General features: G+C 65.1%; 35 protein-coding genes. 17 read left to right on the top strand and 18 right to left on the bottom strand.

The genetic code is table 11. The annotated features are described in order from the left end of the window. From AC1DO7_RS08670 to aspA, 6 genes are all read right to left on the bottom strand, one after another. On the bottom strand, positions 1 to 1,821 hold a 1,821-nt coding region (locus AC1DO7_RS08670), incomplete at its 3' end, for a phosphate acyltransferase (RefSeq protein WP_477116002.1). A 167-nt stretch (positions 1,822 to 1,988) separates the two neighbouring features. Beyond that, positions 1,989 to 3,752: a dihydrolipoyl dehydrogenase gene (lpdA, locus tag AC1DO7_RS08665; RefSeq protein ID WP_441615730.1), complete on the bottom strand. Its 1,764-nt coding sequence runs from the start codon at positions 3,750 to 3,752 to the stop codon at positions 1,989 to 1,991. Positions 3,753 to 3,765: 13 nt separating this feature from the next. Beyond that, positions 3,766 to 5,382, bottom strand: a complete 1,617-nt coding sequence (aceF, locus tag AC1DO7_RS08660) for a dihydrolipoyllysine-residue acetyltransferase (protein ID WP_477116001.1) — start codon at positions 5,380 to 5,382, stop codon at positions 3,766 to 3,768. Positions 5,383 to 5,402: 20 nt separating this feature from the next. Further along, positions 5,403 to 8,096 (bottom strand): pyruvate dehydrogenase (acetyl-transferring), homodimeric type, encoded by a 2,694-nt coding sequence (gene aceE / locus AC1DO7_RS08655; protein ID WP_441622185.1) that lies wholly within the window; start codon positions 8,094 to 8,096, stop codon positions 5,403 to 5,405. A 188-nt stretch (positions 8,097 to 8,284) separates the two neighbouring features. Next, entirely contained in the window at positions 8,285 to 9,625 is a 1,341-nt protein-coding gene (locus tag AC1DO7_RS08650) for a dicarboxylate/amino acid:cation symporter (protein ID WP_441622183.1), read from the bottom strand. A 119-nt stretch (positions 9,626 to 9,744) separates the two neighbouring features. Continuing rightward, positions 9,745 to 11,172, bottom strand: a complete 1,428-nt coding sequence (aspA, locus tag AC1DO7_RS08645) for an aspartate ammonia-lyase (RefSeq protein WP_441622181.1) — start codon at positions 11,170 to 11,172, stop codon at positions 9,745 to 9,747. A 337-nt stretch (positions 11,173 to 11,509) separates the two neighbouring features. Between aspA and AC1DO7_RS08640 the strand changes: the two genes are divergently transcribed. Both AC1DO7_RS08640 and AC1DO7_RS08635 read left to right on the top strand, forming a co-directional pair. Beyond that, entirely contained in the window at positions 11,510 to 12,631 is a 1,122-nt protein-coding gene (locus tag AC1DO7_RS08640) for an asparaginase (protein WP_477116000.1), read from the top strand. Positions 12,632 to 12,833: 202 nt separating this feature from the next. Then, positions 12,834 to 13,796, top strand: a complete 963-nt coding sequence (locus AC1DO7_RS08635; RefSeq protein WP_441643551.1) for a LysR substrate-binding domain-containing protein — start codon at positions 12,834 to 12,836, stop codon at positions 13,794 to 13,796. 65 nt (positions 13,797 to 13,861) lie between these two features. On the opposite strand, the gene AC1DO7_RS08630 is transcribed toward AC1DO7_RS08635, so the two are convergent. The 3 genes from AC1DO7_RS08630 to AC1DO7_RS08620 all read right to left on the bottom strand — a co-directional run bounded on the left by AC1DO7_RS08630 (position 13,862) and on the right by AC1DO7_RS08620 (position 17,076). Continuing rightward, a complete protein-coding gene (locus AC1DO7_RS08630) occupies positions 13,862 to 14,146 on the bottom strand; it encodes an ElaB/YgaM/YqjD family protein (RefSeq protein WP_441622175.1) in 285 nt (94 codons plus the stop codon). 180 nt (positions 14,147 to 14,326) lie between these two features. Next, the gene (locus tag AC1DO7_RS08625; protein ID WP_441622173.1) at positions 14,327 to 15,778 is read right to left on the bottom strand and encodes an NAD-dependent succinate-semialdehyde dehydrogenase; all 1,452 of its coding nucleotides are present in this window, start codon (positions 15,776 to 15,778) and stop codon (positions 14,327 to 14,329) included. Positions 15,779 to 15,801: 23 nt separating this feature from the next. Continuing rightward, the gene (locus AC1DO7_RS08620) at positions 15,802 to 17,076 is read right to left on the bottom strand and encodes a 4-aminobutyrate--2-oxoglutarate transaminase (protein WP_441622172.1); all 1,275 of its coding nucleotides are present in this window, start codon (positions 17,074 to 17,076) and stop codon (positions 15,802 to 15,804) included. A 167-nt stretch (positions 17,077 to 17,243) separates the two neighbouring features. Here AC1DO7_RS08620 and pdxR (AC1DO7_RS08615) point away from each other — a divergent pair, with 167 nt between their 5' ends. Both pdxR (AC1DO7_RS08615) and AC1DO7_RS08610 read left to right on the top strand, forming a co-directional pair. After that, positions 17,244 to 18,746 (top strand): MocR-like pyridoxine biosynthesis transcription factor PdxR, encoded by a 1,503-nt coding sequence (pdxR, locus tag AC1DO7_RS08615; protein WP_441622170.1) that lies wholly within the window; start codon positions 17,244 to 17,246, stop codon positions 18,744 to 18,746. Positions 18,747 to 19,231: 485 nt separating this feature from the next. Then, complete coding sequence (locus AC1DO7_RS08610; RefSeq protein ID WP_441622168.1) at positions 19,232 to 20,275, top strand: rod shape-determining protein; 1,044 nt, start codon at positions 19,232 to 19,234, stop codon at positions 20,273 to 20,275. A 102-nt stretch (positions 20,276 to 20,377) separates the two neighbouring features. Here the strand turns inward: AC1DO7_RS08610 and ggt are convergent, their stop codons facing one another. Next, complete coding sequence (ggt, locus tag AC1DO7_RS08605; RefSeq protein WP_477115999.1) at positions 20,378 to 22,243, bottom strand: gamma-glutamyltransferase; 1,866 nt, start codon at positions 22,241 to 22,243, stop codon at positions 20,378 to 20,380. A 29-nt stretch (positions 22,244 to 22,272) separates the two neighbouring features. Then, positions 22,273 to 23,121 carry a MurR/RpiR family transcriptional regulator gene (locus tag AC1DO7_RS08600; RefSeq protein WP_441622164.1) on the bottom strand — a complete coding sequence of 283 codons (849 nt, stop codon included), beginning with the start codon at positions 23,119 to 23,121 and terminating at the stop codon, positions 22,273 to 22,275. Positions 23,122 to 23,427: 306 nt separating this feature from the next. Here AC1DO7_RS08600 and pdxR (AC1DO7_RS08595) point away from each other — a divergent pair, with 306 nt between their 5' ends. From pdxR (AC1DO7_RS08595) to AC1DO7_RS08585, 3 genes are all read left to right on the top strand, one after another. Continuing rightward, complete coding sequence (pdxR, locus tag AC1DO7_RS08595; protein ID WP_477115998.1) at positions 23,428 to 24,930, top strand: MocR-like pyridoxine biosynthesis transcription factor PdxR; 1,503 nt, start codon at positions 23,428 to 23,430, stop codon at positions 24,928 to 24,930. Between the two features lie 406 nt (positions 24,931 to 25,336). Further along, a complete protein-coding gene (locus tag AC1DO7_RS08590; protein WP_441622161.1) occupies positions 25,337 to 26,233 on the top strand; it encodes an alpha/beta hydrolase in 897 nt (298 codons plus the stop codon). Between the two features lie 41 nt (positions 26,234 to 26,274). Then, complete coding sequence (locus AC1DO7_RS08585) at positions 26,275 to 26,595, top strand: hypothetical protein (RefSeq protein WP_441622158.1); 321 nt, start codon at positions 26,275 to 26,277, stop codon at positions 26,593 to 26,595. Between the two features lie 41 nt (positions 26,596 to 26,636). On the opposite strand, the gene AC1DO7_RS08580 is transcribed toward AC1DO7_RS08585, so the two are convergent. The 3 genes from AC1DO7_RS08580 to AC1DO7_RS08570 form a co-directional block, all read right to left on the bottom strand. Then, positions 26,637 to 27,626, bottom strand: coding sequence for an SLAC1 anion channel family protein (locus tag AC1DO7_RS08580; RefSeq protein ID WP_441622190.1), 990 nt, complete (start codon positions 27,624 to 27,626; stop codon positions 26,637 to 26,639). Positions 27,627 to 27,869: 243 nt separating this feature from the next. Further along, positions 27,870 to 28,880: a GlxA family transcriptional regulator gene (locus AC1DO7_RS08575; protein ID WP_441622156.1), complete on the bottom strand. Its 1,011-nt coding sequence runs from the start codon at positions 28,878 to 28,880 to the stop codon at positions 27,870 to 27,872. Between the two features lie 135 nt (positions 28,881 to 29,015). Then, positions 29,016 to 32,003, bottom strand: coding sequence for an AAA family ATPase (locus AC1DO7_RS08570; protein WP_477115997.1), 2,988 nt, complete (start codon positions 32,001 to 32,003; stop codon positions 29,016 to 29,018). A 499-nt stretch (positions 32,004 to 32,502) separates the two neighbouring features. Between AC1DO7_RS08570 and AC1DO7_RS08565 the strand changes: the two genes are divergently transcribed. From AC1DO7_RS08565 to AC1DO7_RS08555, 3 genes are all read left to right on the top strand, one after another. Next, a complete protein-coding gene (locus AC1DO7_RS08565; RefSeq protein ID WP_441643549.1) occupies positions 32,503 to 33,351 on the top strand; it encodes a helix-turn-helix domain-containing protein in 849 nt (282 codons plus the stop codon). A gap of 247 nt (positions 33,352 to 33,598) precedes the next feature. Then, complete coding sequence (locus AC1DO7_RS08560) at positions 33,599 to 33,919, top strand: helix-turn-helix domain-containing protein (RefSeq protein ID WP_441622148.1); 321 nt, start codon at positions 33,599 to 33,601, stop codon at positions 33,917 to 33,919. Continuing rightward, entirely contained in the window at positions 33,912 to 35,219 is a 1,308-nt protein-coding gene (locus AC1DO7_RS08555) for a HipA domain-containing protein (RefSeq protein ID WP_441622146.1), read from the top strand. Before AC1DO7_RS08560 ends, AC1DO7_RS08555 begins: the two co-directional genes overlap by 8 nt. Before the next feature lie 265 nt (positions 35,220 to 35,484). Here the strand turns inward: AC1DO7_RS08555 and AC1DO7_RS08550 are convergent, their stop codons facing one another. After that, the gene (locus tag AC1DO7_RS08550; RefSeq protein WP_441622144.1) at positions 35,485 to 36,402 is read right to left on the bottom strand and encodes a LysR family transcriptional regulator; all 918 of its coding nucleotides are present in this window, start codon (positions 36,400 to 36,402) and stop codon (positions 35,485 to 35,487) included. Between the two features lie 114 nt (positions 36,403 to 36,516). Between AC1DO7_RS08550 and AC1DO7_RS08545 the strand changes: the two genes are divergently transcribed. The 4 genes from AC1DO7_RS08545 to AC1DO7_RS08530 are packed head-to-tail and all read left to right on the top strand — an operon-like array spanning position 36,517 to position 40,645. Next, on the top strand, positions 36,517 to 37,401 hold the full coding sequence (locus AC1DO7_RS08545) for a TauD/TfdA dioxygenase family protein (protein WP_477115996.1): 885 nt from the start codon (positions 36,517 to 36,519) through the stop codon (positions 37,399 to 37,401). Between the two features lie 11 nt (positions 37,402 to 37,412). After that, positions 37,413 to 38,567, top strand: coding sequence for a mandelate racemase/muconate lactonizing enzyme family protein (locus AC1DO7_RS08540; protein ID WP_441622140.1), 1,155 nt, complete (start codon positions 37,413 to 37,415; stop codon positions 38,565 to 38,567). 59 nt (positions 38,568 to 38,626) lie between these two features. After that, positions 38,627 to 39,613, top strand: coding sequence for a Bug family tripartite tricarboxylate transporter substrate binding protein (locus AC1DO7_RS08535; protein WP_477115995.1), 987 nt, complete (start codon positions 38,627 to 38,629; stop codon positions 39,611 to 39,613). A gap of 39 nt (positions 39,614 to 39,652) precedes the next feature. Then, positions 39,653 to 40,645 carry a Bug family tripartite tricarboxylate transporter substrate binding protein gene (locus AC1DO7_RS08530; protein WP_441622137.1) on the top strand — a complete coding sequence of 331 codons (993 nt, stop codon included), beginning with the start codon at positions 39,653 to 39,655 and terminating at the stop codon, positions 40,643 to 40,645. 64 nt (positions 40,646 to 40,709) lie between these two features. Here the strand turns inward: AC1DO7_RS08530 and AC1DO7_RS08525 are convergent, their stop codons facing one another. Beyond that, a complete protein-coding gene (locus tag AC1DO7_RS08525; protein ID WP_441622136.1) occupies positions 40,710 to 40,937 on the bottom strand; it encodes a hypothetical protein in 228 nt (75 codons plus the stop codon). Between the two features lie 665 nt (positions 40,938 to 41,602). On the opposite strand from AC1DO7_RS08525, the gene AC1DO7_RS08520 reads away from it, so the two are divergent. Further along, positions 41,603 to 42,868, top strand: a complete 1,266-nt coding sequence (locus AC1DO7_RS08520) for an amidohydrolase (protein ID WP_441622135.1) — start codon at positions 41,603 to 41,605, stop codon at positions 42,866 to 42,868. Beyond that, positions 42,865 to 43,494, top strand: coding sequence for a trimeric intracellular cation channel family protein (locus AC1DO7_RS08515; protein ID WP_441643548.1), 630 nt, complete (start codon positions 42,865 to 42,867; stop codon positions 43,492 to 43,494). Before AC1DO7_RS08520 ends, AC1DO7_RS08515 begins: the two co-directional genes overlap by 4 nt. Before the next feature lie 98 nt (positions 43,495 to 43,592). Here AC1DO7_RS08515 and AC1DO7_RS08510 read toward each other — a convergent pair whose 3' ends face one another. Further along, a complete protein-coding gene (locus AC1DO7_RS08510; RefSeq protein ID WP_441622131.1) occupies positions 43,593 to 44,054 on the bottom strand; it encodes a DUF6130 family protein in 462 nt (153 codons plus the stop codon). Between the two features lie 445 nt (positions 44,055 to 44,499). Beyond that, positions 44,500 to 44,964, bottom strand: a complete 465-nt coding sequence (locus AC1DO7_RS08505; RefSeq protein ID WP_441622129.1) for a RidA family protein — start codon at positions 44,962 to 44,964, stop codon at positions 44,500 to 44,502. Positions 44,965 to 45,445: 481 nt separating this feature from the next. On the opposite strand from AC1DO7_RS08505, the gene AC1DO7_RS08500 reads away from it, so the two are divergent. Beyond that, a complete protein-coding gene (locus AC1DO7_RS08500) occupies positions 45,446 to 45,895 on the top strand; it encodes an organic hydroperoxide resistance protein (protein WP_441622127.1) in 450 nt (149 codons plus the stop codon). The last annotated feature ends 92 nt before the right edge of the window (positions 45,896 to 45,987 follow it).

The raw sequence follows: 45,987 nt of genomic DNA, 5'->3' as shown, positions 1-45,987 counted from the left end.
CTGCTGGGCCGTCGGGTCGAGGTTGACGTGGGTGTCGCAGATAAACAGCTGCCGACCGGGCAGCATCAGCATCTGCATGGCCGCGAGTGTCTCGCTGCCGGACTTGAGGCCGATGGTGTCCCGCACGTAGGCGAGATGGTCCTGGAAGCGGCCAACGGTGCCGCACAGCATGGCGTCGGCCCGGCCCTGGCGCACCAGCATGGCGCCCAGCAGCGTGCCGCGGCTGCGCACCTCCGTCTGTGCCAGCGCGCGCGAGACGCCGTCGCGGGAGCTCAGCTGGTAGTACGCCTCGGCGGCGTCGCGGTAGACGGCGGGGTCCAGCGGATCCACGCACTCGCAATCCACGCCGGGCCGCAGGCGCAGGCCGAATTGGGAAATGCGCTCGACGATCGCATCGGGGCGGCCTACCAGCAACGGGCGCGCGATGCCCTCGTCGATCACCACCTGGGCGGCGCGCAGCACGCGCTCGTCCTCGCCTTCGGCGTAGATCACCCGCTTGGGCGCGCGCTTGGCGGCGGCAAACACCGGCCCCATGGCGCTGCGCGACTGGTAGACGAACTGGCCAAGGCGCTGGCGATACGCCTCCATGTCGGCGATYGGGCGCGTTGCCACGCCGCTGTCCATCGCGGCACGGGCCACGGCGGGCGCCACCGCTTCGATCAGGCGCGGGTCGAACGGCTTGGGGATCAGGTATTCGGCGCCGAAGCGCAGGCCCACCGCGCCGTATGCCTGGGCGACCACTTCAGGGATCTCCGCGTGGGCGAGTTCGGCGATGGCCCGCACGGCGGCCAGTTTCATTTCCTCGTTGATGGTGGTGGCGCCCACGTCCAGCGCGCCGCGGAAGATAAACGGGAAGCACAGGACGTTGTTGACCTGGTTCGGGTAATCCGAGCGCCCGGTGCCCAGGATGGCATCGGGGCGCACCGCCAGCGCATCCTCCGGCGCGATCTCCGGCGTGGGGTTGGCCATGGCCAGGATGATCGGGTCGCGTGCCATCACCTTGACCATTTCGGGCTTGAGCACGCCGCCAGCCGACAGGCCCAGGAAGATATCCGCGCCGCCGATGATGTCGGCCAGCGTGCGCGCGGAGGTGTCCTGCGCGTAGCGTGCCTTGTTCGGGTCCATCTGCTCCTTGCGGCCAAGATAGACCACGCCGTTGCTGTCGGAGACGAACACATTGCCGATCGGCAGGCCCAGGCTGACGATCAGATCCAGGCAGGCCAGCGCCGCCGCGCCCGCGCCGGAAGCCACCAGCTTGACCTCGGAGATATCCTTGCCGACGTGCTTGAGCGCATTGAGGATGGCCGCGGCAGCCACGATGGCGGTGCCGTGCTGGTCGTCATGGAAGACCGGGATCTTCATGCGCTCGCGCAGCTTCTTCTCGATGTAGAAGCACTCGGGCGCCTTGATGTCTTCCAGGTTGATGCCGCCAAAGGTCGGCTCCATGCGGGCGATGGTATCGATCAGCGCATCCGGGTCGTCCTCCGCCAGTTCGATGTCGAATACATCGATGCCGGCGAACTTCTTGAACAGGCAGCCCTTGCCCTCCATCACCGGCTTGCCCGCCAGCGGCCCGATATTGCCCAGGCCCAGCACCGCGGTGCCGTTGGTAATCACGGCGACCAGGTTGGCGCGCGACGTGAGGTTCATCGCCTCGGCCGGATCGCGCACGATCTCCATGCAGGCGTCGGCGACGCCCGGCGAGTAGGCGAGGGCGAGGTCGCGCTGCGTGGCCATGGCCTTGGTCGGCGTCACGGAAATCTTGCCGGGGGTCGGGTAGCGGTGGTAATCGAGTGCGGCTTCGCGCAGGTTGTCGGTCATATTGTCTCCATGGCGCCGCCGGGGCGTCGGATCAGGTGTGCTTGGTGCGGGATGCAAGGCCGGTGTGGCGGCCTTGCCAGATCTGTCTGGTGGGTCGGACTTCCAGGTGGGCGCATAAACACTGCTGCCGTGGTGCGGCATCGCGCTCACTCGGACGCCCGACAAGCCTATTTCTTCTTCACCGGCGGCAAGTCGGTGCAATGACCCTCGAATACCTCGGCGGCCATGCCGATGGATTCGCCCAGCGTCGGGTGCGGGTGGATCGTCTTGCCGATGTCGGCGGGCTCGCAGCCCATCTCGATGGCCAGGCACACCTCGCTGATGAGGTCGCCGGCGTGCGTGCCGACGATGCCGCCGCCGATCACGCGATGCGTGGCTTCGTCGAACAGCAGCTTGGTGAAGCCCTCGTCGCGCCCGTTGGCGATGGCGCGACCGGACGCGGCCCACGGGAACACTGCCTTGCCGATCTTGATGCCTTCGGCCTTGCACTGCTCCTCGGTCTTGCCGGCCCACGCCACTTCCGGATCGGTGTACGCGACCGACGGAATCTGGCGTGCGTCGAAGAATGCCGCTTCACCGTGCGCGGCCTCGGCCGCCACGTGCGCTTCATGCACGGCCTTGTGCGCCAGCATCGGCTGGCCGACGATGTCGCCGATGGCGTGGATGTGCGCAACGTTGGTGCGCATCTGCCGGTCGACGTCGATATAGCCGCGCTCGGTGACGGCCACGCCGGCCTTTTCCGCGCCGATGGCACGGCCATTCGGGCTGCGGCCCACCGCCACCAGCACCAGGTCATAGACCTGCGGGGCCGGCGCCTTCTCGCCCTCGAAGCTGACTTCGATGCCGGCGGGCGTCGCCTTGGCGCCCACCGTCTTGGTCTTGAGCATGACGTGGTCGAAGCGGTGGGTGTTCTTCTTCTCCCACACCTTGACCAGGTCGCGGTCCGCGCCCTGCATCAGGCCATCGAGCATCTCCACCACGTCGATGCGCGTGCCCAGCGTGGAGTAGACCGTGGCCATCTCCAGCCCGATGATGCCGCCGCCCACCACCAGCATGCGCTTGGGGATCGACTTGAGCAGCAGCGCGCCGGTGGAGTCGACCACGCGCTCGTCGTCGGGCATGAACGGCAGCTTCACCGCCTGGCTGCCCGCCGCGATGATGGCCTTGGCGAACCTGATCACGCGCTTGCCGCCATCGGCCGCCACCACCTCCAGGTGATACGGGTCGAGGAAGCTGCCGACGCCGGTCACCACCTCGACCTTGCGCGCCTTGGCCATGCCGGCCAGGCCGCCGGTCAGCTTCTTGATGACGCTGTCCTTGAAGCCACGCAGCTTGTCCAGGTCGATCTCGGGCGCGCCGTAGCGGATGCCGTGGTCGGGCAGGGTCGCCACTTCATCCATGACCGATGCGGTGTGCAGCAACGCCTTGGAGGGGATGCAGCCCACGTTGAGGCAGACCCCGCCAAGCGTGTCGTAGCGCTCCACCAGGACGGTCTTCATGCCCAGGTCGGCGCTGCGGAACGCGGCGGAATAGCCACCGGGGCCGGCGCCCAGCACCAGCATTTCGCATTCCAGGTCCGCCTTGCCGGTGTAGCTGGCGGCGTTGGGCGCGGGCGCGGCGGCTGGCGCTGGCTTGGGCGGCGCCGATGGGGCCGCGGGCACGGCGGGTGCCGCAGCGGTTGCAGCGGCCTCGGCAGCCTCCACCACCAGGATCACCGATCCCTCGCTCACCTTGTCGTTGACCTTGACGGTGATCTCCTTGACCACGCCGGCGTGGGTGGATGGGATCTCCATCGAGGCCTTGTCGGACTCGACCGCGATCAGGCTGGTATCCACGGCGATGGTCTCGCCGGGCTTGACCATGACCTCGATCACCGTGACATCCTTGAAATCACCGATATCCGGCACTTTGACTTCGACACGTTGGGTCATTGCAGCGCGCCCCTCAGAACAGCACACGCCGCAGATCGGCGAGCAGGTTGGCAAAATAGACGTTGAAGCGGGCCGCCGCGGCGCCGTCGATGACACGGTGGTCCCATGACAACGACAGCGGCAGCGTCAGGCGCGAAGCCCAGTTCTTGCCATCGCTGGAGTGCTGCTTCCAGAAGCTCTTGCACACGCCCATGATCGCGACCTCGGGCGCGTTGATGATGGGGGTGAAGTTGATGCCGCCAATGCCGCCGAGCGAGCTGATGGTGAAGGTGCCGCCCGACATCTGGTCGGGCTTGAGCTTGCCCTCGCGCGCCAGCTTGGCCAGTTCGCCCATCTCCCGCGCGATGTCGGGGATGCTCTTCTTGTCGACGTCGCGGATCACCGGCACCATCAGGCCGTTGGGCGTGTCGGCCGCGAAGCCGATGTGGTAGTACTGCTTGAGCACCAGGGTGTCGCCGTCCAGGCTGGCGTTGAACTCGGGGAATTTCTTGAGCGTGGCCACGGCTGCCTTCATCATGAAGGGCAGCATGCTGATCTTGACGCCGCTCTTCTCCAGTTCCTTGTTCATCTGCACGCGGAACTGCTCCAGGTCGGTGATATCGGCTTCGTCGTGCGTGGTGACGTGCGGGATCACCACCCAGTTGCGGTGCAGGTTGGCGCCCGAGATCTTCTTGATGCGGCTCAGTTCCTTGCGCTCGACCGGGCCGAACTTGGCGAAGTCGACCTTGGGCCAAGGCAGCAGGTCCAGGCCGGCGCCGCCGCCCGCAGGCGCGGCGGCGGGCCTGGCGGCGGGCGCCGCGGCGCCGCCCGGGCGGGCGAAGGCCTCTACGTCGGCGCGCAGGATGCGGCCGTGCTCGCCGCTGCCGCGCACCTTGCCCAGGTCCACGCCGGTCTCGCGGGCGAGCTTGCGCACCGCCGGGCTGGCGTAGGCAAGGGCAAAAGCGGCTTCGTCGACGCCACCGGATGCGGCAGCGGCGGTGGTAGTGGCAGCGGTAGCGGCGCCAGCGGGCGCGGCAGTAGCTGCAAGCGCGGCTGCCACGGCGGGGGCTGCGCCCGTCGCCGCCGGCGCATCGCCGGTGGCCAGCGCCATGATGATGCTGCCTTCGCTGACGGTATCGCCCACCTCCACGCGGATCTCCCGCACCACGCCGCCCAGCGGGGCGGGCACTTCCATGGTGGCCTTGTCCGACTCCAGCGAGACGAGCGGGTCCTCGGCCTTGACCAGGTCTCCCACCTTGACGAACATCTCGATCACCGGGATGTCCTTGAAGTCGCCGATGTCGGGAATGCGCACTTCGGCCAGCCCGGCCGGCGCGCTGACCGGGGCGGGCGGCGCGCTCACGCTGGGCTTGGCCGCTTCCGCCGGCGCGGCGGCGGCAGTGCCGGCCCCGGCGCCTTCGAATTGCATCAGCACGCTGCCTTCGCTGACGGCATCGCCCAGCTTGACGTGGATCTGCTTGACCACGCCGCCGTGCGGCGCGGGCACTTCCATGGTGGCCTTGTCCGACTCCAGCGAGACGAGCGGGTCCTCGGCCTTGACCAGGTCTCCCACCTTGACGAACAGCTCGATCACCGGCACGTCCTTGAAGTCGCCGATGTCGGGCACCTTGATTTCAATGGCTTGGTTCATTGTCTTTATTCCTTCGCCTCTCAGACCGTCCACGGCGCTGCGCGCTCGCTATCCACCCCGTATCTGGCAATGGCCTCGGCCACCACCGCGGGCTTGATCGCGCCGTCATCGCTCAGCGCCTTGAGCGCGGCCACGGCCACGTGGTAGCGGTCCACCTCGAAGAAGCTGCGCAGCTTGGCGCGGTAGTCGCTGCGGCCAAAGCCATCGGTGCCGAGCACCACGTAGCGGCGCCCGGCGGCGTGCACGTATTCGCGCACCTGGTCGGCGTAGTTGCGCATGTAGTCGGTGGAGGCGATCACCGGGCCGTCATGGCCCGCCAGGCTCGCCTCGACCCAGCTCTTGCGGCGCGGCTCGGTGGGGTGCAGCAGGTTCCAGCGTTCCGTGGCCATGCCGTCGCGGCGCAGCTCGTTGTAGCTGGGGGCGCTCCAGATGTCGGCGGTGACGTTGAAGTCCGCCTTCAGCAGTTCGGCCGCCGCGATCACCTCGCGCAGGATGGTGCCGCTGCCCATCAGTTGCACGCGCAGCCCGCCCTTGCCGGCCTTGCCGCCGTCCTTGAGCAGGTACAGGCCCTTGAGGATGCCTTCCTCGGTGCCGGCGCCGGCGCCCGCTTCGGCCAGCCCCGGGTGCGTGTAGTTCTCGTTCATCAGGGTGATGTAGTAGTACACATCCTCCTGCTGCTCGTACATGCGGCGCATGCCCTCGCGCACGATGGTCACCACTTCATAGGCGAAGGTAGGGTCGTAGGAGACACAGTTCGGGATGGTGCCGGCGATGATGTGGCTATGGCCGTCCTCGTGCTGCAAGCCTTCGCCGTTGAGCGTGGTGCGCCCGGCGGTGCCGCCCAGCAGGAAGCCGCGCGCGCGGATATCGCCCGCCAGCCACGCCAGGTCGCCCACCCGCTGCAGCCCGAACATCGAGTAGTAGATGTAGAACGGGATCATCGGCACGTTGCTCGTGCTGTACGAGGTCGCGGCCACAATCCAGCTGGACATCGCGCCGCCTTCGTTGATCCCTTCCTGCAACACCTGGCCGTCCTTGGACTCGCGGTAGTACATCAGCTGGTCGGCATCCTGCGGCTTGTAGAGCTGGCCGACCGACGAATAGATGCCGAGCTGGCGGAACATGCCTTCCATGCCGAAGGTGCGCGATTCATCGGGCACGATGGGCACCACATGCTTGCCAATGGCCTTGTCCCTGACCAGCGTGCCCAGCATCTGCACGAAGGCCATGGTGGTGGAGATCTCGCGCTCGCCGGTGCTGTCCAGCAGGCGCTGGAAATTGGACAGCGGCGGGATCTCCAGCGAGGCGGACTTGCTGCGGCGTGCCGGCAGGTAGCCGCCCAGCGCCGCGCGCCGGGCGCGCAGGTACTGCATCTCCGGGCTGTCCTCGGCCGGCTTGATAAAGGGCACGTCGGCCAGCTGGTCGTCGCTGACCGGAATCTGGAAGCGGTCGCGGAAGCCGCGCAGGGCGTCCTGCGTCATCTTCTTGGCCTGGTGGGCAATCATCTGGCCTTCGCCGGATTCGCCCATGCCATAGCCCTTGACCGTCTTGGCCAGGATCAGCGTCGGCTCGCCGGTGTGCTTCACGGCCGCCGCGTAGGCGGCAAACACCTTCTCGGGATCGTGGCCGCCGCGCGTGAGGCCCCAGATTTCCTCGTCGCTCATGTCGGCGACCAGCGCCTTGAGCTCCTCGTACTTGCCAAAGAAGTGCTCGCGCACATAGGCGCCGCTCTTGCTCTTGAAATCCTGGTACTCGCCGTCGACGCATTCTTCCATGCGCTTTAGCAGCAGGCCGCTCTTGTCCCTGGCCAGCAGCTTGTCCCAGCCTCCACCCCAGACCACCTTGATCACGTTCCAGCCGGCGCCGCGGAAGACCGATTCCAGCTCCTGGATGATCTTGCCGTTGCCGCGCACCGGGCCGTCCAGCCGTTGCAGGTTGCAGTTGATGACAAAGATCAGGTTGTCCAGCCGCTCGCGGCCGGCCAGCGAGATCGCGCCCAGCGATTCGGGTTCGTCCATCTCGCCGTCGCCCATGAAGGCCCAGACCTTGCGCGCCGCCGTGTCCGCCAGGCCGCGGCCTTGCAGGTACTTGAGGAAGCGCGCCTGGTAGATCGACATCAGCGGCCCCAGGCCCATCGACACGGTGGGGAACTGCCAGAAGTCCGGCATCAGCCAGGGGTGCGGGTAGGAGGACAGCCCGGTGCCGCCGGTCTCCTGGCGGTAGCCCAGCAACTGCTGCTCGGTGAGCCGCCCTTCGACAAAGGCGCGGGCATAGATGCCCGGCGCGCTGTGGCCCTGGATGTAGAGCAGGTCGCCGCCATGGGTGTCGGTGGGCGCGTGCCAGAAGTGGCCAAAGCCAATGTCGTAGAGCGTGGCCGCCGACTGGAAGCTGGCGATGTGGCCACCCAGCTCCGACGATTCCTTGTTGGCGCGCAGGATGATCGCCATGGCGTTCCAGCGGATGATCGAGCGCAGGCGATGCTCGATGGCGCGGTCGCCGGTCGATTGCGCTTCGTCCTTGGGGGCGATGGTGTTGCGGTAGCCCGTGGTCAGGGAGCGCGGCACATAGAGGCCATCGCGTCGCGCCTCGTCCACCAGCGTATTGACCAGCTGGTTGGCGCGCTCGGCTCCGCGGTGCTGGGTCACCGCTTGCAAGGACTCAAGCCATTCCGCGGTCTCGATAGGATCGAGATCGCCCGCTTCTCGTGCGCTCATAGTGTCTCCACGTGTTCTGTTTTGGTTGTGTCAGGTGCTGCAGTGGCAGAGCTATTCAGCAAGAGATGTGCCACGGCAAGCGCGGGGATGCGGGTTACGCAAGTGATTGATTGGAAAGGAATCCCGCCGTGGCAGTCCGGCTGCCCGGTCGGGAATCCATATTCAGGCGGGGTGATCGTTATGAGATTTCATGCGGGGGTGTCAGGGAATACCCGCGCCTGGACGGCCCGGGGTTGTAGCGACGGCGCCTCGGTAATGTCCTCGGCCTCCAGGGCCCCCGCGGCATCGGGGTCCTGCGCGGCGCCAAGCTCACCTTCCCATTTGGCAACGACGGCCGTGGCGATRCTGTTGCCGATGACGTTGGTGGCGGTGCGGCCCATGTCGAGGAACTGGTCGATGCCCAGGATCAGCAGCAGGCCGGCTTCCGGCAGGTTGAACATCGGCAGGGTCGCCGCCACCACCACGATGGAGGCACGGGGCACGCCGGCAATGCCTTTGCTGGTGACCATGAGCACCAGCAGCATGGTGATCTGCTGGGTCAGGCTCATCTGGATGTTGTAGGCCTGGGCGATGAACAGCGCGGCGAATGCCTGGTACATCATCGAGCCGTCGAGGTTGAACGAGTAGCCCAGCGGCAGCACGAAGCCGGTCACCTTGTTGGGCACCCCGAACTTCTCCATCTGCTCCATGGTCTTGGGGTAGGCCGCCTCGCTGCTGGCGGTGGAGAACGCCAGGATCGTCGGCTCGCGGATCAGCTTGAGCAGCGTGAACACCCGGGTGCCCAGGAACAGGTAGCCCGCCGCGGTCAGCACCAGCCACAGCACCAGCAAGCCCAGGTAGAAGCCGCCGATGAACTTGCCGTAGGTAAACAGCACGCCAATGCCCTGCACCGTGATGGCGGCGGCGACGGCGGCAAACACGCCGAGCGGCGCGAAGCGCATCACGAAGTCGGTGACGCGCAGCATGATCGCCACCAGTTCCTCGATCGACGCCACCAGGTGATGGCCCACCTTGCCCTTGAACGACGCAATGGCAAAGCCGAAGAACAGCGAGAACACCAGGATCTGCAGGATCTCGTTCTGCGCCATCGCCTCGAACACGCTCTTGGGGAAGACGTGCGTGATGAAGTCCTTCAGGTTCAGCGTGGAGGTCTTGAGGTTGGTGGCCGCGCCGATTTCGGGCAGTGGCAGGTTCAGTGCATGCCCGGGCTGCAGCAGGTCCACGAAGAACATGCCGAGCAGCAGCGATATCAGCGACGCGGTGATGAACCAGCCGAGCGCCTTGATGCCGATGCGGCCCACGGCGCTGGCGTCTTTCATGCCGGCGATGCCCGCCACCAGCGTGCCAAACACCAGCGGCGCGATGATCATCTTGATCAGCCGCAGGAAGACGTCGGTGACGATGGAGAAGTAGCTGGCAATCTCCTTGGCCATGGCCGCATCGGGCACGAGGCGGTTGCAGAGATAGCCGGTGACGATGCCCAGGACCATGGCGATCATGATCCGGGTTGTGAGCTTGTTTGCCTTCATTGTGCGTTGTCTCCAGCAGTTGCGGCCAGATCCTGGTCTGACCGTCGGAATCGGGGCAGGGCGGGGGCGGTGGGGCCGGTGGGGCCTTGCCTGGCGCCGGACACGCCTTGCCCCCCGGATCAGCGCGCGCGGGGCGCCAGGCTCAGCTGGGTCGGCTGCGTCAGCACTTCCGGGCGCAGGATCTGGTCCAGTTCCTCCCGGGTCAGCAAGCCCTTTTGCAGCACGATCTCGTACACGCTGCCGCCGGTGGCATGGGCCTCCTGCGCCACGGCGGTGGCGTTGGCATAGCCGATGTACGGGTTCAGGGCGGTCACGATGCCGATGGAGTTCTCGACCGTGGCCCGCAGGCGCTCTTCGTTGGCGGTGATGCCGTTGACGCAGCGTTCGGCCAGCGTCAGGCAGCCGTTGCGCAGATGGCTCACGCTCTTGAACAGGCTGTGCGCGATGATCGGCTCGAAGGCGTTGAGTTGCAGCTGGCCGGCTTCGGCCGCGAAGCTGACCGTGATGTCGTTGCCGATGACCTCGAACGCGATCTGGTTGACCACCTCCGGGATGACGGGGTTCACCTTGCCGGGCATGATGCTGGAGCCTGCCTGCATGGCCGGCAGGTTGATCTCGCCCAGCCCGGCGCGCGGGCCGCTGGACAGCAGCCGCAGGTCGTTGCAGGTCTTGGAGAGCTTGACCGCCACGCGCTTGAGCACGCCGGAGAGCTGCACAAAGGCGCCGCAATCCTGCGTGGCCTCGATCAGGTTCGGCGCGGTCATCAGCGGAATGCCGGTGATCTCCTTGAGCCGCTTGAGGATCAGCGGCGCGTAGTCCGGGTGCGCGGTGATGCCCGTGCCGATGGCGGTGGCGCCCATGTTGATCTCGCAGATCAGCAGGGCCGCTTCGCGCAGCCGCTCCTCGTCCTCGCCGAGCATCACGGCGTAGGTGCTGAACTCCTGGCCCAGCGTCATCGGCACGGCGTCCTGCAACTGGGTGCGGCCCATCTTCAGGACATGCCTGAACTCTTCGGCCTTGCGCTCGAAGGCGCGCCGCAGCACACCCATGGCATCCACCAGGCCCAGGATGCCGAACCAGGTGGCGACCTTGAGCGCCGACGGGTAGACGTCGTTGGTGCTCTGGCCGATGTTGACCTGCTCGTTCGGGTGCAGGTACTGGTACTCGCCCTTGTTGTGTCCCAGCAGTTCGAGCGCGCGGTTGGCGATGACCTCGTTCGCGTTCATGTTGGTCGAGGTGCCCGCGCCGCCCTGGATCACGTCGACGACGAACTGGTCGTGCAGCTTGCCCCCGAGCAGTTCCGCGCAGGCCGCCACGATGGCGTCGCAGCGGGGCTCGTCGAGCAGGCCCAGTTCATGGTTGGCCAGCGCGGCCGCCTGCTTGATGTAGGCCAGGGCCTTGATGAGCTCGGGGTAGATGGAGATGGGGGTGCCGGTGATCGGAAAGTTCTCTACCGCGCGCAGGGTGTGCACACCGTAGTAGACGTCCGCCGGGACCTCGCGATCGCCCAGCAGGTCATGTTCGGTTCTAAAGGTTCGAGCGGTCATTGCATTGCGCCTCGCAAATTTGCATCAGGGAGGACCCGACTCTAGATAAACCGCCGACAGGTGGCGACTATGATGCGAATTTGTCATGGCATGGCGCGAAATACTCATGCGGCACGCTATCGGCAAGGCGCCACGAGGGGCTGGAGAGCGGCAGGCGGGCCGGGATCGCCGGACRATGATTTTTCCGCATATTTCGCTGCGAATTTTGCATCGACGTATCAGGGCTTATACGGATCCGGGCGCTTTTTGGTTGCCGTATCATCGCCCGCTCATCACCTGTCGTCACCATTTGGCGGGCACTCGCCGAGCGCCTGATATCCACCGCATGGAGAAAACCATGAAGCGTTTTGCACGTCTTAATACTCTCAGCGCCTTGCTGCTTGCCGCCAGCCTGACCACCGGCGTTGCCCATGCCCAGCTTGCTCCCTCCGCCCCTGCCGCCGGCGCGCCGGCACAGGCCAGCGAAGCCCGCAAGGCCAATATCGTGATCATCGGCACCGGCGGCACCATCGCTGGCGCCGGTGCCGCCGCCACCAATACCGCCGCCTACCAGTCGGCGGTGGTGCCGGTGGACAAGATCATCGCCTCGGTGCCCGAGATCTCGAAGATCGCCAACGTCAAGGGCGAGCAGGTCTTCCAGATCGGCTCGGAGAGCTTCAACAACGAGCGCCTGCTCAAGCTTGGCAAGCGCGTCTCGGAGCTGCTCAAGCAGCCGGACGTGGATGGCATCGTGATCACCCACGGCACCGACACCATCGAGGAAACCGCTTACTTCCTCAACCTCACGCTCAAGAGCGACAAGCCGGTGGTGGTGGTGGGATCGATGCGTCCGGGCACGGCGCTGGGCGCGGACGGCGCGCTTAACCTGTACGACGCGGTGCTGGTGGCGTCCAGCCCGGAATCGCGTGGCAAGGGCACGCTGGCCGTGCTGAACGACGAGATCCACACCGGGCGCGACGTCACCAAGACCAATACCTTCAAGATCGAGACCTTCCGCTCGCCGTTCGGCCCGCTGGGCTACGTGGTGGAAGGCCGCACGCTGTACTACCGCCTGGCGGCGCGCCCGCACACCATGCAGACCGAATGGGACATCGACAAGATCGACAAGCTGCCTGAAGTTGCCGTGGTGTACGCCTACGGCAACGTCAATCYGGCCAGCATCGATGCGGCGGTGAAGAACGGCGCCAAGGCCATCGTCTATGCGGCCACCGGCAATGGCAGCGTGGGCGACTACATGGTCGAGCCGCTCAAGGCCGCGCGCGCCAAGGGCGTGCAGATCGTGCGTGCCTCGCGCACCGGCAGCGGCGTGGTGGTCCGCAACGCCGAGCAGCCGGACGATAAGTACGACTGGCTGGTGACGGACGACCAGCTGCCGCAGAAGGCCCGCATCCTGATGGCGCTGGCACTGACCAAGACCAACGACACCAAGGAACTGCAGAAGATCTTCTGGAAGTACTAAGCGGGTAGAAGGCGTGCACCAGTCGAGTACCCGGTACCTTGCGCTTGTCCGCGCGAGGCCGGGGAGGGATGTTGCAATTTCAGCATAATGCCGCGCAAAATTTGCATCGTGCTACCGGGCTTCCACCGATTTGTGCAGTGCCGCGTTGCCGTATGATGTGCCATAGACAGCGCGTCCCCCCTGATGTTGAGTACATTCCATTATGGAAACCAAGTGGCTTGAAGACTTCCTGTGCTTGGCTGAAACGCGCAGTTTTTCGCGCGCGGCAAGCGACCGGCATATCACCCAGTCGGCGTTCAGCCGACGCATCATGGCCCTTGAGGAGTGGCTTGGCGTCAGCCTGGTTGACCGCAGCGTGCATCCGGCAACGCTGACCACGGCAGGCTGGCTGTTCCGCCGGCTGGCCGCCGACCTGTTGCGTGACGCTTATGCCGCACGCGCGCTGCTGAGCAGCCGTCAGCCGCTTGCCGAGAGTGGCCAGGTTATCCGCTTCGCGGTGGCGCACACCCTGGTCTTTACCTTCTTCCCAAACTGGCTCAAGTGCCTGCACGAGCGTTTCGGCTCGTTGAGTGCCTGCGTGCATGCGGTGAACGTGCCGGAGGGCGTGCAGCAACTGGTGGATGACGATTGCGACATCCTGCTGGGCTACCACCATCAGCAACTGCCGATCCTGCTTGACCCGAACGGCTTCCCGTTCCTGATGCTGGGCGTCGAGCGGATCCTGCCGTTCTCGGCACCGGACAAGCAAGGGCAGCCGATCTTCCGGCTGCCCGGCACGAGCGCCAATCGCTTGCCTTTCATGGCCTATTCATCCGGCGCGTTCCTTGGCAACGTGGTCGAGATGATCCTGCTCAATGCGCCGGAGCCCTACGGGCTGCAGCGCTGCTTCGAGACCCATATGTCGGAGGCCCTGAAGGCCATGGTCGTGGCCGGGCACGGGGTGGGCTGGTTGCCGGAGAGCTGCGTCAGCGACGAGCTGAAAGAGGGCAAGCTGGTGGTGGCAGGGCCTGCCGCGTGGGCGACCAGCCTCGACATCCGCCTGTACCGTTCGGTGGCCAGTCCGAAGCCGCTGGTCGAAGAGTTGTGGTCCGCTATCAGCCAGGTGCCGGACCCGCAATTGATGATGCAAAAAACCGCGGAATCGAGCGACTGCGGAATGCTGTAAGGCCGGGTCCCGGGCCGCGGTGGTTGGCGACCCGGGCGGCTACCTTGGCGATTGGCCTCGGGGATCTATCGTCGGTCGATCAGCCAGCCGATCAGCACGCCGACAGCGGCCGCCACGCCGATGGCCGTCCACGGGCTTTCATGCACATAGTCGTCCGCGACGCGCGCCGTGTGGCGGCTCTTTTCCACGACGACGTATTGCACATCGGCGATTTTCTTCTTTGCCTTCTTCAGGCGTTCCTGCACCTTGCCCGGCTCGTCCGCGGCCGGCTTGCCGGGGGCATTGGTGGCATTGGTGGCAGGCACCAACAGGCTATCGACTTCACGCAGCGCGCTACCGGTATTCGACATTTCTTTCTCCTCGTTGAATGGCTACCGCAATGAAAGACCTTATCGCGTTAAAAGGTCCGGCTCATTGGGTCTGGCTAGCATAAGGAACATCCGGCGCGTAAATAAGAGCCAATCGGGATTTGTTGATGGAACCGCCTCCCGGCGGTCCACGCAGGCCTGTGCGTTGCTCGCGCCGGTAGATCAGCCGAGTTCCATGCAGAGGTATTTCATCTCCAGGTACTCGTCGATGCCGTAGCTGGAGCCTTCGCGGCCGAGGCCGGATTGCTTGACGCCACCGAACGGTGCCACCTCATTGGAGATCAGCCCCGTATTGATGCCGACCATGCCGTACTCCAGCGCCTCGGCCACGCGCCACACGCGGGCCATGTCCTTGGAGAAGAAGTAAGCGGCAAGACCGGACTCGGTGTCGTTGGCCATGGCGATGACTTCCTGGTCGTCCTTGAAGCGGAACAAGGGCGCCAACGGGCCAAACGTTTCCTCGCGCGCGACGCGCATGGCAGCGGTGGCATCAGCCACCACCGTGGGCTCGAAGAAGGTGCCACCAAGCGCATGGCGCTTGCCGCCCGTCAGCACCCGTGCGCCATGGACGAGCGCATCGGCGATATGGCTTTCCACCTTGGCGACGGCGTTGGCATCGATCAGCGGCCCTTGCGTGACGCCGCTGTCGATGCCGTGCCCGGGACGCAGGGCGCTCACCGCGCGCACCAGCCGGCTGGCCACCTCCTCGTACACGTTGTCGTGCACATAGATGCGGTTGGCGCAGACGCAGGTCTGGCCGCTGTTGCGGAATTTCGAAGCCAGGATGCCGTCCACCGCGCGGTCGAGATCGGCGTCCTCGAACACGATCAGCGGCGCATTGCCGCCGAGTTCGAGCGAGAGTTTCTTGACCGTGCCGGCGCATTGCGCCATCAGCAGTTTGCCGATGGCGGTGGAGCCRGTGAAACTCAGCTTGCGCACGGCCGGGCTCTCGCACAAGACGCCGCCGATCTGGACCGGGTCGCCGGTGACGACCTGCAGCACGCCGCGGGGCACGCCGGCTTCTTCGGCCAGCGCGGCCAGCGCCAGCGCCGTCAGCGGGGTYTGTTCGGCGGGCTTCACGATCATGGTGCAGCCCGCGGCCAGCGCCGGGCCGGCCTTGCGCGTGATCATGGCGGCGGGGAAGTTCCAGGGCGTGATCGCCGCGCACACACCTATCGGCTGGCGCAGCACCAGCAGCTTCTGGCCGGCGCGCGGGCTGGACAGTACGTCACCGTCCACCCGCTTGGCTTCTTCGCCGAACCATTCGAGGAAGGAGGCCGCGTAGGCGACTTCGCCACGCGCTTCGGCCAGCGGCTTGCCCTGCTCGGCGGTCATCAGTTGCGCCAGGTCTTCCTGGTGCGCCAGCATCAGGTCGGCCCAGCGGCGCAGCACCGCGGCGCGGGCCTTGCCGGTCAGCTCGCGCCACGCCGGCAGCGCGCGCGCGGCGGCCTCCACGGCTTGCCGGGTTTCGGCGGCGCCGCAGCCCGGGACGGTGCCGACCACATCGTGGGTGGCCGGGTTGCGCACCACCAATACGGCGGCGCCGGCGGCGCCGGTCCATTCGCCATCGATCAGGCAGGCGCTGCGCAGCAGCTCGGGTCGTTGCAATTTCAAGGTGTCTCCCACGGTGTCTCCCTTTATGCGGTGATGCCGGCCAGCACCTTCGTCAGCACCACCAGTGCGGCGTCGAACTGGGCTTGCGGGATGGTGAGGGGGTAGAGGAAGCGGATGGTGTTGCCGTACGTGCCGCAGGTCAGCAGGATCAGCCCTGCCTCCATGGCGCGCTGCTGCACCCGCTTGGCCAGCTCAGCGCTGGGCTGCCCGGTGGCCGGATCGTAGAACTCCACCGCGATCATGGAGCCAAGCCCGCGGACGTCGGCAATCACCGGGCAGGTGTGGCTCGCGTACTGCAGCACGGCCTTCAGTTGCTCACCGAGCGCGGTGGCGCGGTCGCATAGATGCTCTTCTTCAATGGCGTCGATCACCGCGTGGGCGGCGGCCACCGCCAGCGGGTTGCCGGCGTAGGTGCCACCCAGGCCGCCGGGCAGCGGCGCATCCATGATGGCGGCGCGGCCGCACACGGCCGACAGCGGCATGCCGCCCGCCAGGCTCTTGGCCATGGTGATGAGGTCGGGCGCCACCGGGTAGTGCGACATGGCAAAGAGCTTGCCGGTGCGGCCGAAACCGGTCTGCACCTCATCGGCGATCAGCAGGATGCCGTGCTTGTCGCACAGCGCGCGCAGCTTCTGCATGAAGTCCACCGGCGCCGGGTGGAAGCCGCCTTCGCCCTGGACCGGCTCGATGATGATGGCCGCCACGCGCTGCGGGTCGATATCCGTCTTGAACAGCGACTCCAGCGCCTGGATGGATTGCTCGGTGCTCACGCCATGCAGGTCGCACGGGAACGGCGCGTGATAGATGTCGGACGGGAACGGCCCGAACCCGACCTTGTACGGCGCCACCTTGCCGGTCAGTGCCATGCCAAGCAGGGTGCGGCCATGGAAGCCGCCCGAGAACGCGATGACGCCAGGGCGCCCGGTATGCGCGCGGGCGATCTTGACCGCGTTTTCCACGGCCTCCGCGCCGGTGGTGAAGAGGGCGGTCTTCTTCAGGCCATCGATCGGCACCAGGGCGTTGATGCGCTCGGCCAGCGCCACGTAGCTCTCGTAGGGCACGATCTGGTACGCGGTATGCGTGAAGCGCTCGAGCTGCGCGATCACCGCCTGCATCACGCGCGGATGGCGGTGGCCGGTATTGAGCACGGCAATGCCACAGGCAAAGTCGGTGTACTGGCGGCCTTCCACATCCCAGAGCGTGGCGTTTTCCGCCCGGTCTGCATAGAAGTCGCACATCACGCCGACGCCGCGGGGGGTGGCAAGGGCGCGGCGCTGATTCAGTTCGAGGTTCTTCATGGGCTCTCCGTGTTGCTTGGTATGGCCCGGGCGGCGCTTGCCGGCCGGGCGCGGTTCTCGCGGGTTTTCGCTGGCTGTCGATCGATCGCGATCGCAACGATGCAGTGCATTTCAACTTCCTTTGGCACTACAATCCAGTACCGCATTCCCATATCTGATGGTGCCAATTGAGATCGATCTGTGGCGACTTGCTGCTTCAGCGCCTGGGTCCGGACGGTCCCGCAGCCCTTGCGAAACCGCTGAATCGCAGTCTTTACGAGTGCATCCGCGGCGCCATCCTCGATGGCAGCCTGGGGCCCGAGACCCGTCTGCCGCCATCGCGTGACCTTGCCTCCGAGCTCGGCATGTCGAGAAATACCGTGATGTTTGCGTACGAGCAGTTGCTGGCCGAGGGCTATGTGCATGCCCGTACCGGCAGCGGCACCTTCGTGGCGGCCACCGCGCCGGAGGCCTATCTCAATGCCAAGGCCAGCCAGGCCAGCAGCGCGCAGGCCCGGGCCATGCCGGGCCTGTCGCCGCGCGGCGTGGAATTGCTGGCCAATGCCTCGGCGTCGCCATCGCAGTGGGGCGCCTTCATGCCGGGCGTGCCGGATGTGACGCGTTTCCCGCACCAGCGCTATGCGCAGATCGCCGCCCGCCTGTGGCGCAATCCGCCGCCCGAGCGGCTCAGCTATTGCCATGGCGGTGGCTTGCCCGCCTTGCGCGAAGCCGTGGCGGCCCATCTGCGGGTGGCGCGATCGGTGCAATGCGACGCCGCCCAGGTGCTGATTACCGAAGGCATTCACCAGGGCATCGACCTGCTGGTCCGCATGCTCGGCATGTCTGGCGAGCACGCCTGGGTGGAGGAGCCCAGCTACTGGGGGATTCGCGGCTTGCTGCAGATGAACGGCATCCACATGATGCCGATCCCGGTCGATGAGGAAGGGCTGACGATTCCGGCGGGGAAGGACGCAGGCCAGCCGCCGCGCTTTATCTTTGTCACGCCATCGCACCAGTATCCGCTCGGCGCCGTCATGAGCCTGACGCGGCGGCGCGCGCTGCTCGAATACGCCCGGCGCCAGGGCAGCTGGATCGTCGAGGACGACTATGACAGCGAGTTCCGTTTCTCCGGCCAGCCAATCCCGTCGCTGCAAGGCATGGAGCCGGATGCGCCGGTGATCTATATCGGCACGTTCAGCAAGACGCTGTTCCCCGGGCTGCGCATGGGCTACATGGTATTGCCGCGCGCGCTGGCCGGCGCCTTCCAGACCGCGCATTCCGAGCTGTACCGCGCCGGCCACCTGATGACGCAAGCCACCGTGGCCGAGTTCATGCAGGCGGGCGACTATGCCGCGCATATCCGCCGCATGCGGCTGCTCTACGGCCGCCGCCGCGCCATCCTGGCCGGGTTGATCGAGCGCTATCTGGGACCCGAAGCGCTGCACCGCTACGGCAGCAATGCCGGCTTGCACCTGGTTCTCTGCCTGCCGGACAGCGCGGACGATGTGGCCATTGCGGAGCAGGCCGGGCGCCGGGGCATCCTGGTGCGGCCGCTGTCTCGGTATTTCCTGGGCAGTGCGGTGCAGCGGGGGTTGTTGCTCGGGTATGCGTGCGTGCCGGAGGAGCAGATAGGGCCGGCGTTCGAGGTATTGCTGGGTTGCTTGCGGGACGTCCGGCTGCTGTCGCACTGAGCAAGACGAGGAGGGCGGCCCCCGGTCCGGTCCCTGGCGTCACGGCTTGCGGACGCCGTTTTTAAGCAGGAAGACTTTGCCGCAAGGTATCATTCGTTCCCGGTTAGCATCCGGTGGGCATCTGGTTTGCGCCCGGCTCACGCGCTAGCGTGGCGCAAGTACGGCACGCGCCACTCCCCGAGCCAGGGATGTTCCGCTTGCGTCTCGCCAGGATTTTTTTGTGATCCGGGCGCGGTTTCAACGATGTAGCCTGTCCGGCGGTTGCCTGGTGGCCGGTTTCGCCACCAAGCCGCACGGATGTGGCCACCACCGGGTTTTGCCGCCCATATAAAAGTGACGGAGCGCCGGCCACCGCCGAAGGCCGCTCCGCGCGACGCGCGACGCATGAAGGCTTCCTGCATGCGTCGCTATCCATAGCCTGCTTGTCGCCAGAACTGGCGCCCGCCGGTTCGCATGCTTGCGAACCACCAGATAAAAGTTCCCTGATGTTTGGATTCCTCCGTAGCTACTTCTCCAGCGATCTCGCGATCGACCTTGGCACCGCCAACACCCTGATCTACATGCGCGACAAGGGCATCGTCCTCGATGAGCCCTCGGTGGTCGCGATTCGCCAGCAGGGTGGCCCCAATCCCCGCAAGACCATCGAGGCGGTGGGCAAGGAAGCCAAGCAGATGCTGGGCAAGGTACCTGGAAATATCGAGGCCATCCGCCCGATGAAAGATGGCGTGATCGCCGACTTCCGGGTCACCGAGCAGATGCTCAAGCAGTTCATCAAGATGGTGCACGACACCAAGCTGCTGCGGCCTTCGCCCCGCATGATCATCTGCGTGCCGTGCGGCTCGACCCAGGTCGAGCGCCGCGCCATCCGCGAATCCGCGCTGGCCGCCGGYGCCAGCCAGGTCTACCTGATCGAGGAACCCATGGCGGCCGCGCTCGGCGCGGGGCTGCCCGTGTCGGAGCCGTCCGGCTCGATGGTGGTGGATGTCGGCGGCGGCACCACCGAGGTCGGCGTGATCTCGCTGGGCGGCATGGTCTACAAGGGTTCCATTCGCGTGGGCGGCGACAGGTTCGACGAGGCCATCGTCAACTACATCCGGCGCAACTACGGCATGTTGATCGGCGAGCAGACCGCCGAGGCCATCAAGAAGACAATCGGCTCGGCTTTCCCGGGTGCCGAAATCCGCGAAATGGAAGTCAAGGGCCGCAACCTGTCCGAAGGCATCCCGCGCGCGTTCACGGTGTCGTCCAACGAAATCCTGGAAGCGCTGACCGAACCACTCAATCAGATCGTGTCGGCGGTCAAGATCGCGCTGGAGCAGACCCCGCCGGAACTCGGCGCCGATATTGCCGAGCGCGGCATGATGCTCACCGGTGGCGGCGCGCTGCTGAGCGACCTGGATCGCCTGCTGGCCGAGGAAACCGGCCTGCCGGTCGTGGTGGCCGATGACCCGCTGACCTGCGTGGTGCGGGGCGCGGGCATGGCGCTCGAACGCATGGACAAGCTCGGCAGCTTCTTCTCCTACGAGTAAGGGCTGGCCGGTCGCAACGAAGAAGGCCGGCCCTCGGGCCGGCCTTGCGCGTCGCAGTCCCGGCGCTTCGAAAGCGCCGAAAGCACCATCGAGCAACCGCGCTTAATCCCCCAGTGCCACCCCCTCGCGGCGCGGGTCGGCGCCGCCGGCCCATGCCCAGGTGCCATCGGGGCGCTGGCGGCGCATGATGGCCTGCGTGCCGCTGGTCATCTCGATCTGCGCGACCTCATGCCCGCGGTCTTTCAGGCCTTGCACCAGGGCCGGGCTGACCAGGCCGGCTTCCAGCTCCGTCGGTCCGTTGCGGCTGCCGAAGTTGGGCATGTTGATGGCCGCCTGCACGTCCATGTTCCAGTCCAGCAGGCCCACCAGCGTCTTGGACACGTACTCGATGATCTGCGAGCCGCCGGGCGAACCCACGGTTGCGACCAGCTTGCCGGTCTCGCGGTCGAACACCAGCGTGGGCGCCATCGACGAGCGCGGGCGCTTGCCGGGCTGCACGCGGTTGGCGACCGCCTTGCCGTTCTCGCTTGGCACGAACGAGAAATCGGTGAGCTGGTTGTTCAGCACGAAGCCGCGCACCATCAGATGCGAGCCGAAATAGCTCTCGACGGTGGTGGTCATGGAAATCGCGCCGCCGGTGTCATCCACCGCGACGATCTGCGACGTGGACACGCGCGGCGGCGAGCGGTCCGGCGCCAGCGCGAGTGTGGCGCCGGGTGGCACGCCGGCCTCCGCCTTGTCCATGCTCTCGTCGCCGATCAGGCTCGCGCGGCTTGCCAGGTAGTCACGGCTCAGCAGCCCCGCCACATTGACGGGCACGAAATCCGAGTCCGCCACATAGAGGCCGCGGTCCGCATAGGCCAGGCGCCCGGCCTCGGAAAGCGCGTGCACAGCGTCGATGCCCGGCTCGACGCCGGCAGGCGTGGCTACCTGTTTGGGCCGCAGCGCGGCGAGCGCGTATTTCGGATCTTTCGCCGCGAGCGCCTGCAAGGTGCCGAGCATCTGCGCGATCGCGATGCCGCCCGACGATGGCGGCGGCATGCCGCAGACCTTCCAGCGCTTGTAGTCGCTGCAGATGGGCGCGCGCTCCCTGGCGCGGTAATCCTTCAGGTCAGCCAGCGAGAGTGAGCCCGGGTTGGCACTCCCGTTGACCTGCTTGACGATCTCGCTGGCAATCGGGCCGGTATAAAGCACGTCTGGCCMGCGCTGCGCGATCTCGCGCAGTGTGTTGGCCAGCGCCGGATTCTTCAGTATGGTGCCGACCGGCCTGGGTTTGCCGTCCGGTGTCAGGAAGTAGGCTGCCATCTCGGGCGAGGCCGGGAGGAACTTGTCGGCGGCGATCTGCGTATAAAGGCGCGGCGAAATCGGGAAACCCTGCTCTGCCAGCGCGATGGCCGGCTCGAACAGCTTGGCCCAGGGCAGCTTGCCATGCTGGCGGTGAGCCAGTTCCAGCGCGCGCAGCACGCCAGGCGTGCCCACCGAACGCCCGCCGATCTGCCCTTCGCTGAAGCTCATGGGCTTGCCGTCGGGGCGCATGAAGAGGTTTTCGCCGGCACCGGCGGGCGCGGTCTCGCGGCCGTCGTAAGCCTGCACGCGCTTGCCGTCCCAGTACATGATGAAGGCGCCACCGCCGATGCCGGTGGCCTGCGGCTCGACCAGCGTCAGCACAGCCTGCRTGGCGATGGCCGCATCGATGGCCGTGCCGCCCGCGCGCAGGATCTTGCGGCCGGCTTCGGTGGCCAGGGGATTGGCAGCCGCGGCCATATGCTTGTCGGCGTAAGTGGTGGTCATGCCCGGCCGGTAGCCGGACGAGACTTCCGGCGCCGCGGGCAAGGCCGTTGCCGCGGGAGCGGTTGTGGCCGGCGGCGCCGAGGACACCCCGGTTTGCGTCGAACATGCGCTTAGCAGGGCGAGCGCCAAGGCCAGCGGGCTGCCCCGGCGCATCAATGAAAACTGCTGAGTGGCCATTTCATCATTCTCCTGAAAGGAAAGGCATTCTAGAAATCGATGCTTGCACCCTCGGGGGTGGCAGAGCGGCGTACGGCCTCGATGGCTTCAAGCCGGCGTTTTGCCTCCTCGGGAAAGCGGGCAATGAGCGCGGCAATCAAGGTCTCGCATTGCGCCAGCGCGGGCACCTTCGTATCGAACGGTGAGCCGGTCTGTACAAAGCTGCTTAGCGTGGCCGTGGCGAAGCCGGCGATCGGCGACTTCCACTCGTCGGTAAGCAGGATGATCCTTGCGCCCAGGCGATGCGCCGCGGCGGCAAAGTCGATCACGCTTTTCTGATAGCGGCGATAGTCGAAGACGACCAGCGCATCGTCTGGCCCGATGTCGACCAGTGCCTCGTTCGCCCGCTCCAGGGCAGGCTCGACGAGACGGACCTTGGGACGGATATGCGTCAGGTGCGACGCGAGCCGCGAGGCCAGGAACAAGCTCGATCGTCCGCCGGTGCAGAACACGGCGGACCGCGCATTGCCGAGCAATTCGACGGCGGTGTCGAAGTCCTCCGGCGAAGCGTGCTGCGCCACGCGCTCGACCGACATCGCCAGGCTTGCCAGCGAACCCCGCTGGAAATCGTCTCCGAGTGCTGTGTTGCCTGGCGCGCCGAGCCGGGAGAGCGGCGAATTCATGGCCTCGTCGACCTCCGCCAGGAGCGCTCGCTGAAATGACGGGTAACCGTCGAATCCCAGCTTCACGACCAGCCGGTACACCGTCGGATCGCTGACCCCGGCTTGACCCGCGAGGTTCGAGATGGACGTCAGCGCGGCACTCGGGTAGCTGGCGAGCAGCGTTTCCACCACCTTCAGCTCCGACGTGGTGAAGCCGGCGGCCTGGTCCGCCAGCATTTCCCTGATTGATAACCTGGCCAAGCCGCTCTCCGGAAGGGACTGCCTTGCCACCATGCAGTGGGGCAGTGTTGCGTAATAAACGTTACAGCGCGTGAAACAAATCGGAGAATATCATTGGGCAGTTCGGCAAAGACCGAGTAAAAACCCTCAGTTTCGCCTGGCGGACGCTGCGTGTATTGTTTGTTGGTGAAACACTCGGCTCAGTTCTCAGCTTTTCTTGTAGCGTACGTTACAGACGTCCAGCACGCACCAAGATGTCACTAGCCAAGAGTCAGGACTCAACGAGCAGAGGGAGCGAAGACTTTGAAAGAGACGCCACTGATCGACTGGCTTCTCGGGCGCAGTCACTGGGCGCAACCCGACCGATCGGGCCTCCCCTTGAACCGGCAGTTGTTTGACGACATCCGCGGCGCGATCCTGGCCGGCCAGTTGTCGGCCGGTACGCGCCTGCCGCCGASGCGCGAGGTTGCCAAAGGCCTGAGCATCGCCCGCAACACCGTCCTGTATGCGTATGAGCGCCTCACCGAAGAGGGCTATACGCTGACACAGGGCGGCAGTGGCACCTACGTCGGCAAGGCACCGCCCGATCCCGCGCTGCGCGAGAGTGTGTTCGGCTTGAGCCAGGCGAGCGAGATCGCGCCGCCGCGCGAGGAATCGCGCCTGTCCGCAAGAGCCCGCGAACTGCTCGATGGCGCCGGCGCATCGGACCGGCAGGTGGGCTCGTTCGTGCTGGGCATTCCGGATGTCAGGCAGTTTCCACGGGCGACATGGCAGCGCCTGATCACCCAGGTCTGGAAAACCGCCTGCCAGGAACAACTGGGCTATGGCACGCGGCACGGCTGCCCGCCGCTCAAGCGCGCGCTGGCGCAATACCTGGCGCTCGCACGCGGCGTCGACTGCTCGCCCGAGCAGATCGTGGTGACGCAGGGCAGCCACCAGGCCATCGACCTGTGCGCCCGCTTGCTCGCCGATCCGGGCGATGTGGTGTGGGTGGAAGACCCAGGCTACTGGGGCGCGCGCAGCGTGTTTCGCGCCGCCGGCCTGAAGGTCGAGGCGGTGCCGGTGGACGCGCAGGGCATGCAGCCCCCGGTTGCGCCGCAGACCGCGCCCAGGCTCATCTTCGTCACCCCGTCGCACCAGTACCCCAGCGGCGTGGTAATGAGCCTGGCACGCCGTCGCTTGCTCACGGAGCTGGCGCATCGCTACGGCGCCTGGATCATCGAGGACGACTACGACAGCGAGTTCCGTTACCACGGCGCGCCCCAGCCATCGCTGCAGGGCCTCGATCCCCATCGCAACACCATCTATGTGGGCAGCTTCTCCAAGGTGCTGTACCCCGGCCTGCGGCTCGGCTTCCTGATCCTGCCGCCGTCACTGGTGGATGCCTTCGCCGTAGCACACTCCGAGTTGTATCGCGGCGGGCAGCTGCAGATCCAGACCGCGCTGGCACTGTTTATCGCGGACGGGCACTACGCCGCCCATATCCGGCGCATGCGCAAGATCTATGGCGAGCGCCAGGCGCTTCTCACGCGGGAATTGCAGCGACGGCTTGACGGCGAGATCGATATCGTCGGCACCGACACCGGGCTGCACCTGACCGTCCTCCTGCGCCGCGCGGAGGATCACCTGGTATCGCGCGCCGCGCTTGCCCACGGGATCGTGGCGCGCCCGCTGTCGTCCTACTACGCGGACCCCCGGCGCTCGCAGAACGGCCTGGTGCTGGGCTACGGTGGGGTCAGCGAGGAGGAGATCGCTCCGGCGGTGGCCAGGCTGGCGGCGGCCATCGAATCGGTCGGCGGGGCCTGAGGCGGGTGGCCAAGACGCGGCGGGCTGCCTCGGCACGCGTTGCGCCGGATCGCAGAAGAACTGCCTCGCGGCCAGCGCCGCGGCAGATAAAGTGCGCTTGCCTCATGCCGCCGTCGTCGTCGTCGCCAAAGCTGGAGGGTCACGGCGCGTGGCGCTCTTCAATCGCGCACAGTCGTGCCGCGCAGTAGGAGAAAGCCGCGATGACCTCATACCCATTGGAGGGAGGGGCCGTTGCCGTAGAGAGTGCAGGCAGGGCGTAGAGGCGGAAAAGCGCCATGCTTGTGTCAAAGGCGGCCAACGAGGCGGCCAGCGAGGCGGGCTGGCCGAAGCTGCTGCCGACTTGGCAGACGGCCTGGGCGATGCCTGTCTATGCTCGGTTCATCGTCTGACACGCATGGAGTATGGCATGGCCTCGCAGCAACGGGAGGAGATCATTCAGCGCCTCTGGGACGACAGGGCACGACTGCCGGAGGATGCCTCGTTGTCGCACATGCGCGAGCACGCCGATGCCCTGTACGACGCGCTTCCCATTCCGGCTGGCGTCCGCTTTGTCGAGGGCAGCGATGTTCCCGGACTGTGGACCATCTCGCCGGGCTCGGCGAGCAATCAGGCGATCCTCTATCTCCACGGCGGAGGGTACGTCCTTCATACCCCTTGCCAGTACCGGACGATGACTGCCGCGCTATCGCGCGAAACGCATCGTGATGTCTTTGCGCTCGATTATCACCGGGCGCCAGAGCATCCTTTCCCACACGCTTTGCACGCTGCATACGAGGCTTACAAGTGGTTGCATGACCGGCTCGGCGAAGATCCCGCTATTGTCCTGGCGGGCGATTCGGCAGGAGGCGGACTTGCCGTGGCGCTGATGCTGATGTGCAAGCTTCACGACATGCCACTGCCCAAGGGGGCTTTCCTGATGTCTCCGTGGACGGACCTGACGCTCAGCGGCGACACGATCCGCACCAAGGCGCTCGTGGACGCGCGCATCTCGCTGGACGCCCTGCGATTCTTTGCGCGAAGCTACCTGCAGGAAGAACACGATCCGCGGCATCCACTGGCGTCGCCGGTGTTTGGTGACCTTGGTGGCTTGCCACCGATACTGATTCACGTGGGCGGAGACGAGATCTTGCTGGACGATGCGACGCGGCTTGCCGCGCGTGCGGCAGTGGCTGGCGTCGACATCGGGCTCCGGGCGTGGCCCGCCATGTTCCACGCCTGGCACATGTGGCATGGCATCTTGCCCGAAGCGCGTCAGGCCTTGCAGGAAGGCGCCGACTTTATCCGCGGGCGCTTCGCGGCTTGAGTGGGAGGACGGCAATGCAAAACGCTGGGATATCTCCACCCATGGAGGTCGCTATTCGCATCGACCCCGCGTCGCTGGCGCGCGTTAGCACCGTGCGCGTTAGCAGGACTGGCCGGTTCCGGCGGACGCAGGAGGCAATGACGCGCATCGGCCTGGCGTTCGCCTTGGACAACATGATCGCCTTGCCACTGCAATGCGATGCGGACGATTGCCTGGCGCGCATCCAGGTCATGTCGTCATCCGCGGTCAGCTGCGCCCTTGCGATCAAGTCCGCGCTGCTGTTCCTAGGGGTGGCAGCGGAACTGGTTTCTCCGCTTGCCGGATTCCACGAGGTATCTGCCCATGACAGAACGCAGTCGTAAACGGGGCCCACGGGGGGCCCGTTCAGCGCAAAGGGTGCGCGTCAACCCACCAGCAGCCGGTGCGTGAACAGCCTGTACAGCGTCCGTACCAGCAGCACGAGGATCACGGTGCTGAGCAGGAAGAGGATAAGACCGGCCAGGGACGTGAGCACCCACGTGTCGGCGTAGAGGGCATATTTCAGGGCGGCATTGGCCAGGGCCGCCATGGGGAAGCTGATTGCCCACCACGACGCCGCGAACGGAATGGAGCGGCGGAACACCTTGAACGACAGCGCGATGAACAGGAACAAGCCGAAGTAGAACAGCAGGCCCGCGAACATGTCGACGTGCCCGGTGATGTTGACATAGGCAAGGAAACCCACTTCGAAGGGCGCGATCATGATCATCAGCGAGGGGACCATGCCGCTGGGAAGCGGCTCGTGATGGACCACGCGGGAAAAGATCATGGTGAAGAACACCAGTGCCACCATCGTGCCCACGGCAATGGCAAACATGTTGACTTCATGCGCCCACGCCATCGGCATGGTGCCGCCGGCGACGGCGATGTCCAGCGTCGCGACACCCGGAATCAGCCATGCCGGCGCGGCGTGCGCCGGATCCTCGCTGCCACGGAGCAGGCGACCGGCAATGACGAACGTGAACGCGATGGTGAGGACGGTGCCGATCGTCCAGACAATCTGTCCGAGGCCTTCGCTGTAGGTGCCGACGATCGACGACAGCAGCAGGATGGCAATGGTCACGGTGCCGAAGAAGTTGCCGGCGATCGGATGGTTGAACTCCGCCTTCACGGCTGCGGGATAGAGCCGCCACTTGGCGAGGTAGCCGGCGGTGAGCGCCAGGAAAGTGGCCATGGCCACGACGCCGACAGCGTCGGCGACGAACAGGTCGGCACCAAAGACCTTATGGGCACCGCGCCATGCCAGGGACAGGCCGGACAGGCCCATGACGGCACCGAACAGGTTGACGTGAAGATGCTTGACCGAGCTGCGCTGATGATGCGTGGGGGCTACGGTCGTGGAGGCGATATTCATGATGTCCTCTGCGTCCTTGAACATCCGGCCACCTCGTGTGATGGGGCGGCCCGGGATTGCGTTGAAAGGATTATGGAAGCGGGATTGGAAGTCCGAAAGGAGGGCGATGTGTCAGTTTCAGCCAACGTGGTGGACTTGGGAGCCACAAGACGAATCCGTCTCGCCCAGGAAGAAGACGGCCCGACCGGGGGCCGCGCGAAGGACGAAAGCCATCGAGGTCACGTGGGAGCTATCTGCCAATGGTCACCACGGCTGGGCTGACGCKGGCGGTCCAACTGACCGGAACAGCGCAGCGGGGGCGCTGCTGCGGTGAAGTTGCCGATAGGCGATCGGGCTCAGGGAAAGGCGGCGCACAAATGCGCGGCGCAGTCCGTTCTGCCCGTTGAAACCGCATTGGTAGGCGATCCTCTTGAGAGGCGTGCCACTCTGCACCAGCAGGCGCCTCGCCATGTCCACGCGGGCGAGCTCGACAAAGTCGGCTGGCGTTGTCAGCGTCTCGCGCTTGAACAGTCGCGAGAAGTTGCGCACGCTCATGCCCGCCCGTTGGGCGAGCGCCTCCACGGTCAGGTCGCGTGCCACGTCGTCGAGGATCCATTCCTGGATATCGCGCATCGCATTCTGCTCGCTGGATTGGACCGCAAGCTGGAGACTCAGTTGGGGTTGCGCCCCGGCGCGCTTAAGGTACATCACAAGCTCTTGCGCCACCTGCAATGCCAGGCCGTTGCCGAAATCTTCCTCGACCATGGCGAGCGCCAGATCCATGCCCGCCGTGACGCCGGCCGAGGTGTAGACCGGGCCGTCCTTCACATAAATATGGTCCGGCTCGATACGGATGTCCGGATAAGCCATCGCGAGGCGCGCGCAGGTTCGCCAGTGCGTGGTCGCGCGTCGGCCTGCCAGCAGGCGCGCCCGCGCCAGCAGGAAGGCGCCAGCGTAGAACGAGCCCAGGCGCCTGACCTGGGTAGCCTGCCGGGCCAGCCAATCGATCAGCGGGCCGTCCTCCTCGTACGCTGCGATATGCGGCCCGCCGGCCACCAGCAGCGTATCGATGTCGTGCCGCGCTTGCTCGAGCGAGGCGTCGGGCAGGAAGCGTACGCCGTTTGACGCGGCGATCGGTGCCGTGTCTGGTGATAGCAGTTGCAGCGTGTATGCGCCGGGATCGCCGAGTTGACGGCAAGCCTCGCTGAATACGTCCATTGGGCCCGCGAGGTCGAGCATCTGGACCCCGGGCAGTGCAAGAAGGGCAATGTGCATGGCGACGACTCCTGCCGCATTGCGCCCATCTTTTGACAGCGTTGCGGCGCTGGTTCGAGGTCGTAGAAGGATAGGGGGCAGGGGCGCGTACCGTCTGCCAGAAACAGGCGATCCCTGTCAAAATCCGCTGACGCATCAACCCTGCAGGAGACCGGCGCCATTTGCGTGGCCTGCGAGTGGCCTGCCGAGCAAGGCGGCCGCCTCGGCGAGGTCGGATGTGCGCCACCCCTCCGTAAAGCGCTCGTAGCACGCCGCCAGCCGTGCCAAGGCGGCGGACGTCTCGGACGCTGCCGGCGCGGCTGCCGTCAATCTCGCCAGACTGAGTGCGGCGCGCAACTCCCACGACCTTGCGGACATGGTTTGCGCGGCCTCGATGGCATTGATCAGGCATTCGCGTGCCTCCCGGGGGGAGGCGCCGGCATCGGCAGTCGCGTCGGTCGCGTGTCTGCCCAGCAAGTCGCCCTTCAGCCGCAGCAACTCAGGTAGCCATGCGCGTTCCTCGCCAGACATCGCGCGCTCCAGTCCTTCGTCTACCACGGCCAGGCCGTGATAAATCTCCCCGGCTGCCAGGCAGGCCTCCGCATGCAGGCAGACGATGCCGGAGATGCCGATGGGGGCGAGCGCCTGGCGCTCGCGGATCGCCTGCTCCATGGCATCGAGATCGCGCACGTTGCCGGAGTTCAACGTGCGCACCCAGCCCTGGATCAGGTGACCCTGGGTGTGCCAGAAGCGGAAGCCGTGTGCCTCGCCGATGTCGATTTCGGCAGCCGCCGCGTTGGCGGCAGACTCGGTTTCGCGTCGCATCACGCAGGTGATGCCGAGCCAGTTCAGCGCATTGGCATGCACGAACGGCAAGCCGGTAGCCAGTGCCAGCGTCAGACCTTGCCGGGCCATGGCCAGGGCCTGGTCGGGATATCCAAGCATCCAAAGCGCCCAGGCACGCCCGCCGTGGGCGACCACCGCCGCATCATGGCCCGACAGCGGCTGGCGCAGCCGGGCGCTGGCGCTGTCGTATGCATGGTCGATTTCCGCGAGACAGGTCAGGGCCGATGCCAGCTCCCCCCGGTAGAGGTGCACGAGCCCCTTCGGCCAGAGCGAGTCGGCCAGTAGTGCGGCGTCTTGCTGGTGTCGCGCCGATGCCTCCAGTTCCAGCGCGTACGACTGCGCGCGAGCAAACTGGCAGCGGGCGAGCGCGGCGACGGCCAGGCCATGTCGCACCCTGTCGAGCTGCGCGGGCATGTCCAGACGGTCGATCAGTACGCGCGCCCGCAAGTAGGCAATCTCGAAGTCGGGACTGGCAATGCCGGCGGTCGCGATCAGCGATGGGCCCATCCCGACCTGGATGCGCAATTCATGGGCGTCGCGCTCTGCACTGGCTTGCGTCTGCTCCAGCAGGGACAGTCCCCGGCGGAAGTGCCGCACCGCCTCCGGATGCGCAGGGCGCGCAGAGGCGCGCTCGGCCGCGAGCGTGTAGTAATGCGCGGCACGCGCATAGTTGCCGGTCCGCTCGAGGTGGATGGCCAGTTCGGCGGCCACCTCTTCGACCTGTTCACCGTAGCGGCTCTCGAGATAGCCTGCGATGCGTCGGTGCCAGATCTCCCGCTGGGCCGCCGAACTCCGGTGCAAGCCAATCTGTTGATACAAGGCATGCAGGAAGGCATAGTGCGAGAGGGTAACGCCGGTCGCCTCCTCATCGGTCTCGACCCGGCGCAGATAGCGCTGCACGCGCGCCAGGTTGTCGCAACGGGCGGCGACATCCAATTCGTCGGTCGCCAGCGCGTAGGCGAGGGCCCCACTGTCAAAGTCGATTCCGATCACGCTCGCGGCCTCGATCATCCGTTGCGAGTCGGCATCGAGGCGATCCATGTCGGCTTCGATCAGCTCGCGCAGGCTCTCTGGAACGTGCGCCGTCACTTCCTCGACCGGCACCGCCAGCATCCAGCGGCCAGCCACGTGCCGCACCCGTTCGCGGGCGACCAGATCATTGATCAGCGCGGCAAGGAACAGGGGATTGCCGTCCGCGCAGCAATGCAGTGCTTCAGCCAGGGTCCCGGCCAGGGCAGGATCCGCAAACCGGTGTTCGAGAAGCTGCTTCACGGCGGCGCGGTCCAGGCCACCCGGGCGGAGCACCGTGCAATTGTCGAGCCTGTCGAGTGCGTGCGCGACGTGGCGGATGGGGTGCTCCGTGGCCAGAACGTCGGCGGGCCGATATGTGCCGACAAGAAGCAGGCGGGCCGGCGCCCGCCCGCGCGCCAGCAGGGAGACCAGATCGACCGTGGAGTAATCGCTCCACTGAAGGTCTTCCAGGGCAACGACAAGCAACGTGCTACGGGCGATCACCTCCAGCACCGTGACGAGTTCCCGCAGCATGCGGGCCTGTGTCGTTCCTGCCGTGCGCTGCTGCAAGGCGGACCGCTGGGTCTCGGTCACCAGACCCCCGAGTTGCATCAGCCAGCTTGGTGCATGCTCGGCAAGCAGTTCGGGCAGCCTGTTGTGGTACCCGTCGCGGCAGATGGTGTCCAGGGCCTGCAACAAGGGCAGATATGGCTCGCCTTGCCCATAAAGTTCAATGCACTGGCCGAAGGCGACGACCGCTCCGGGCACGCGCTGGCACTCGGAAAGGAAGCTGTCGAGAAGGACGGTCTTGCCGATGCCGGGTTYGCCGGTGATGAAAACGATCTGCCTCGCGCCCCCAAGGCATCGTTCGAGGCAGGCGTGCAATGCGGCGCGCTCGCGTTCCCGGCCGACCAGCCCTGGAGCGGGCGATTCGCAAACCTCCGGCATGGGTGCACCCGCAGCGGCGGCCTGGACGGCTGTGACTGGGGCGATGAAGCGGTAACCGCGGCGGGGAACTGTCTCGATGAAGGCGGGCGTCGCCGCATTGTCACCCAGTACCTGTCGTAGTTCGCGGATATAGCCCCGCAGCAGGCTTTCACTGACGTGGCAGTGACCCCAGACATTGCGGTGCAGTTCCTCGTGAGTGACGAGGCGGTCCGGATGTTCGAGCAGGTAGGCCAGCATGGCGAACGTCTTGGGCCGGACCTGCAGGAGAGTGGTCCCCCGCCACAGTCGCTCGTCCCCGAGATCGACACGGAATGGCGCAAACGTATAACCCGTAGCCACGATGTCAGCCTCTCACGGAAATGCCACCCAGAACTCACGCATCTTCCACGCGTTCATGTTAGGCGCTCCACGGTCACGCTTCTACGCTGGAATGGAGCCGGTGGTTGATCTGTCGGCGGCGCGGTGGTGCCATGCTGCGATGCGGCAAGCGTGGGCACGCCAGAGGGCATGGAGGAAGTCATGAGTACGGCATGGACAGATTCGCGCCGCGATCGCGGCACTGGCACGGCATGGATGCGCGCGGTACGGCGCATGGCGGTGCGGCACCGCATCGATGGCGCGTGGCGATGCGGTGGCCTGCACCGGATTGCCGCGCTACTGAAGGCGGCCAGGCATGTGCATGCCCCATCCGCATGTCGTGGCAGCCGGATTCGCCATGTACGCTAGTACATTGCGGGCCGGGGGACAGTCAGGGCAAGAGACTGCTTGTGTCGCGGACCATCGAACGAGAGCGCTTAGCTCACCGGCACTGACGGTCGTTGTGCCCGGCACGTCGCGCATGGAGAGCGGCGAAGAAAAGACGCACGGTGCCATCGAGATCGCCATCCCCCTTGCCGGAACCTGCGTCGAGATCCGGTATCAGACGGCTGCCGGACGAACCGCGAGGGCAAGCGTGGGCGGACATCATGTGTCGGTGATCCCGGCGGAGCAGCCGCACGCGGTCTCGTGGAAACGGAATGCCGGCCTGATCGCCCTTTTTCTGTCGCCCGACGTCATGGCGGATGTCGCCGAGACGCGCGGCCTGCGTCACTGGATGGTGTGGGAGAGCTATACGGCGCTTGACATGTTCCTGCGCAGAATCGGCGACTCGCTGCGCGCGGACATTGCCTGCGGGCATCCAGTGCCTTTGCTGTATCTCGACGCAATGGCGCAGGTGCTGGCCGTGCATTTGCTCCAGATGTACGGTTCCGCGCGGAGGGTGCCGGCATGCGCCGATGGCTTGCCCAGGCACGTCTTGAGCCGCGTGATCGACTACATCCAGGCCAATCTGGCCGGTGATGTCAGCCTGGCAGAACTCGCCGGCGTCGCGGCTGTCAGCCCGTCGCATTTCTCGCGACAGTTCAGGCTGGCGACGGGCCTGAGTCCACATCAATACCTGACGCAATGCCGCGTTGAGCGCGTCAGAGAGTTGCTTCTTTGTGGGACGCAGGGGCTCGCCGAGATTGCGCTCGAAGTCGGGTTCGTCAGTCAGAGTCACATGACCTCGGTATTCCGCAAGGCCACCGCCATGACGCCCGCAATTTTTCGCGATGGCACGCGCGATGCCCGGTCGGCGGGAGCACGTGCACGCAAGCCTGTAGCCATGCGGGCAGCGGGTGATCCGGCACATCTGGCCATGCCTGTTTAGTTCGCCGACAAGACAGGTAGTTGCGTTTGTGCTGCTGACTCACCGGACAGCTAGGGGACGCAAACACATGTATTACTAGGATCACTTGCAGAAGCCGGGCGCCCTGGCCGCTTGTGTCACAAAATCTATGTAATTCTATAGATTTTAGCGTGCAGGTGGCGGGCTCTCGAATTATCTGTGCGTTTTAGAAGATTTTTGGCTGGCATCAGGTCGCTGGTGTAAAATCTTTTAAACTGCGGAGATTTTCATGCAAGTGAGAGTGCAAAGTGCCTCCGACATTGGTGCGCTGGTCCGTGCGGCGCGGAAATCTGGCGGCATACGCCAGGACGACGCCGCGGGCAGTATCGGCGTGAGCGAGACGTTCATGGTGCGCGTCGAGAACGGCGCGGAGGGCATCCAATGGGGCAAGTTGTTCCAGGTGCTTGAGGGGTTGGGGATTCACATGCAACTTGATCTCCCCAACGTGACGTCAGAAGCCGTGCAGGTTGAGCGCGTCAAGCTTGCGAACAGGCAGAGCCGTGCGAGTCGATTGAGGGCGGCCCGCGCAGATGAGGGCAGCCATGGCTGAGCGCAGCCTTCTCGCAAGCATCAACGGCCAGAAGGTGGGAAGACTCGATGGGAGTCAGGACATCTGGTCGTTTCAATATGACGAGGCCTGGCTCTCCAATGCGGAAGCCTTCCAACTGAGTCCCGCGCTACCATTGCAGACGCATCGTCAAATCGACGGCGGAACGAACCGGGCGATACAGTGGTTCTTCGACAACCTGTTGCCGGAGGAGGCTCAGCGCTCGCTGATGGCACGCGATGCGGGGATCAAGAATGAAGCTGATGCCTTCGCGCTATTGGCGTATTACGGTTCCGAGTCCGCAGGTTCGCTGACGCTTTTGGGGCAAGGAAAGGATCCAGCGGAACCCGAGCTTCGTGCGTTACCGGATGATGTGCTGGAAGGACGCATTCGTGCGTTGCCACGGGTTCCCCTCACTCACGATGCCCTGAAGAAGATGTCGCTGGCCGGCGCTCAGCACAAGCTTGCCATCGTCGTGCGCGACGCAGCGCTGCTTGAACCGGGCGGTAATGCACCCTCAACCCACATTCTCAAGCCGGACCATCAGGATGCTGACGACTACCCGCATTCTGTCATCAACGAATGGTTCGTGATGTCACTCGCCGCTCAGCTCGGGCTGGCGGTGCCCACGGTGAGCCGGCGGTATGTCCCTTCGCCTGTCTATCTCATTCGCCGGTTTGATCGACAGGAGAAAGAAGGGAACTGGGGGCGGCTGCATAGCATTGATGCCTGCCAGATGCTCAATCTCTCGCGTACGTTCAAGTATGATCAAGGGAGCATTGAGTCGCTGTCACGCCTGGCAAACATGTGCCGATCCCCAGCGCTCGAAAGGCCCCGGCTCTTTGACTGGCTCGTGTTCAACCTGTTAGTCGGAAATGCCGATGCCCACTTGAAGAACCTGAGTTTTCTCGTGTCGGCCAATGGTATCGCGCTAGCTCCGTTCTACGATTTGTTGAGTGAAACGGTCTATTCCACGCGCGCTTTCGACAAGCAACTCTGGCCCGATGTCAGGCTTGCTTGGCCGATTCAGGGGAGGGAGTTTTTTCGCGACATCGACCGCACCGTGATGATCGAAGCTGGCAGGGAACTCGGTTTGACGGCCCGGACGGCTGAGCGCCGGCTCGACGTCCAGCTTCGGTCAATCATGCCGGCAGCGGCGGCGCTCCATGCCCGCGCTGAAGACGAGAACGCTGAACTGTTGAAGCAGCGGCCGGATCTCGCGGCAACCTTCGGCGGCGAAATGCGGTGCCTGCGGGCAATCCAGCACAACATCATTGCCGACATGACTCGGCAACTTGCTTGATCCTCGCAATTCCGGAGGCCACTTCCCCCACCCGCTTGACGCAGAAGGAGATGCGAAACGTTGTCGCGTTCCTGCGCAGCCTATCGGGTCCCGTCATCCTCCGTGGAGCGTCCTGCCCGATAAGACCCGAGAGGGTTGCCTGGTCATTTCGACCGCGCTGCACTCGGGAAGACGGACGCAGGCCCGCCTACCCGGCATCGACTGCTATAAGGTCGACTACGCCGCCGGCGCGCTTCGAAAGAGGGCTCCATTCCACGCGCTCTGCTCAACGGGTATTCCTGCCGCGATTTGCACTAGCGTGCCGCTGTGCAAACTCGGCGCAGAGTTCAAGGAAGCCAGTCGCCGCGGGCGAGGGTGTTCGTCCCTTCAGCGTGAGCGCGGAAATGGTCCGCTGGATCTCGGGTTTGACCACGCGCCGAATGGTCACTTGACCGACCCGGACCAGCGGCAGCAGCGACAGCGGCAGGATTCCCACAGCCAGTCCGTTCGCCACGAAGCCGATAACCGTGCTGGCGTGCTCGACCTCAAACGCTGGCTTCAGCGGATGCCCCTGTTGCAGGTAGGTCGCCTCCATCAGGTGGCGCACGCTGCTGGTGCCCGTCAGCGACACCAGCCGATGCGGCTGCAGCTGCTGCCAGGTGACCGTGCGCGAGCGCGCGAGCGGGTGCTGGTCATGGCACAGGAGCACCAGGCTGTCCTGGAACAACTCGCGCTGGGTCAGGTCATGCTCGCTGCCAGTCGCGGGCGCCAGCGCAAGATCGACCACCCCTTGCCGCACCATCTCCAGCGCCACGTCGGACAGCACGTCGTGCACCTGCACGACCACGGCCGGGTGCACGGCTTCGAAGGCGACGATGACTTCCGGCAGGAACGCCGCCGCCAGCGACGGCGAGGCGGCAATGGCGAGCCGGCCGCGCTTGCCCTCGACGAAATCGCGGATGCCGGCGAACGCGCTGTCAAAATTCTCGAACAGGCCTTCCACGGCGCCGAGCAGTTCGGTGCCCACGGGGGTCAGGGCCACGTGGCGGGTGGTACGGTCGAAAAGCTGCGCGCTAACCTTTTCTTCGAGCTTGCGCACAGTCGCGCTCAGTGCCGGTTGCGACAAGTGCACCTGGCGGGCCGCCTCGCTGAAGCTCAGGGTATGCCCGACCGCCAGGAATGCTTCGAGCTGTCGCAGTGTCACGCGGGATGTCATCGATATATAGCTCCGTTGGATAAATCTATCACATAATGAAATTGGACGGATAAATGCGCGGGCCCTACTGTGGAGTCATTCCTCCCCTCAAAGGACACCGCGATGAACAACGCAGCACTCGCCCTCAGCACCATCGAAGTCATGCCGTCCGGGAAGGCGTTGGGCGCCGACATCATCGGCGTCGATCTCCGCGCCGGGCTTTCCCCTGAACAGATCGACGAGGTGCGCCAAGCCTGGGCCGACCACCTGGTGCTGCGTTTCCGTGGCAATGGCGAGCTGTCGTTGCAGCAACTGGCCGATTTCTCGCGCCTGTTCGGCGAACTGGATCGTGCGCCGGTAGCCAGCCAGAAAATGGGCAAGGACTTCGACTGGCAGCATCCCGAGATCACCGTGATTTCCAATGTCCTGGTGGATGGCAAGCCGGTGGGCGGCCTGGGCTCATACGAGGCCGTGTGGCATTCGGACATGACCTACAATCCGACCCCTCCAAAAGGGAGCGCCCTGTATGCGGTGGAGATCCCGCCCAGCGGAGGCGACACCCATTTCGCCAACATGTACATGGCCTACGATACGCTGCCGGCCGAGCTGAAGGCGCGTGCCGGCCAGCTCCAGTGCGTGCACGACGCCAGCCGCAACAGTGCCGGCGAACTGCGCCGGGGCTTTGCCGACACCACCGATCCGCGCCATACCATCGGCGCCGTGCATCCGGTGGTGCGGACCCATCCGGTCACTGGCAAGCGCTGCCTGTTCCTGGGCCGCCGCCGCAATGCCTGCCTGCCGGGCGTGCCGCTCGAGGAAAGCGAAGCCTTGCTCGATGCGCTATGGGCGCATGCGACCAGGCCGGAGTTCGTGTGGGTCCAGCAGTGGCAGCTGGGCGACGTCATCCTGTGGGACAACCGCTGCACCATGCACCGGCGCGACAGCTTCGACCCGAGCACGCGCCGCCTGATGYACCGTACTCAAATCACCGGCGAAGCCGTGGTATGAGGGGAGCAGCCATGAACGCTATCCCCGGCGCCCCGGAGCGTACCGCGCAGGGCCTCGACGACGCACCGGTTTCTTCGGCCACGATCGACGAGGTCATCGTGCGCCATCTCGAGTTTCCGTTGAAGACGCCTTACCGTCTGTCCTCCGGCGACCTGACGCTGTTCGACCCCATCGTCATCGAGATCCGCGACAGCGAAGGGCGCAGCGGCTGGGGCGAGGCGCTGATCATCCCGGGCTACACCCATGAATCGATGGAAGTCGCCTGGCAGGTCGCCAGCACGCTGGCCGAGCGGATAGTGGGGCTGGGCTTCACTTCCGCCGCAGCTCTTTCCATGGCCTGGCTGCTCCCCAACCCCGGCGTGGTCAGCGCCATCCTGGCAGCCCTCGACATGCTCGGCGGCGAGCCCATGCTGCGGCCCGCGCACGATGTCACCGTGCCGCTGCTGGCGCCGTGCCAGGCGCACGATGCCGCGCAGATCCGGGAAGAGGTCGACAGCCTGGTCGAACAAGGGTTTCGCACGCTGAAGGTCAAGGTGGGATATGCCTGGCAAGACGACCTCGATCGCCTGCAGATCATCCAGGACGCCGTGGGCGACCGCGCCACGCTTCGCCTTGATGCCAATCGCGGCTTCAGCCGCGCGCATGGCATCGCCTTTGCGCAACGGCTGCATCCCGGTGGCATCGAGTTGCTGGAGCAGCCATGTGGCGCGGAGGATTGGGATGACAACGCCGCGGTGGCTGCGGTATCGACGGTGCCGTTGATGCTCGACGAGTCGATCTACGGGCCTGAGCACATCGAGCGCGCGGCCACCATCGCCAACGTCGGCTTCGTCAAACTCAAGCTCAAGAAAGTGGGTAGCGCCGGGATGCTGCGCGATGCGCTGAACCGCATCCGCGAGCTTGGCATGACACCGGTGATGGGCGATGGCGTGTCGATCGAGATCGGCTGCTGGATGGAGGCCTGTGTCGCGGCGCGCACCATCGACAACGCCGGAGAAATGAACGGCTTCCTCAAGGTGCGCGAGCGTCTGTTCGCTAATCCGCTGGTGTTCCAGCACGGCGCCATCCGCATTCCCGCGGGCTACTGGCCGGAGGTGGATCGCCACGTGCTGGCCGTCCATACGCGGGACAGCAAGCCGTTTCGGGCTGCGCGCCGCTACCGTTAGTGCAACGCAACTGGCGTAGTGCCGCACAGACGGCACGCGCCAAGCGTCAGGAGACAACCATGATTCTGAGCCAATGCCGTCGCGCGGCAGCATGCGGCCTGAGCGCCCTGATACTCGCGGCGGGCGCAGCGCCGGCCATCGCCGGCACCTTCCCCGAGCGCCCCGTCAAGCTGGTGGTGGCCGGCCCGCCATCCGGCGGCACGGATTTCCTGGCGCGTCTGCTGGCCGAACGCCTGACGGCGCTCTGGAAGCAGCCGGTGGTGGTGGAGAACCGCGCCGGCGCCTCCGGTCTGATCGGCACCCGCTACGTCCAGTCCGCGGCGCCCGACGGCTACACGCTGATCCTCGGCCACGCAGCCACGCACGCCATCGTGCCGGCCATGCATCACCCCAGCCCCTACGATCCCGTCAAGGACTTCACGCCGATCAGCCTGGTGGCGACCGCGCCCGAAGTGTTGGTGGTGTCGGCCAGCTCGCCGATCCGGTCGCTGAAGGAACTGCTGGCCGCTGCCAAAGCCAGGCCGGGTTCCATCACCYATGGCTCGCCCGGCATCGGGCTGCCGCAGCACCTGCTGGGGCACCGCATGGCGCAGCTGGCCGGCGTGGACATGCGCCATGTGCCATATCGCGGCAGCAACCCTGCACTGACCGACCTGATCGGCGGCCAGATCAGCGCCATGGTGGTGACCAGCGGGGCCGTGGTGCCGTTCATCAAGGAAGGGCGGGTCCGGGCCCTGGCGGTGAATTCCCCGCAGCGCTCGCCGCTGCTGCCCGATGTCCCTACCTTTGGCGAACAGGGCATGCCCGAGCTGCAACAGATTGGATGGTTCGGGGTATTTGCTCCGGCGAAGCTCCCGGCAGAGCTTGTGGGCGTGCTCAATGCGGGCATTGTGCAAGTTCTTGCCGCGCCGGACGTGCGCACGAAGATCAAGGCACTATATGTAGATCCCGAAGGCGATACGCCGGAGCAGTTCGCCGCCTTCCACCGCGAAGAGGTGCGCAAATGGGCGCAGATTGTCCAGCAGTGCGGTGTACGGGCGGAATAGCGTCGGGCGCACAGCCCGGGTAACGGGATGGAGACAACCATGAAGCATGCAATATCGTGGGTGGCGGCATTGGTTACGTCGTTCGCCACTGTGCCGCTGCTGGCGCAACCGGTGCCGGCGCAGGCCGATGCCGGCTACCCGAGCAAGCCCATCCAGCTGGTGGTGGCTTATCCGCCGGGCGGCGGCACGGACATCCTGGCCCGCGTGGTCGGGGCCGAACTGCAGAAGGCACTGGGACAGCCGGTCGTGGTGGTCAATCGCGGCGGCGCGTCCGGCGCGATCGGCACCGAGTTTGCCGCGCGCGCCGCGCCCGACGGCTATACCCTGCTGCTGGCCACGGCCAACGTCACGATCTCGCCGGCGGTCGATGCCAGGACGCGCTTCAACCCGACTCGCGATTTCGTGCCGGTGACGCTGCTGTCGGATTCACCGTTCGTGCTGGTATCGAATGCCAGCTTTGCACCGAAGACGATCGCCGAGTTGCTGGCCTATTCGAAGGCGCATCCCGGGGCGGTCAACTACGCGTCGACGGGAGTGGGCTCGCCGCAGCAACTGGCGACTGAACTGCTCAAGAAGAAAGCGGGGCTCGACTGGACACACGTGCCGTACCAGGGTGGCGGGCCGGCCATGGCCGACCTGATGGCAGGCCAGGTGCAGGTCATGTTCAGCAACGTGCTGCCGGTGCTGCCCTACATCAGAAGCGGCAAGGTGAGGGCGCTTGCCGTGACTACGCAGGAGCCGCTACCGGCGCTGTCAAAGGTCCCGACCATGATCCAGGAAGGGCAGCAGGACTTCGTGGTCAGCTTCTGGTCCGGCGTGATGGCGCCAGCCGGCACGCCTGGCGCCATCGTTGCCAAGCTGAACGATGCCTTGCTCAAGATCATGCAGCTTCCCGCGGTGCGCGAGCGGCTCGCGCGCGAGGGCAGCATCGTGACACCGATGACCAGCGCGAAGTTCGCCGAGTTCATCGCGGAGGATGCCGCACGTTGGCGGCAAGTCGCCCAGGTCACCGGCGTGCGCGCGGAGCGCTGAGTCGCTTCGCTGTGTCGTTTATCCGGAGCGGCGGCGCGGGCGTACGTCCTGACAGCCGGGACAGCTAGGCCCTGATCACCGCGACGCTGAACGCGCCGTGGTCCAGCGCATCCGCAATGGCATCGCAGGCGTGCTGGAAAAAACCGTAATAGGTGCCGCGCCCGTTTACCACGATCCGGAACAGGATGAATGTCCGGCGGGGTTCGGGATCGGCTTCCGATCTATTCCGGGGTATGGAAGGGGTGCCCTTCGCAAGGTCATGACCGGCATTGAAAGTCGCAATCCAATGCATTGTGCCTCCTCGAACGGGAACCCCTGCTTACTCTGCCAAGACACCGTGATATCCGTACCGCGCGCACGTGTCTTGACGCCGTGAAGTCTGATGTATCGGTTGTAGCCTTCCCCCTTCACCCCCGTCGCTGCGTGAATCGCGATGAATCAGTCCCCTGAGAAAATCATACTCTCAGGCACGTACCGAACCATTATCCAGATGGATTAGTGCGCCGCAGCGCCGATCTCACGTCTTCTCGTATTGCAAGGGCAGCCGCCAGCCTGAAGAATGAGCTAATGGATGAGGGGAGCTGAAATCCTGGACTCTGCCGCGCATTCTTCTCCGAATTCGTCACCGATCTTGTAGCAAGGCGTTCCGTAATATCGAAACCTGTCTATCGGCGTCCAGGTAATTCAAGAACTCGTGCGTCTCCGAACTCAGGCGGGACCTTGAACACATTTGAGCGGGTCGCGTCCAGTCCGCGACATGGTCCATCGCGAACCTTGAACTGGTGCACCGTGGACTTTCGCTGGCTGGTACCGGTGAGTGGCGACGGCATGGATGTATTGCGGCTGGTACATAGCCCGCATCGCAGCATTCTCATCAGCCGACGGAGCACATCTCGGAGCGGCACTCATGGCGGTGAGATCACGCATACACTGAAGAACTACGTCGGGAGATTCTCCATGAACGCACTCGTCCAGGCCTTGGCAAGCAGCAGTGACAAGTTGCGGTCGGAACTCGAGACGATCTACAAGGATCTCCATCAGCATCCGGAACTTTCCATGCAAGAGGTCCGCACCGCCAAGGTCGCGGCGGACTATATCGAAGCACTCGGTTACCAGGTGGCGCGCGGGGTGGGCATGACCGGTGTCGTCGGCGTGTTGCGCAACGGGCCGGGCGCGACGGTGATGCTCCGCGCGGACATGGATGCGTTGCCCATGGCCGAAAATACCGGCTTGCCTTATGCGAGTACAGTCAAGGCCACAGATGACGAGGGCGTGGTGGTCGACGTGGCCCACTCCTGCGGGCATGACATGCACGTGACGTGGCTGCTAGGCGCTTCCCGCATCCTTGCAGAGCACCGGGACGCCTGGAAGGGTACGGTCATGGTGGTATTTCAGCCGGGGGAAGAGGTGGCGGCCGGCGCCAGCAGCATGGTCAAGGACTGGCAGGAGGCAAGCTTGCCCAGGCCGGACATCATTTTGGGTCAGCATGTCATGGTGGGCGCGAGCGGCACGGTGAGTTACCGCCCCGGGATTATCCTGTCGGCGGGCGATAGCCTGAAGATCAGGCTATTCGGTCGCGGCTCCCACGGTTCTCAGCCTCAGACTGCCATCGACCCGGTCATCATGGCCGCCTCCACAACGCTGCGCCTGCAGACCATCGTCTCGCGTGAGATCTCGCCCATGGAAAATGCGGTGCTGACCATTGGGGCGCTGCAAGCGGGGACCAAGGAAAACATCATTCCAGACGAAGCCACGATAAAGCTCAATATGCGCACGTTCGATGAAGACGTGCGCGAGTACATGCTGGCGTCTATCAGGCGGATTTGCTGTGCCGAGTGCGATGCGTCGAATGCCGAGCGGGCCCCCGAGTTCACCACGCTCAGTTCGTATCCGCTTACCGAAAACGATGTTGCCGCCACGGGTAGCGTCGCTGACCTTTTCAAGGCTCAGTTTGGCGACAATGCCTACGAAGCATCACCGGCATCGGCCAGTGAAGACTTCAGCGTCTTTGGTCGCACCTGGAACGTGCCATACGTGTTCTGGTTTGTCGGCGGGACCGACCCGGACGTTTATGCGCAAGCCAAGGCGGCCAAGCAGATCAACAAGATACCGAGCAATCATTCCCCCAAGTTTGCACCGGTCATTCATCCTACGCTGGAGACGGGCATGCAGGCGTTGCTTACGGCGGCCTCTGCCTGGCTTTGCGCATCTCAAGGGGCATGATGGAACACGGTCTTTTTGTCTCGGTTGACCTGTTCGGCACCTTCGCATTCGCAGTCAGCGGCGCACTCGCAGCCGAGCAAAGGCGTCTCGACCTGTTTGGCATTGTAGCCATCAGCTATCTGACAGCTTGTGGCGGTGGCGTCGTTCGAGACCTGTGCCTTGGTTCTTTGCCACCGGCCGGCATCTCGGATTGGCGTTACCTTGCCACCTCGGGATTAGCCTCGATCATGGCGATCTGGGCGCGTCCCATCATTGACCACCTTAAGCATCCAATCGTCTTCTTTGACTCGCTGGGCCTGGGTTTCTTCGCGGTCATTGGTGCACACAAGGCGCTGCAGTTTGGCCACAACATCGAAGTTGCCATCATTCTCGGCATGGTGACTGCTGTCGGCGGTGGATTAGCACGGGATGTGGTCCTCAATCGCGTGCCGATCATCCTGCATAAGGAGATCTATGCGCTCGCGGCCCTGATCGGCGCATCCATCCAGGTTCTGGGACAAGTCATGGAGTGGAGGGTGGCAGTCACCCCTTGGTTCGCTGCGTCGATATGCTTTGCGATCCGCCTTCTCGCATTGCGCTATTCTTGGAGTCTGCCTGTGGTCCGCCGAGGCAACGTAGCGCAATAGGTGCATGACGGTGCATCGTCCGCTGCGCGTCCGGTCGATGCACGCGCGCCCGCCCCGGTGAGTGTCCCGCCCTGGAGGCGTTCGCTTTACAAAACGCGTCAATGCTGGTGCGCAGACGAGGCTTTCAGATCTGGCACCGTGACGGCGACGACTTCGGCAGCCAGGATCTTGTGGGTCGGGTCGGCCAGTTCGAGGCGAAGCTTGTGCGGCCCCGGCGAGAGCCCGACGACGATGATCGGGTCCTCGCTCGTATGCGCCCACGTGCCATGAGCGTCGTCTACCGTCACGTGCAGATGCCCGACGCGGGGCGAGATGTCGACGGCGGGCTTGCCGAATACCGGCATGACACGGAAGTTCTCGGTCCGGAACTGGACGATGACCACGCCGCGTGCGAGCGGTTCGGCAAGTGGCGCGTACGGTATCAGCTTGGGTGCGGGTTCGTTGCTAAGCGGAAGAATGGCTGGTGGGCGAATGGCTTCCTGTGCCGTTTGCGCCGATGCACTGATGCAGCATGCTGTCGCGATGATGGCGGCCGAAAGGTATGTCCAGGTGGGGCGCATGACGTTGTCCTTTTTCGCAGATGGGTTGCCTTGGCGCGGGAGCCGGTCAGGGGCATTCCGCGCGACAGGGGCATTCCGCGCGAGATCAAGGCTGCCTGGCCTTGCCGCCCGGCCAACGTCGATCCATTCACCCCTTCCTCAAGGGACGCAAGCAACTACGCATGATGGCTGACAGGCAGGACCGGGACGAGGAGAATCTGGCAAGAGCACTGAACCTTCGCGTTCAGATTGTTAGATCAGACCCTCGCCAGCGAATTCCATATGGGCCAGCGGGCCAGATGGCCCGCATTACGGTAACCAAGAACGGTAACCAAGAAGTTCTTATGTGGACAGGAGGAAACCTCAGCGTGTCCAGCCGGCTCGACGGCCAAGCCTTCAAGGCGAGGAAGTCGGCCAGAAGCGGCGTGGCGCACGGCGGCAAGCCACGATCTCCAACCATGGGGGGTCAGGCTGGCCGGATCTGGGCAATCACCACCAGAATCACCGCCGCATTGCCGGGCTGCTGGAAGTGGGAGTAGGCGGCCCGCGCATGGCCGGCCTTTTCGCCGAGCACGTCGGCGAAAAAATCGGACGCGCCATCCAGCACCGCCGGCTGCTGCAGCCATCCCTCGGCGCTGGTCACGTGACCTTCGAGGCGGACGATATGGTCCAGCCGCTCGAAGCCGCCCAGATGCGCGTGGATCTGGGCCAGCACATTGAGCGCGGCAAGCTTCGCGGCGCGCTGGCCTTCCTCGAGGGTCAGGTCCTTGCCGACTTGGCCCTGCCAGACCACCTTGCCATCAGCCAGCGGCAACTGCCCGGAAATGAAGAGTAGGTCTCCTGCCTGGCTGACAGCCGTGTAGCTGCCCAGTGGCTGGGGCGGATTGGGCAGTGTCAGCCCATGTGCTGCGAGGCGTTCCTGAACGGACATGATGGCTCCTGATGGGGTTCGGTTGCTTATGGCATGACTTTAGGCGGTGGGCCTCACCTGATAAAGGCATCGGTCGGAACAGGATTTGCTACATGGGGGAACAAGTGGACAGCGCGTAATCCGGCCAGAATGGCGCCATTCACGCTATTGGGAAATGAAAAGGATCCTGTGCGGACTCGTGTCGGATGCATCACGATACCAAGCCCGCGACGAGATGCGCGGAGATGCGCGTCACCCTGGTGGCCAACGGTTGTCTCGACGGAGCCGGCGGTCAGTTTTTGAAACGGTGTGGAAAGCGCCACCTCGCCCCTCCGTTTTGTATTCCTCTGTATCAGACCGCGGCCGGGATACACACGCTCAAGAATCTGCCTGCGTATCGCTACACCGCTGATACATCGATCTTCTTAAATGCTCCCTGTATGCCCTCCGGCTCGGCAATTGTCCGATTCGGTTATTTCAAATCACTGACAAGGAGTCAAAGATGAGCAAGATCGAAAAAGCTGTCTACACCGGCACGAGCGAGATCGAGAAAGTTCTCTACACCGGCAAGACCCATACCGCCGGTGGACGCGATGGCGCGGCCCGCAGCGATGACGGTCGTCTGGATATCAAGCTCACGCGCCCGGGCAGCGCAGGTAGCGGAACCAATCCCGAGCAACTGTTCGCAGCGGGCTGGTCTGCCTGCTTCATCGGTGCGCTCGGCAAGGCTGCCCAGGCCGGGGGAGTCACGCTACCGGCCGATGTGGCTGTTGACGCCGAGGTCGATCTTGGCATGACCGGGGAAGCCTACTTCCTGCAGGCTCGCCTGACTGTCAGCCTGCCTGGCTTCGACCGCGAGACCGCGCTTTCGCTGGCGCAGGATGCGCATCAGCGTTGCCCGTACTCGAAGGCCACACACGGCAATATCAATGTCGTGATCGACGTGGTCTGACGGCGCAAGGCCTGCCCGCGTGGCAGGCAGGCCTGCGATCCACCCGATGATCTGATCCAGCGAGCGTGCGGACATCGACACGCTGCGAGGGG

It is taken from the genome of Cupriavidus sp. 05N40 (assembly GCF_056397305.1).
This window is presented reverse-complemented; position numbering and strand designations above follow the sequence as displayed.

Excerpts from the sequence above, each read along its gene's own strand:
- lpdA (WP_441615730.1), bottom strand. The coding sequence starts at position 3,752 with ATGACCCAACGTGTCGAAGTCAAAGTGCCGGATATCGGTGATTTCAAG.
- aceF (WP_477116001.1), bottom strand. The coding sequence starts at position 5,382 with ATGAACCAAGCCATTGAAATCAAGGTGCCCGACATCGGCGACTTCAAG.
- aceE (WP_441622185.1), bottom strand. The coding sequence starts at position 8,096 with ATGAGCGCACGAGAAGCGGGCGATCTCGATCCTATCGAGACCGCGGAA.
- aspA (WP_441622181.1), bottom strand. The coding sequence starts at position 11,172 with ATGACCGCTCGAACCTTTAGAACCGAACATGACCTGCTGGGCGATCGC.
- AC1DO7_RS08635 (WP_441643551.1), top strand. The coding sequence starts at position 12,834 with ATGGAAACCAAGTGGCTTGAAGACTTCCTGTGCTTGGCTGAAACGCGC.
- AC1DO7_RS08630 (WP_441622175.1), bottom strand. The coding sequence starts at position 14,146 with ATGTCGAATACCGGTAGCGCGCTGCGTGAAGTCGATAGCCTGTTGGTG.
- AC1DO7_RS08620 (WP_441622172.1), bottom strand. The coding sequence starts at position 17,076 with ATGAAGAACCTCGAACTGAATCAGCGCCGCGCCCTTGCCACCCCCCGC.
- AC1DO7_RS08600 (WP_441622164.1), bottom strand. The coding sequence starts at position 23,121 with ATGCTGGCGGACCAGGCCGCCGGCTTCACCACGTCGGAGCTGAAGGTG.
- AC1DO7_RS08590 (WP_441622161.1), top strand. The coding sequence starts at position 25,337 with ATGGCCTCGCAGCAACGGGAGGAGATCATTCAGCGCCTCTGGGACGAC.
- AC1DO7_RS08585 (WP_441622158.1), top strand. The coding sequence starts at position 26,275 with ATGGAGGTCGCTATTCGCATCGACCCCGCGTCGCTGGCGCGCGTTAGC.
- AC1DO7_RS08580 (WP_441622190.1), bottom strand. The coding sequence starts at position 27,626 with ATGAATATCGCCTCCACGACCGTAGCCCCCACGCATCATCAGCGCAGC.
- AC1DO7_RS08565 (WP_441643549.1), top strand. The coding sequence starts at position 32,503 with ATGGAGAGCGGCGAAGAAAAGACGCACGGTGCCATCGAGATCGCCATC.
- AC1DO7_RS08560 (WP_441622148.1), top strand. The coding sequence starts at position 33,599 with ATGCAAGTGAGAGTGCAAAGTGCCTCCGACATTGGTGCGCTGGTCCGT.
- AC1DO7_RS08555 (WP_441622146.1), top strand. The coding sequence starts at position 33,912 with ATGGCTGAGCGCAGCCTTCTCGCAAGCATCAACGGCCAGAAGGTGGGA.
- AC1DO7_RS08540 (WP_441622140.1), top strand. The coding sequence starts at position 37,413 with ATGAACGCTATCCCCGGCGCCCCGGAGCGTACCGCGCAGGGCCTCGAC.
- AC1DO7_RS08530 (WP_441622137.1), top strand. The coding sequence starts at position 39,653 with ATGAAGCATGCAATATCGTGGGTGGCGGCATTGGTTACGTCGTTCGCC.
- AC1DO7_RS08525 (WP_441622136.1), bottom strand. The coding sequence starts at position 40,937 with ATGCATTGGATTGCGACTTTCAATGCCGGTCATGACCTTGCGAAGGGC.
- AC1DO7_RS08520 (WP_441622135.1), top strand. The coding sequence starts at position 41,603 with ATGAACGCACTCGTCCAGGCCTTGGCAAGCAGCAGTGACAAGTTGCGG.
- AC1DO7_RS08515 (WP_441643548.1), top strand. The coding sequence starts at position 42,865 with ATGATGGAACACGGTCTTTTTGTCTCGGTTGACCTGTTCGGCACCTTC.
- AC1DO7_RS08510 (WP_441622131.1), bottom strand. The coding sequence starts at position 44,054 with ATGCGCCCCACCTGGACATACCTTTCGGCCGCCATCATCGCGACAGCA.
- AC1DO7_RS08505 (WP_441622129.1), bottom strand. The coding sequence starts at position 44,964 with ATGTCCGTTCAGGAACGCCTCGCAGCACATGGGCTGACACTGCCCAAT.
- AC1DO7_RS08500 (WP_441622127.1), top strand. The coding sequence starts at position 45,446 with ATGAGCAAGATCGAAAAAGCTGTCTACACCGGCACGAGCGAGATCGAG.